Annotated in this window: 44 protein-coding genes and 1 pseudogene; 26 read left to right on the forward strand and 19 right to left on the reverse strand. The window is 66.4% G+C overall.

Features of this window, described 5'->3' with window-relative positions:
* Positions 1 to 46 precede the first annotated feature (46 nt).
* The gene (locus HV681_RS26615) at positions 47 to 2,206 is read right to left on the reverse strand and encodes a heavy metal translocating P-type ATPase (protein ID WP_175126136.1); all 2,160 of its coding nucleotides are present in this window, start codon (positions 2,204 to 2,206) and stop codon (positions 47 to 49) included.
* Between the two features lie 84 nt (positions 2,207 to 2,290).
* On the opposite strand from HV681_RS26615, the gene HV681_RS26620 reads away from it, so the two are divergent.
* From HV681_RS26620 to lpdA, 7 genes are all read left to right on the forward strand, one after another.
* Complete coding sequence (locus HV681_RS26620) at positions 2,291 to 2,560, forward strand: hypothetical protein (protein ID WP_175126098.1); 270 nt, start codon at positions 2,291 to 2,293, stop codon at positions 2,558 to 2,560.
* A 103-nt stretch (positions 2,561 to 2,663) separates the two neighbouring features.
* Positions 2,664 to 3,098, forward strand: a complete 435-nt coding sequence (cadR, locus tag HV681_RS26625) for a Cd(II)/Pb(II)-responsive transcriptional regulator (protein ID WP_175126100.1) — start codon at positions 2,664 to 2,666, stop codon at positions 3,096 to 3,098.
* A gap of 104 nt (positions 3,099 to 3,202) precedes the next feature.
* Positions 3,203 to 3,796, forward strand: coding sequence for a nitroreductase family protein (locus tag HV681_RS26630; RefSeq protein WP_175126101.1), 594 nt, complete (start codon positions 3,203 to 3,205; stop codon positions 3,794 to 3,796).
* A 199-nt stretch (positions 3,797 to 3,995) separates the two neighbouring features.
* Entirely contained in the window at positions 3,996 to 5,228 is a 1,233-nt protein-coding gene (locus HV681_RS26635; protein ID WP_175126102.1) for a 3-methyl-2-oxobutanoate dehydrogenase (2-methylpropanoyl-transferring) subunit alpha, read from the forward strand.
* A 2-nt stretch (positions 5,229 to 5,230) separates the two neighbouring features.
* The gene (locus tag HV681_RS26640; RefSeq protein ID WP_175126103.1) at positions 5,231 to 6,274 is read left to right on the forward strand and encodes an alpha-ketoacid dehydrogenase subunit beta; all 1,044 of its coding nucleotides are present in this window, start codon (positions 5,231 to 5,233) and stop codon (positions 6,272 to 6,274) included.
* A gap of 1 nt (position 6,275) precedes the next feature.
* On the forward strand, positions 6,276 to 7,712 hold the full coding sequence (locus tag HV681_RS26645) for a dihydrolipoamide acetyltransferase family protein (RefSeq protein WP_175126104.1): 1,437 nt from the start codon (positions 6,276 to 6,278) through the stop codon (positions 7,710 to 7,712).
* 2 nt (positions 7,713 to 7,714) lie between these two features.
* Complete coding sequence (gene lpdA, locus HV681_RS26650) at positions 7,715 to 9,118, forward strand: dihydrolipoyl dehydrogenase (protein ID WP_175126105.1); 1,404 nt, start codon at positions 7,715 to 7,717, stop codon at positions 9,116 to 9,118.
* A gap of 170 nt (positions 9,119 to 9,288) precedes the next feature.
* Here lpdA and HV681_RS26655 read toward each other — a convergent pair whose 3' ends face one another.
* A complete protein-coding gene (locus tag HV681_RS26655; protein ID WP_175126106.1) occupies positions 9,289 to 11,310 on the reverse strand; it encodes a PEP/pyruvate-binding domain-containing protein in 2,022 nt (673 codons plus the stop codon).
* 164 nt (positions 11,311 to 11,474) lie between these two features.
* Between HV681_RS26655 and HV681_RS26660 the strand changes: the two genes are divergently transcribed.
* The gene (locus HV681_RS26660; protein ID WP_175126107.1) at positions 11,475 to 11,894 is read left to right on the forward strand and encodes a type II toxin-antitoxin system HicB family antitoxin; all 420 of its coding nucleotides are present in this window, start codon (positions 11,475 to 11,477) and stop codon (positions 11,892 to 11,894) included.
* 71 nt (positions 11,895 to 11,965) lie between these two features.
* On the opposite strand, the gene HV681_RS26665 is transcribed toward HV681_RS26660, so the two are convergent.
* Positions 11,966 to 12,403, reverse strand: coding sequence for a GFA family protein (locus tag HV681_RS26665; protein ID WP_175126108.1), 438 nt, complete (start codon positions 12,401 to 12,403; stop codon positions 11,966 to 11,968).
* Positions 12,404 to 12,499: 96 nt separating this feature from the next.
* Between HV681_RS26665 and HV681_RS26670 the strand changes: the two genes are divergently transcribed.
* Positions 12,500 to 13,426: a LysR family transcriptional regulator gene (locus HV681_RS26670; RefSeq protein ID WP_175126109.1), complete on the forward strand. Its 927-nt coding sequence runs from the start codon at positions 12,500 to 12,502 to the stop codon at positions 13,424 to 13,426.
* 87 nt (positions 13,427 to 13,513) lie between these two features.
* Here the strand turns inward: HV681_RS26670 and argH are convergent, their stop codons facing one another.
* A complete protein-coding gene (gene argH / locus HV681_RS26675; RefSeq protein WP_175126110.1) occupies positions 13,514 to 14,935 on the reverse strand; it encodes an argininosuccinate lyase in 1,422 nt (473 codons plus the stop codon).
* Between the two features lie 136 nt (positions 14,936 to 15,071).
* Here argH and HV681_RS26680 point away from each other — a divergent pair, with 136 nt between their 5' ends.
* The 3 genes from HV681_RS26680 (at position 15,072) to HV681_RS26690 (ending at position 19,165) form a co-directional block, all read left to right on the forward strand.
* Positions 15,072 to 16,439 carry a mechanosensitive ion channel family protein gene (locus HV681_RS26680; RefSeq protein WP_175126111.1) on the forward strand — a complete coding sequence of 456 codons (1,368 nt, stop codon included), beginning with the start codon at positions 15,072 to 15,074 and terminating at the stop codon, positions 16,437 to 16,439.
* 124 nt (positions 16,440 to 16,563) lie between these two features.
* On the forward strand, positions 16,564 to 18,630 hold the full coding sequence (locus HV681_RS26685) for an NAD(+) synthase (protein WP_175126112.1): 2,067 nt from the start codon (positions 16,564 to 16,566) through the stop codon (positions 18,628 to 18,630).
* Between the two features lie 196 nt (positions 18,631 to 18,826).
* Entirely contained in the window at positions 18,827 to 19,165 is a 339-nt protein-coding gene (locus HV681_RS26690) for a P-II family nitrogen regulator (protein WP_006386376.1), read from the forward strand.
* Between the two features lie 132 nt (positions 19,166 to 19,297).
* Here the strand turns inward: HV681_RS26690 and gspF are convergent, their stop codons facing one another.
* A complete protein-coding gene (gene gspF / locus HV681_RS26695; protein WP_175126113.1) occupies positions 19,298 to 20,503 on the reverse strand; it encodes a type II secretion system inner membrane protein GspF in 1,206 nt (401 codons plus the stop codon).
* A 176-nt stretch (positions 20,504 to 20,679) separates the two neighbouring features.
* Between gspF and gspD the strand changes: the two genes are divergently transcribed.
* On the forward strand, positions 20,680 to 23,061 hold the full coding sequence (gene gspD / locus HV681_RS26700) for a type II secretion system secretin GspD (RefSeq protein ID WP_175126114.1): 2,382 nt from the start codon (positions 20,680 to 20,682) through the stop codon (positions 23,059 to 23,061).
* A complete protein-coding gene (gspE, locus tag HV681_RS26705) occupies positions 23,058 to 24,485 on the forward strand; it encodes a type II secretion system ATPase GspE (RefSeq protein ID WP_175126115.1) in 1,428 nt (475 codons plus the stop codon). The genes gspD and gspE overlap by 4 nt, the downstream gene beginning before the upstream one ends.
* A 401-nt stretch (positions 24,486 to 24,886) precedes the next feature.
* On the opposite strand, the gene HV681_RS26710 is transcribed toward gspE, so the two are convergent.
* Positions 24,887 to 26,329, reverse strand: coding sequence for a DUF1254 domain-containing protein (locus HV681_RS26710; protein ID WP_175126116.1), 1,443 nt, complete (start codon positions 26,327 to 26,329; stop codon positions 24,887 to 24,889).
* A 412-nt stretch (positions 26,330 to 26,741) separates the two neighbouring features.
* The gene (locus HV681_RS26715; RefSeq protein ID WP_062842107.1) at positions 26,742 to 26,951 is read right to left on the reverse strand and encodes a cold-shock protein; all 210 of its coding nucleotides are present in this window, start codon (positions 26,949 to 26,951) and stop codon (positions 26,742 to 26,744) included.
* A gap of 548 nt (positions 26,952 to 27,499) precedes the next feature.
* On the opposite strand from HV681_RS26715, the gene HV681_RS26720 reads away from it, so the two are divergent.
* Complete coding sequence (locus tag HV681_RS26720; protein WP_175126117.1) at positions 27,500 to 27,688, forward strand: hypothetical protein; 189 nt, start codon at positions 27,500 to 27,502, stop codon at positions 27,686 to 27,688.
* 922 nt (positions 27,689 to 28,610) lie between these two features.
* On the opposite strand, the gene gspN is transcribed toward HV681_RS26720, so the two are convergent.
* From gspN to HV681_RS26770, 10 genes and pseudogenes are all read right to left on the reverse strand, one after another.
* Positions 28,611 to 29,375 carry a type II secretion system protein N gene (gene gspN / locus HV681_RS26725; protein ID WP_175126118.1) on the reverse strand — a complete coding sequence of 255 codons (765 nt, stop codon included), beginning with the start codon at positions 29,373 to 29,375 and terminating at the stop codon, positions 28,611 to 28,613.
* A gap of 79 nt (positions 29,376 to 29,454) precedes the next feature.
* Entirely contained in the window at positions 29,455 to 30,039 is a 585-nt protein-coding gene (locus HV681_RS26730; protein ID WP_175126119.1) for a type II secretion system protein M, read from the reverse strand.
* On the reverse strand, positions 30,036 to 31,028 hold the full coding sequence (gene gspL / locus HV681_RS26735; protein WP_175126120.1) for a type II secretion system protein GspL: 993 nt from the start codon (positions 31,026 to 31,028) through the stop codon (positions 30,036 to 30,038). The genes HV681_RS26730 and gspL overlap by 4 nt, the downstream gene beginning before the upstream one ends.
* On the reverse strand, positions 31,025 to 31,951 hold the full coding sequence (gspK, locus tag HV681_RS26740) for a type II secretion system minor pseudopilin GspK (protein ID WP_175126138.1): 927 nt from the start codon (positions 31,949 to 31,951) through the stop codon (positions 31,025 to 31,027). Before gspK ends, gspL begins: the two co-directional genes overlap by 4 nt.
* Positions 31,924 to 32,193, reverse strand: coding sequence for a hypothetical protein (locus HV681_RS26745; protein ID WP_175126099.1), 270 nt, complete (start codon positions 32,191 to 32,193; stop codon positions 31,924 to 31,926). Before HV681_RS26745 ends, gspK begins: the two co-directional genes overlap by 28 nt.
* Before the next feature lie 30 nt (positions 32,194 to 32,223).
* Positions 32,224 to 32,829 (reverse strand): type II secretion system protein GspJ, encoded by a 606-nt coding sequence (locus HV681_RS26750; protein WP_175126121.1) that lies wholly within the window; start codon positions 32,827 to 32,829, stop codon positions 32,224 to 32,226.
* A gap of 2 nt (positions 32,830 to 32,831) precedes the next feature.
* Positions 32,832 to 33,200, reverse strand: a pseudogene (gene gspI, locus HV681_RS26755) (type II secretion system minor pseudopilin GspI); the annotation flags it as partial.
* A 265-nt stretch (positions 33,201 to 33,465) separates the two neighbouring features.
* Positions 33,466 to 33,954 carry a type II secretion system minor pseudopilin GspH gene (gene gspH, locus HV681_RS26760; RefSeq protein ID WP_175126122.1) on the reverse strand — a complete coding sequence of 163 codons (489 nt, stop codon included), beginning with the start codon at positions 33,952 to 33,954 and terminating at the stop codon, positions 33,466 to 33,468.
* Positions 33,926 to 34,354 carry a type II secretion system major pseudopilin GspG gene (gene gspG, locus HV681_RS26765; protein WP_175126123.1) on the reverse strand — a complete coding sequence of 143 codons (429 nt, stop codon included), beginning with the start codon at positions 34,352 to 34,354 and terminating at the stop codon, positions 33,926 to 33,928. Before gspG ends, gspH begins: the two co-directional genes overlap by 29 nt.
* 335 nt (positions 34,355 to 34,689) lie before the next feature.
* On the reverse strand, positions 34,690 to 35,133 hold the full coding sequence (locus tag HV681_RS26770; RefSeq protein WP_175126124.1) for a general secretion pathway protein GspC: 444 nt from the start codon (positions 35,131 to 35,133) through the stop codon (positions 34,690 to 34,692).
* A gap of 855 nt (positions 35,134 to 35,988) precedes the next feature.
* Here HV681_RS26770 and HV681_RS26775 point away from each other — a divergent pair.
* Genes HV681_RS26775 through HV681_RS26785 form a run of 3 tightly spaced genes read left to right on the forward strand, consistent with a single transcriptional unit; the run spans position 35,989 to position 40,397 of the window.
* Positions 35,989 to 37,974 carry an alkaline phosphatase family protein gene (locus HV681_RS26775; protein ID WP_175126125.1) on the forward strand — a complete coding sequence of 662 codons (1,986 nt, stop codon included), beginning with the start codon at positions 35,989 to 35,991 and terminating at the stop codon, positions 37,972 to 37,974.
* Between the two features lie 21 nt (positions 37,975 to 37,995).
* On the forward strand, positions 37,996 to 38,190 hold the full coding sequence (locus HV681_RS26780; RefSeq protein WP_175126126.1) for a hypothetical protein: 195 nt from the start codon (positions 37,996 to 37,998) through the stop codon (positions 38,188 to 38,190).
* A gap of 35 nt (positions 38,191 to 38,225) precedes the next feature.
* Positions 38,226 to 40,397, forward strand: a complete 2,172-nt coding sequence (locus HV681_RS26785; protein ID WP_175126127.1) for a phosphocholine-specific phospholipase C — start codon at positions 38,226 to 38,228, stop codon at positions 40,395 to 40,397.
* Positions 40,398 to 40,400: 3 nt separating this feature from the next.
* On the opposite strand, the gene HV681_RS26790 is transcribed toward HV681_RS26785, so the two are convergent.
* A complete protein-coding gene (locus HV681_RS26790; protein WP_175126128.1) occupies positions 40,401 to 41,303 on the reverse strand; it encodes a LysR substrate-binding domain-containing protein in 903 nt (300 codons plus the stop codon).
* A gap of 93 nt (positions 41,304 to 41,396) precedes the next feature.
* Between HV681_RS26790 and ggt the strand changes: the two genes are divergently transcribed.
* From ggt to HV681_RS26815, 5 genes are all read left to right on the forward strand, one after another.
* Positions 41,397 to 43,025, forward strand: a complete 1,629-nt coding sequence (gene ggt, locus HV681_RS26795) for a gamma-glutamyltransferase (RefSeq protein ID WP_175126129.1) — start codon at positions 41,397 to 41,399, stop codon at positions 43,023 to 43,025.
* Between the two features lie 47 nt (positions 43,026 to 43,072).
* Positions 43,073 to 44,584, forward strand: coding sequence for an ABC transporter substrate-binding protein (locus HV681_RS26800; RefSeq protein WP_175126130.1), 1,512 nt, complete (start codon positions 43,073 to 43,075; stop codon positions 44,582 to 44,584).
* A 129-nt stretch (positions 44,585 to 44,713) separates the two neighbouring features.
* Positions 44,714 to 45,658 carry an ABC transporter permease gene (locus tag HV681_RS26805; protein ID WP_056316436.1) on the forward strand — a complete coding sequence of 315 codons (945 nt, stop codon included), beginning with the start codon at positions 44,714 to 44,716 and terminating at the stop codon, positions 45,656 to 45,658.
* The gene (locus tag HV681_RS26810; protein ID WP_175126131.1) at positions 45,655 to 46,533 is read left to right on the forward strand and encodes an ABC transporter permease; all 879 of its coding nucleotides are present in this window, start codon (positions 45,655 to 45,657) and stop codon (positions 46,531 to 46,533) included. The genes HV681_RS26805 and HV681_RS26810 overlap by 4 nt, the downstream gene beginning before the upstream one ends.
* A gap of 14 nt (positions 46,534 to 46,547) precedes the next feature.
* Complete coding sequence (locus tag HV681_RS26815) at positions 46,548 to 48,416, forward strand: dipeptide ABC transporter ATP-binding protein (RefSeq protein WP_175126140.1); 1,869 nt, start codon at positions 46,548 to 46,550, stop codon at positions 48,414 to 48,416.
* A 544-nt stretch (positions 48,417 to 48,960) separates the two neighbouring features.
* On the opposite strand, the gene HV681_RS26820 is transcribed toward HV681_RS26815, so the two are convergent.
* Positions 48,961 to 49,614, reverse strand: a complete 654-nt coding sequence (locus HV681_RS26820) for a LysE family translocator (RefSeq protein ID WP_175126132.1) — start codon at positions 49,612 to 49,614, stop codon at positions 48,961 to 48,963.
* Positions 49,615 to 49,798: 184 nt separating this feature from the next.
* Between HV681_RS26820 and HV681_RS26825 the strand changes: the two genes are divergently transcribed.
* The 3 genes from HV681_RS26825 to HV681_RS26835 all read left to right on the forward strand — a co-directional run bounded on the left by HV681_RS26825 (position 49,799) and on the right by HV681_RS26835 (position 51,927).
* A complete protein-coding gene (locus tag HV681_RS26825) occupies positions 49,799 to 50,335 on the forward strand; it encodes a YaeQ family protein (protein WP_175126133.1) in 537 nt (178 codons plus the stop codon).
* Positions 50,336 to 50,524: 189 nt separating this feature from the next.
* Positions 50,525 to 51,118 carry a TetR/AcrR family transcriptional regulator gene (locus tag HV681_RS26830; RefSeq protein WP_175126134.1) on the forward strand — a complete coding sequence of 198 codons (594 nt, stop codon included), beginning with the start codon at positions 50,525 to 50,527 and terminating at the stop codon, positions 51,116 to 51,118.
* Between the two features lie 116 nt (positions 51,119 to 51,234).
* Positions 51,235 to 51,927, forward strand: coding sequence for an SDR family oxidoreductase (locus tag HV681_RS26835; RefSeq protein WP_175126135.1), 693 nt, complete (start codon positions 51,235 to 51,237; stop codon positions 51,925 to 51,927).
* Positions 51,928 to 52,111: the final 184 nt, after the last annotated feature.

A 52,111-nucleotide genomic window follows, 5' to 3' on the forward strand; every position in this document is an offset into this window, starting at 1 on the left:
CCGCAGCCAGCGCGTTGGCCGGCCTCGGCGCCGCCCGCCGTTCCGGTCAGCGGCTGGCCGGCGCGGCGCGCAGCAGCCGCAGGCCGTTGGCCACCACCAGCAGGCTCGCGCCCACGTCGGCAAACACCGCCATCCACAGCGTCGCGTGGCCCGTCACGGCCAGCGCCAGGAACACCACCTTGATGCCCAGCGCCAGCGCGATGTTCTGAACCAGCACGCGATGCGTGGCACGAGACAGGCGCAGGAAGGTGCCGATCTTGCGCAGGTCGTCGTCCATCAGCGCCACGTCGGCGGTCTCGATGGCCGTGCCGGTGCCGGCCGCGCCCATCGCAAAGCCGATGTCGGCGCGGGCCAGCGCGGGCGCGTCGTTGATCCCGTCGCCCACCATGCCGACCCGCACGTCCGGCGCAAGCTTGTCTTCAATGGCGGTCAACTTGTCCTCGGGCAGCTGGTCGCCACGCGCTTCGTCGATGCCGACCTGGCGCGCGATGGCCTGCGCAGTCGGCGTGTTGTCGCCGGTCAGCATCAGCGTACGCACGCCCAGCCCGTGCAGGTCCGCGATGGCCTGGGCGCTGGTGGGCTTGACCGTATCGGCCACGGCCGCCAGCGCCAGCACGCGGCTGCCGTCGGACAGCGCGATGACGCTCTTGCCCTGGCTTTCCAGTTCATCAAAGCGGGCATCGAGCGCATCGCCGGAAACGCCCAGCTCGCGCATCAGGCGGCGGTTGCCCAGGTGATATGTCTGGCCGTCGACCTGACCGCTGACGCCGCGGCCGGGCAGGGCGGTGAAGGCGTCGACCTCCAGCAGCGCGCTGCCGGCGTCGCGCGCAGCGTTGGCCACGGCCAGCGACACGGGGTGGTCGGACCGGGCAGCCAGACTGGCGGCGATCAGGGCGGCGGGGTGGCGATCCTGCGCCGGGGCGTCCCAGTCCTGCAGATCGGTCTGCACCGGCTTGCCGTGCGTCAGCGTGCCGGTCTTGTCCAGCGCCAGCCATTTCAGGTTGCGCCCTTCTTCAAGATAGACGCCGCCCTTGATGAGGATGCCGCGGCGCGAGGCGGCGGTCAGGCCACTGACGATGCTGACGGGTGTGGAAATCACCAGCGCGCATGGGCAGGCGATGATCAACAGCGCCAGCGCGCGGTAGATGGCGTCGAACCACGGCTGGCCCCACAGCAGCGGCGGCAGCACGGCCACGGCCGCCGCGACGGCCACGACGGCGGGCGTGTAGATGCGCGAAAACCGGTCGATGAAGCGCTGCGTGGGCGCGCGCGCGCCCTGCGCCTGTTCCACCGCGTGGATGATGCGCGCCAGCGTCGTGTTGCCGGCCGCGGCGGTCACGCGGTATTCAAAGGACCCGGAGGTATTGATGGTGGCCGCGAACACCGGATCGTCCTGGGCTTTTTCGACGGGCAGGCTTTCGCCCGTGATGGGCGACTGGTCCACGGCCGACGTGCCGTTCACGATGATGCCGTCCGCGGCGATGCGCTCGCCCGGCCGCACGCGCACGATGCCGCCCGGCTGCAGCGACGCGGCGGGCACTTCCGCCCAAGTGCCGTCCGGCTGGCGCAAGGTAGCGGTGTCGGGCGCCAGGTCCAGCAGGCCGCGCACGGCGTTGCGCGCGCGGTCCAGCGAGCGGGCTTCGATCAGTTCGGCCACGTTGAACAGGAACATCACCATGGCCGCTTCGGGCCATTGGCCGATCAGCACGGCGCCGGTGACGGCGATGCTCATCAGCGCGTTGATGTTCAGGTTGCCGTTGCGCACGGCAATCCAGCCCTTGCGATAGGTGCTGACCCCGCAGGCCAGGATGGCGGCCACGGCCAGTGCCGCGGTCAGCAGCAACGGGCCGCCGGCAAAATGCGAGAACTCGGACAGCGCCGCCAGCACGCCCGCGCCGCCGATCAGCCACCAGTTCACCGCCTTGGCGGCGGGGGCGGGCGCGGCCGCCGCGCCGTCGGCCAGGGGCTCGGGCGTCATGTCCAGCGATTTGATGGCTGCGATGATTCGGTCCAGCGCGCCGTCGGCGTGGACCACGGTCAGGATGCGCTGCATCAGGTTGAAGTCCAGCGCATGCACGCCGTCCACGCCGGCGAGCTTCTTGCGGATCAGCGTTTCCTCGGTGGGGCAATCCATCTGGCCGATGCGCAGGCGCGCCAGCAGCTGGCCGGGGCCGGCCGTGAGCGTCGCGGCGGCGGCCGGCTGCAGAACGGCGCCATGCGCGTGGCCGCAGCAGGAAGCGTCCTGGGCAGCCGGGGCCGGGGCAGCGGACGCGCAGCAGGTGTCGGCGCCATGTTCGCTGCCATGGCCGTGGCCGTGGCGGTGACGGTGATCGTGGCCGGTGTGGGCATCGTGCCCGTGGCTGTGGTCGTGGCCCGCGTGCGCATCATGCCCACGGCCGGGGGCCTCGCCCGCCGCCTTCGGATGTTCGTGGCCGCAGCAGGCGTCATCGCCTGGCGTCTCAACGCACGCGACGACGACCGGCGCAGGCGAGTGTCCGCCACCGCAGCAGGCGCCGCCGTGCTTGCCCGACTGATGTTTGTGTTCTTTGACCGGAGGTAAAGACATCCGCTTGACCCTTCAAATAAGCTGATGACGCAATTCCACACCTTGGAGTTACTATAGGGTCAACCCCTAATCATCGGATCGGATCCGGGAGGCAGTGATGCGTATCGGCGAATTGGCCACGGCGGCCGGCACCACGGTCGAAACCGTCAGGTATTACGAAAAAGAGGGGTTGCTGCCCGCCCCGGAGCGCGGGTTGAACAACTACCGCACCTATGGCCAGACGCATCTGGAGCGCCTGCGCCTCATCCGCAACTGCCGCGCGCTGGACATGACGCAGGACGAAATCCGCGCCATCCTGTCCGTGGCCGACAACCATCGCACCGGTTGCGGCCCCATCAACAAGCTGTTCGACGAGCACATCTCGCATGTGGACGAGCGCATCGCCGAACTGATGCAGCTGAAAGCCCAATTGAGCGACTTGCGCCAGCGCTGCGTGTCGGCGCGGCCCGACTCGGACGATTGCGGCATCCTGCACGGGTTGAGCGAAATGCAGGTCGAAGAGCGGCAGGAGCGGCACACCCACCTGGGCTGAGCGCACCGCCGGGATGTCCTTGTTGCAGTCCGGGGGATCAGCGACCGGTCAGACGTCATCGCGTACTATGAGAATCTGTTTCTTTCCCATTTGCGCATCGATCAATGACCGTAAACCAGACCGCCACGCCGCTCCACGCCCTGACCTCGCGCCGCTCCTTCAAGTTCCTGCGGGCGCCGGCGCCCAAACCCGACGAACTCGAACAGATCCTGCAGGCCGCCATGTCTGCGCCCGATCACGGCGCGCTGCGTCCGTGGCGCTATGTCGTGATCCAGGGCGAGGCCATCGGCAAGCTGGCGGACATGGCGCTTGACGCCGTCAAGCGCAGCGGCGACCCGCGCATGACGCCCGAAAAGGAAAAGTCGGTCCGCGAATGGATGGCCAGCGTGCCGCTGTTCATCGCCGTGGCCCAGAAGATTGCCCACGGCAACACCAAGATCCCTGAACAGGAACAGCTGCTGGCCGCCGGCTGCTCGGTGATGAACATCCTGAACGCCGTCCACATGCTGGGCTACGCCGCGTTCTGGAGCACCGGCCTGGGCACGTACGTTGAAGAAGTGCAGGACGCGCTGGGCCTGGACTCGCTGGATTACCGCTTCCTGGGCTTTCTGGCCGTCGGCACGCCCGCGTGCGCGGTGCCGCCCGCCAAGCGTCCGGACTACCGTGAATTCGTCACGGAATGGACCGGCGCCGCCTGAGGAAAACCCTCAGTCCAATGCGGCCCCAAAAGGCCGCGCGGCCCGCTCATCGGCCCTGTCCCCTGTGCTAATCTCGTCAACGGCTTTGCCCAAGTATCCCCGGGCGCAAGCCGTCGACGGCAGCGTCCGAGGTCACACGCCTCTGGCAACGCCTTGGTAGGAAGAAAACGCATGACACGATCAAGCGTGGAGACAATACATGAGCCAATATGGGCCGCTGAAGTTGCACGTCCCCGAGCCGACAGGGCGACCGGGTTGCAAGACAGACTTCTCCTATCTGCATCTTTCGCCGCCCGGCGAGGTGCCCAAACCCCCCATTGATGTTGCCGCGGTCGACACCGGTCCACTGGCCTACAGCCTGGTCCGCGTCATCGACGAGCACGGCCGCGCCGTCGGCCCGTGGGCGCCTGAGATCAGCCACGACCAGCTGCGCGCCGGCATGCGGGCGATGCTCAAGACGCGCATCTTCGACGGGCGCATGCTGACCGCGCAGCGCAAGAAGAAGATCTCGTTCTACATGCAGAGCCTGGGCGAAGAGGCCATCGGCACCGCCCACGCCATGGCGCTGGAAAAGGGGGATATGTGCTTTCCCACCTATCGCCAGCAAAGCATCCTGTTGTCGCGCGACGTGTCGCTGGTGACGATGATGTGCCAGCTCATGTCCAACGAGCGCGACCCGCTCAAGGGCCGCCAGCTTCCGGTCATGTATTCCGACCGCGAAAACGGCTTCTTCACGATTTCGGGCAACCTGGCCACGCAGTTCATCCAGGCGGTGGGCTGGGCCATGGCCTCGGCCATCAAGGGCGACACCCGCATTGCCTCGGCCTGGATCGGCGACGGCGCCACCGCCGAAGCCGACTTCCATACCGCGCTGACCTTCGCGCACGTCTACCGCGCGCCCGTCATCCTGAACGTGGTCAACAACCAGTGGGCCATCTCGACCTTCCAGGCGATCGCCGGCGGCGAGGGCGCGACCTTCGCGGGCCGCGGCGTGGGCTGCGGCATTGCGTCGCTGCGGGTGGACGGCAACGATTTCCTGGCGGTCTATTCCGCGTCGATCTGGGCTGCCGAACGTGCGCGCCGCAACCTGGGCCCGACGCTGATCGAGTGGGTCACGTACCGCGCCGGTCCGCACTCCACCTCCGACGATCCCACCAAGTACCGTCCCGGCGACGACTGGAGCCACTTCCCCCTGGGCGACCCGATCGAGCGCTTCAAGAAACACCTCATCCTGTTGGGCATCTGGTCCGACGCCGAGCACGACGCTGTCCGCGCCGAACTCGACGCCGAGATCCTGGCGGCCCAGAAGGAAGCGGAGAGCTACGGCACTTTGGTGGACGGCCACGTCCCCAGCGCCGCCAGCATTTTTGAAGACGTGTACAAGGACATGCCGGAGCATCTGCGCCGGCAGCGCCAGCAGCTCGGAGTCTGACCATGGCAATCGATAACAACGCTGGTCCGGCCTCGGCGCCGATGACCATGATCCAGGCTTTGCGCTCGGCCATGGATGTCATGCTCGAGCGCGACAACAACGTCGTCGTGTTCGGGCAGGACGTGGGCTACTTCGGCGGCGTGTTCCGCTGCACCGAAGGCCTGCAGGCCAAGTACGGCAGCTCGCGCGTGTTCGACACCCCCATCTCCGAAGGCGGCATCGTCGGCGTGGCGGTGGGCATGGGCGCGTACGGGCTGCGGCCCGTGTGCGAGATCCAGTTCGCCGACTACTTCTATCCGGCGTCGGATCAGATCGTGTCTGAAGCCGCGCGCCTGCGCTACCGCTCGGTGGGCGAGTTCATTGCGCCCATGACCATCCGCATGCCATGCGGCGGCGGCATCTATGGCGGGCAGACGCACAGCCAGAGCCCCGAGGCCATGTTCACGCAGGTCTGCGGGCTGCGCACGGTGATGCCGTCCAATCCGTACGACGCGAAAGGCCTCTTGATCGCCGCCATCGAGAACGACGATCCGGTGATCTTTCTGGAACCCAAGCGCCTCTACAACGGCCCGTTCGACGGTCACCATGACCGCCCGGTTACGCCGTGGACCGGCCGCCCGGGCAGCGTCGTGCCCACCGGCTACTACACCGTGCCGCTGGAATCGGCCGCCATCGTGCGTCCGGGTTCGGAACTGACGGTGCTGACCTACGGCACCACCGTGCACGTGTCGCTGACCGCGGCCGAAGAGACCGGCATCGACGCCGAAGTCATCGACCTGCGCAGCCTCTGGCCCCTGGATCTGGACGCCATCGTCAACTCCGTCAAGAAGACCGGGCGCTGCGTGGTCGTGCACGAAGCCACGCGCACCTGCGGCTTTGGCGCGGAACTGATTTCCCTGGTGCAGGAACACTGCTTCCATCATCTGGAGGCGCCCGTCGAGCGCGTGACCGGTTGGGACACTCCCTATCCGCACGCGCAGGAATGGGCGTACTTCCCCGGCCCGCGCCGGGTCGGCGAAGCGTTCAAACGCGCGATGGAGGCATGATATGGGGATTCATATCATCAAGATGCCCGACATCGGCGAAGGCATCGCAGAGGTCGAGCTGGTGGGCTGGCACGTCAAGGTGGGCGACACCGTCGCCGAGGACCAGCCGCTGGCGGACGTCATGACGGACAAGGCGACGGTCGAGATTCCGTCGCCGGTGGTCGGCAAGGTGATTTCGCTGGGCGGGGATGTCGGCCAGGTGATGGCCGTGGGCGGTGAATTGATCCGGCTGGAAGTCGAAGGCGAGGGGAATGTGAAGGCGGGTGCCGCGGCGGCGCCGGCGGCGAAGGCGGCTGTGCCTGCGGGTGAGGGGATTGCTGCGGACGGGGCGCAGCGGGCCGGTGGGCCGAGTCTGGTGGAAAGTGGTGCTGCGGCGTCTGGCGTAACGACGCCCGGCGTAGCGACGCCCGCAACTTCCACGCCGGCCAAGTCGTCGACCCCGTCATCGGCATCGGCATCGGCATCCGCGTCCGCATCCGCATCCGGCTCCACGTCGGCGTCGGCCAAATCGCCCGCCGCGCGCCAATCCGGCGGCGCGCCCGCGACCATCCGCCAGCCTGGCGAAAAGCCGCTGGCCTCGCCCGCCGTACGCAAGCGCGCGTGGGATCTGGGCGTCGAACTGCGCTACGTGCAAGGCAGCGGCCCGGCCGGCCGCATCCTGCATGAAGACCTGGACGCCTGGCTGCAAGGGCAGGGCTCGGCCAGCAACGCCCGCGCCGGCGCGGCCTACGCCGAACGCAACGACGAAGACGCCGTGCCCGTCATCGGGCTGCGCAGGAAGATCGCGCAGAAGATGGCCGAATCCAAGCGCCGCATCCCGCACTTCAGCTACGTCGAGGAAATCGACGTGACCGAGCTCGAAGACCTGCGCGTGCAGCTCAACGCCAAATGGGGCGAGCAGCGCGGCAAGCTGACGCTGCTGCCGCTTCTGGCTCGCGCAATGGTCGTGGCGCTGCGCGATTTTCCGCAGATCAACGCGCGCTATGACGACGGGGCCGGCGTCGTGACGCGCTACGGCGCGGTGCACATCGGCATCGCCACGCAAAGCGACGGCGGCCTGATGGTGCCGGTGATGCGTCATGCCGAGGCGCGCGATCTATGGTCCATGGCGGCCGAGATCACGCGGCTGGCGCAGGCGGTGCGCAGCGGCTCGGCCGGGCGCGACGAACTGTCCGGCTCGACCATCACCATCACCAGCCTCGGTCCCTTGGGCGGCATCGTCACCACGCCGGTGATCAACCACCCTGAAGTTGGCATCGTGGGCGTGAACCGCATCGTCGAACGCCCGGCCTTCCGCAACGGCGCCGTGGTGGCGCGCAAGCTGATGAACCTGTCGTCGTCCTTCGATCACCGCGTAGTGGACGGCATGGACGCGGCACGCTTCATACAGGCCGTGCGCGCGCTGCTGGAACAACCCGCGCTGCTTTTCGTGGAGTAAGCATGAGCCAGATCACAAAGACAACGACATTGCTGGTGATCGGCGGCGGTCCCGGCGGCTACGTGGCCGCCATCCGCGCCGGGCAACTGGGCGTGCCGACCATCCTGGTCGAGGGCGCGCAATTGGGCGGCACGTGCCTGAACATCGGCTGCATCCCGTCCAAGGCGCTTATCCACGCAGCCGAGGAATTCGACAAGGCGCGTCACTACGCCGGCGAATCGGCGCTGGGCATCGCGGTCGACGCGCCGCGTATCGACATCGCCAAGACCGTGGCCTGGAAAGACGGCATCGTCGGCAAGCTGACGGGCGGCGTCGGCGCGCTGCTCAAGAAGAACGGCGTGGAAGTCGTGCGCGGCTGGGCCACGCTGCTGGATGGCAAGACGGCCGAAGTCGAAACGCCTGATGCGGGCCGCTTCCGCATCCAGTGCGAACACCTGCTGCTGGCGGCGGGATCCGAACCCACGCCGCTGCCGTCCATGCCATTCGGCGGAATGGTGGTGTCATCCACCGAGGCCCTGTCGCCCACCAGCATCCCGAAGCAACTGGTCGTGGTGGGCGGGGGCTATATTGGGCTGGAACTCGGCACCGTGTACCGCAAGCTGGGCGCAGAAGTCGCCGTCGTCGAGGCGCAGGACCGCATCCTGCCGACCTACGACGCCGAACTCACCAAGCCCGTCGCGGCCGCGCTGGGCAAGATGGGCGTGGCGCTGCATCTGGGTCGCAAGGTGCTGGGACTGAACGGCAAGGGCGACGCGGTGCGCGTGCAGGACGCCAGCGGCGCCGAAACGCTGCTGCCCGCCGACCGCGTGCTGATCTCGGTGGGACGCCGCCCGCGCACGCAAGGCTGGGGACTGGAAAGCCTGCAGCTCGATCGCAAAGGCAACGCGTTGCGCATCGACGACCAGTGCCGCACGTCGATGCGAGATGTCTGGGCCATTGGCGACATCGCAGGCGAGCCCATGCTGGCGCACCGCGCGATGGCGCAGGGCGAGATGGTGGCCGAACTGGTGGCGGGCAAGCGCCGCCACTTCCAGCCGGCGTCCATTCCTGCCGTGTGCTTCACGGACCCCGAGGTCGTGGTCGCAGGCCTGTCGCCGCAGGAGGCTGAAAGCGCCGGGCTGGACTGCGTGACGGCGGCATTCCCCTTTGCCGCCAACGGCCGTGCCATGACGCTGGAATCCACCGACGGCTTCGTGCGCGTGGTGGCCCGGCGCGACAACCATCTGATCGTGGGGTGGCAGGCGGTGGGGCGCGCGGTGTCAGAGCTGTCGACGGCGTTCGGGCAGTCTTTGGAAATGGGCGCGACGCTGGAAGACGTGGCGGGCACCATTCACGCGCATCCCACGTTGGGCGAGGCGGTGCAGGAAGCCGCGCTCAAGGCGCTGGGGCACGCGTTGCATATCTGAAGGCGGGACCGGCGCGGATGCAATGTCCGCGCCGGGTCTCTGTTGCTTTGCCGGTTCTACCGCGCCGATGTGCTGTGCCCGATGCAACATGCGCGATCCGGCCGGCCTTTGGCGGCGCGGTTCATGCAGTCCGGGCTGGGCAAGCCGCCTACCGCCCCGCGCGATTGCTGTCAGCGGCTTCCGTCGATGTACGGCCGCGCCTGCAGGATCAGGATCTCGTCGCCTTGGACGGCCCATTCGATGTCCTGGTCCGCATTTCCCAGCCGCTTCTTCACCTGCCGTCCCACGGCGGCCAGGCGCGCGACCAGCGCGTCATTGAGCACCTGCCGGCCGCCCTCGATGGGCACTTCGCGCACGCCGCCGCCCGCGGCGGCCACGAGCTCCGTGTCCTCGGCCGACCGGCTCAACACCTGCACCGCCTTGGACCAGCTGGAATACATGACCTGCTCGGCCTGGCGCTTGCCTTCCACCACCTTGATGCCCAGCCCGCGCTTGGCCGACAGATACGTGACGTGTCGGCGCGAGGCATCGAAGGGATCGCGCGTGATCATGACGCCCGAACTGTCCGATGCCGCGGCCAGTTGCACCAGCACGGCCATGACCACCGCGTCCTGGTTGAAGCCCGCGGCGCGGCGCGCTTCGTAGGCCTCGAAGTTGTAGACCGACGCCCACACCGTCTGCACGGCCCGGGCCAGCGCGTCGGCCTGCGTGACGTTCGGCACGGTGGTGTACAGGCCCGCGCCGCTGAAGCCTGGCAGGTCTTCGGAATTGGACGAGCTGCGCACGAAGACGCCGCGGCCGCCCAGCTGTTTTTTCCAGCGGGCGAGCCAGTCGGCCGACAGGGCGTCGGGCGGTGCGTCGGCGATGTCCTGGCGCAGCTTGGCCAGTTCCGCGCGCCGCACATTGGCGTCGGACGCGAAGTCGGCCCGTTGTTCCAGCGCCGCCAAGCGGGCAGGCACGCCCAGCTTGTGCATGAACGCCGCGTACTGGGCAAACGGAATGCAAAAGCCGTCCGGTACGTTGGCCGCGGGCGGCAGCACGGACTTCAACGCGCCCAGGTTCGCCGCCTTGACACCGCAGTAGCGGCTGTCGCGCGTGGTCATGCCGGACAGCGGCTTGACGGCGCGCACAGACAGATCGGGTTTGGGCAGCGGCGTGGCGGCTTTTGCGGGTGTCGTTGCCGCTTGGTTGGCATTGACCGCAGGCTGTGCAATGCGTTGCACCCGATAGCCGTTGCTTTCGACAATCAGCTCGACCCACTGGCCGTCATGCTTGCGCAACGCCGCCACGGCGTCCCGCACATAGGCATTGGGAATGCGCCAGCCCTTGGCCAGCAGGTTCACGTGCGAGAGCAGGGTGGACGGGCGCTGTGTGAGCAGTCCGGCCACGGGCGTCAGCGCGACGGGCACCTCGTCCAGCACCACGATGTCGGTGGGCGACAGGTCAGGCGTCTCGTCCACGGATTTGACGATGCGCAGCCGGCCCTGCGCGCGCCCCGTATTCAGCGGCAGGAAGGTCTGCTCGCGCAGCAGCGCCTCTTGCGTGACAACATCCATCCCGGCGCGCTGCGCCGTCTGCTCCTGCAAGGTGGAATTGCTCTTGAAGCGCAGCGGCTCGTAGAACGTGGCCGCCAGTCGCTGGGCGGTCAGGGTCAGCAGTTCCGGCGTCAGCAGATCGCCTTCCCAGAATTCAAAGGTGTAGCCCGGCAGGCCGTTCTGCCAGCTCAGCGTGCCGAACAGCAGACGCCGGTTCGGATCCTTGTACTGCGCGATCAGCTTGGCCTTGTCGCCCGACAGCAGACGCCGCTCGCGCGCGAACGTCTCGTGCAGCCCATAGCGGGGCGTGTGCAGGTAATAGATGCGATCCGCGCGCTGGCGGTCGATGACGAACAGCACATGCGGAATCTCCAGCGGCGTGCCGGCGTTGTAGACCCGCGCCAGTTGATCGAATTCGCCCCGGGTCTGGATCTTCTCCAGAAACCGCGGGCCGCCCCATCGCGCGTCCTCCGCCTTGCGCGCCTCGACCTCGTCGGGGCGCAGGGGGCGGCCGTTTTCGTAGGGGGAGGGTTTGCGGGCGGTTTGGGCTTGGGCGGAACCGCTGGCGGCGGTCCCCAGCATGCACAGGACGGCCAAGACGATTCGGGATACGCGGGAAAGCGGGAAGTGCTTCGACGACGCACTCAGGGTGGGCATGGGACGTGGGCCGGCTACGGGAAGCCGCAATCATATCCAACGTTATTGGGGACGCGCCATCGGTGGGTTAAGCGACGGAAGCTCTCCCTCCGACGTGCGTTAGTCTGATTTCGCCTCGATCGGGAATGTGTGAGGGGGCAGAGCGCAATATGCTGGCGCCTGCCATGCTGACCTATCCCTACACGTTGACTCCCGATACGAACGGCACCTTTCTGGTGCTGTTTCCGGATTTTCCGGAAGCGACGAGCGTCGGCGAGGATGAGCAAGATGCGCAGGTGAACGCGCCGGAAGCGCTTGAGGCGGCATTGGAGATCTATTTCGATGAACGTCGCTTGATCCCGATGCCGTCGGAGAAAACGTCATCGCCGTATGCGGTCACCTTGCCGGCGGTCGTTACCAGCAAGGTGTTTCTGTCGAATGAAATGATTCGCCAAGGCGTGCGCAAAGCCGAGATGGCTCGCAGGCTTGGCGTTCATACGCCGCAAGTGGATCGATTGCTGAATCTGCGGCACGGGTCGCGGATCGAACAGGTGGAGGCGGCGCTTGGAAAACTCGGCCGCCGGCTGGAAGTTTCCATCGTGTAGGCGGGAGAACCGTTGCGCGGGCTAATCCGACGCCTCGACGTTTCGGCCAGCCGCGCATCACTGGCCCATCATCACCCTCCCATCACCACCCGCCCAAATTCCTCCGGCGAGGGGCTTTCGGGCCAGCTCGGCACGTCAGCGGGCAAGTTCAGCCAAGCGTGTTTACGCCGGGTCCAGATATGCGCGGCCGGCGTCAGCTCGGCTGCTTCATCCAGCGTGCCGGCGCGCAACACCCGCATCCCGGGCGCGGCCTCGGTCGTGTTGAAGATGCGCGTGTGGCAGCACGCGCACAGAAACTGGCAAGACCGCTTTCCCTCGTGTTCATGGCGGTATTCATCGAGCGCACCGGTTATGCTCATCGCCGTTTCCGGCAGCAGCAGGTGCAGCCCGAAGGCGCTGCCGCTCCAGCGTTGGCAGTTCTGGCAATGGCAGGCGTAGACCATCGGCTTGCCGGCCGGATCGATCGAGTAGCGGACGGCGCCGCAGCGGCATTGGCCGGTCAGGGTCATGAACGGGTTCCTTCAACTTCAATGGAGTGCGACAGGATGCCCGGGATGCCGGCCGCTGGGAACCGCCATAATGAACCATCCGTTAGCAGATTTTGTATGAGCATTGATTCTCTCGACTGGGAAAGCCAGCGCGTCTTTCTAGCCGTGCTGCGCACCGGCAGCCTGTCGGGCGCGGCCCGGATGCTGGGCATTGCGCAGGCCACCGCCCGCCGCCGCATCGAAAAGCTGGAAGGCAGTGTAGGCGTGAGCCTCTTTCTGCGGACCCCGGCCGGGCTGCAACCCACGGACGCCGCGCGCGAACTGGGCGAGCATGTCGAGGCCATGGACGCGGCGGCGCGAGCGTTCAGCCGGCGGGCCGGGGAGGGGGCGGATGCGGCCGAAGGCGTCGTGCGCATCACCAGCAGCGAGTTGCTGGGCGTGGAGGTGCTGCCGCCGATGCTGCTGAAAATCCGCCAGACGCTGCCGGCCGTGCGGCTGGAGCTGAGCGTGCAGGACCGGTTGGAGGCCTTGCCCCGGCAGGAAGCGGATATCGCGGTCCGGCTGCTGCGTCCCAGCGAAGCCAACGTGGTGGCGCGGCGCGCCGGCGCGCTGCGGGTCGGGCTGTTCGCCACGGCGGACTGCATCCAGGCGCATGGGCTCCCGCAAACCCGCGACGACTTGCGGCACATGCCGATGATCGGCCCCGACCGCCGCCTGGCCGACCGGCGCGTGCTGGCCGAGCAGGGCGTGATCGACGCCGACCAGCCGTTCGCCATTGCTTGCGACCACCACGTGGCGCAGTTTGCCGCTTTGAAGGCGGGCCTCGGCGTGGGCGTATGTCCGCGTCAGCTCGCGAAGCCGCTCGGACTGGTTCCGGTGCTGGCGCAGGAAATCGGTTTTGACGTCGATGTCTGGATTGCCATGCACGGCGATCTGCGGCGCGTGAAGCGGGTGGCGGGCGTTTTCGATGCGTTGGCCCGGGAACTGGACGGCTGGTTGGCGGAACAGAAACAACAAGGCCCCCGGGAAGGGGGCCTTGCATGACTGACCTTGACGCGGGCCGGGGATACCGGCTTCAACGACCGGTCTCAAGGACGGGCCTCACAGCCCGTCCGCAGCCCGCAGCGGCAATCAGCCTTCCGCCGTTTCCGCCAGAACGCGCTGGGCTTCTTCAGCCACGCGCTCGGGAGCGGTGCCGCCCACATGCTTGCGCGCGGCAACCGAACCTTCCAGCGTCAGCACCTGATGCACGTCTTCGGTGATGCTGGGGTGGTAGGCCGTGAGTTCGGCGGTGGACAGGTCGGCCAGATCGCAGCCGCGCTGTTCGCAATCCCGCACGGCGTGGGCCACGACCTCGTGGGCGTCGCGGAAGGGCACGCCGCGCTTGACCAGGTAGTCGGCCAGATCGGTGGCGGTGGCAAAGCCTTGCAGCGCAGCGGCGCGCATGTTGTCGGCCTTGACCTTGATGCCGCCAGCCATGTCCGCGAAGATCGTCAGCGTGTCGCGCAGCGTGTCGGCGGTGTCGAACAGGCCTTCCTTGTCTTCCTGGTTGTCCTTGTTGTAGGCCAGGGGCTGGCCCTTCATCAGGGTCAGCAGGGCGACCAGATTGCCGTTGACGCGGCCGGTCTTGCCACGGGCAAGTTCAGGCACGTCGGGGTTCTTTTTCTGCGGCATGATCGAGCTGCCGGTGCAGAAGCGGTCGGCCAGGTCGATGAAGCCCACGCGCGGGCTCATCCAGAGCACCAGCTCTTCGGACAGCCGCGAAACGTGCGTCATGATCAGCGCGCCGGCGGCGCAGAATTCGATGGCGAAGTCGCGGTCGGAGACGGCGTCCAGCGAATTGCGGCACACGCCTTCAAAGCCCAGGGTCTTGGCGACGCGTTCGCGGTCGATAGGGAACGACGTGCCGGCCAGGGCGGCGGCGCCCAGCGGCAGGCGGTTCACGCGGCGGCGGCAATCGGCCAGGCGCTCGGCGTCGCGGCCGAACATTTCGGCGTACGCCAGCAGGTGATGGCCGAAGGTGACGGGCTGGGCGACTTGCAGGTGCGTGAAGCCCGGCATGATGGTGCCGGCGTTTTCCAGCGCGACCGTGGCCAGCGCGTGGCGCAACTGGCGCAGCAGGACCTGCAGCGTGTCGATTTCGTCACGCAGCCACAGGCGGATGTCGGTGGCGACCTGGTCGTTGCGCGAACGGCCGGTGTGCAGGCGCTTGCCCGCGTCGCCCACCAGTTCCACCAGGCGCTTTTCGATGTTCAGGTGGACGTCTTCCAGGTCGAGCAGCCACTGGAACGAGCCGGCGTCGATTTCGGACAGGATCTGGGTCATGCCGCGCTGGATGTCGGCCAGATCCTGGGCGCCGATGATGCCCTGGGCGGCCAGCATGTCCGCATGCGCGAGCGAGCCCTGGATGTCGTGGCGCGCCAGGCGCTTGTCGAAATCCACGGACGCCGTGTAGCGTTTGACGAGTTCGGAAACCGGCTCGGAGAACCGGGCGGACCAGGCCTGCGCCTTGTTGGCGAACTGGTTTTGATCGGGGGAGGGAGTCTTTGCCATGATGGCCGGGATTATAGGGCCTCGCGCCGCGCCGGGTAATGCCGGGGCCGGTTATGCGGGGCCGGAACCCGCGATCGGGGCGAGTTGTCGGATAATCCCCGGTTAGTTTCAAGACCTGAAAAGCGAGTACGGATCCATGCCCCTGGAATGGGAAGAGCTAGTCACCCAACTTGATACCCACATGCCGCGGGAGATCTGGGCGCAGACGCTGATCGGGATCGGCGTGCTTATCCTGACCGCGTTGTTCGTGCAGTGGGTCGTCGCCCGCGTCGTCCTCTTGCTGGCACACCGGCTGCTGGTCGCCAGCGGCCGCGTCGACTGGGACAAGGCGCTGCAGCGCCGCCGGGCGTATCAGAACCTTTGGTACGCGGTGCCGTTTGCAGTGGTGTCCGTGGGCATCGACCTGGTGCCCCATGCCGAACGGGCGGTCAGCATCGTCGGCCGGCTGGCGCACGCGGGCGCCTGGATCTGCGTGTTCATTGCGTTTTCGGGCGTGCTGAGCGCCTGGCAGGACACCTATTCGGCCACGACCCGCGCGCAGACCCGCTCCATCAAGGGCTACATCCAGATCGGCAAGCTGATTCTTGCGGCGGTATGCACCGTTCTGGTGCTTTCCATTCTGATCGACCGGTCGCCGCTGTGGATGATTTCCGGCCTGGGCGCGCTGTCCGCGGTGCTGTTGTTGGTGTTCAAGGACACGCTGCTGTCGCTCGTGGCCAGCACGCAGCTCACCAGCAACGACATGCTGCGCATCGGCGACTGGATTGAGATGCCGCAATGCAACGCCGACGGCTTCGTCAAGGACATCGCGCTGCATACCGTCAAGGTGCAGAACTGGGACAACACCGTCACCACGGTGCCGACCTACAAGCTGTTCTCGGAAAGCTACCGCAACTACCGGCATATGTTCGAATCGGGCGGCCGGCGCATCAAGCGCACCATCCGAATCGACGCCGCCAGCGTGCGATTCCTGGCCGACGACGAGCCGCAGCGCCTGATGAAGTTCCGGCTGCTGCACGACTACCTGCAGACCAAGACCCAGGACATCGTCCAGGCCAACCAGACGCTGGGCGAACTGGCCAGCGTGCCCGCCAACCGGCGCCGGCTGACCAACATCGGCACGCTGCGCGCCTACGCGCTGGCTTACCTGAAGCAGAATCCCGAGATCCGCCAGGACATGGCGATGATGGTGCGCATGATGGAGCCCACGTCCGAGGGCATTCCGGTCGAGGTCTATTGCTTTACCGCCGTGACCGCCTGGGTCGAGTACGAACGCATCCAGGGCGACGTCTTCGACCATCTCCTGGCGATTCTGCCGGAGCTGGGCCTGCGCCTGTACCAGCAGCCGTCCGGGGCGGACATCGGCGCGATGGGCAGTTACCTGCGCGACAGCGCCATCCAGGCGGCGCTGTCCGCCGAGCGCGACCGGCAGGGGCCTGTCGTGGACGGCGACGCGGCCCTGCCGTTCGAGCGGGGGCTGACGGACGGCAATATGCCGCGTTAGGGACAAGGGCGCGGAGGCACGCCGCCGCCAGAGGGCCGTGAGATAATCCGGCGGTTGTTTCCAGGGCCTACGAACTCCCGGGCCCCAGGCAAAACCCCCAGCGAAACTCCAGGCGAAATCCCCGATGTCGAACCCGTTCTTCAACCTGTATTCCCACGGCTTCGCCCGGGTCGCGGTCGGCGTGCCCAAGTGCCGGGTCGCCGATCCCGCCTTCAACGCCGCGCAGACCATCGCGCTGGCGCAGCAGGCCGCCCAGGGCGGCGCGGTGCTGGCGGCGTTTCCCGAACTGGGCCTGTCGGCCTACACCTGCGACGACCTCTTTCACCAGAAGGCCCTGCTGGACGCCTGCGAAGCCGCGCTGGCGCAAGTGGTCGAGGCCACGGCCGATCTGGATATCGCCATCGTCGTCGGCGCGCCGTTGCGGGTCGCCCACCAGTTGTTCAACTGCGCCGTGGTGGCGGCCGGCGGACGCATCCTCGGGGTGGTGCCCAAGACCTATCTGCCTAATTACGGCGAGTTCTACGAAGCCCGCCAATTCAGCGCCGCCGATTGCGCCATCGACACGCAGATCGACCTGCTGGGCCAGACGGTCCCGTTTGGCGCCGAACTGCTGTTCCAGATGGAAAAGCTGCCGCTGTTCCAGTTCCACGTCGAAATCTGCGAAGACGTCTGGGTGCCGATTCCCCCGTCGTCGTTTGCCGCGCTGGCCGGCGCCACGGTGCTGGTCAACCTGTCGGCCTCCAACATCGTCGTCGGCAAGTCCGCATACCGCCACCAGTTGGTGTCGCAGCAGTCGGCGCGCTGCCTGTCGGCCTATATGTACACGTCGGCCGGGCGGGGCGAATCCTCGACGGATCTGGCGTGGGACGGCCAGGCGCTCATCTATGAAAACGGCGAGTTGCTGGCCGAATCCGAACGCTTCCTGAACCATTCCCATCTGCTGTTCTCGGACGTCGACCTGGAACGCCTGTCGCGCGAGCGCATGCGCCAGAGCACCTTCGGCCAGTCGGTGCGACGCCATCAGGACGAGGTGCGCAATTTCCGCCGCGTCGCGGTGCCGGTGAATCCGCCGCTGGAAGACACCGAACTGCCGCTCGAACGCCGCGTGGCGCGCTTCCCCTACGTGCCGGCCGACCCCCAGCGCCGCGACGCGCGCTGCCAGGAGGTCTACAACATCCAGGTGCAGGCGCTGGCGCAGCGGCTGTCCGCCAGTGGCATGAAGAAGGTGGTCATCGGCATTTCGGGCGGGCTGGATTCCACGCACGCGCTGCTGGTCTGCGCCAAGGCGATGGACGCGCTGGACCTGCCACGCTCAAACATCCTGGCCGTCACGATGCCGGGCTTTGCCACCAGCACCCGCACGCTGCAGCAGGCGCGCCGCCTGATGGCGGTGGTGGGCTGCACGGCGTCCGAAATCGATATCCGCCCCAGCTGCCTGCAGATGCTCAAAGACCTGGGCCATCCCTATGCGAACGGCGAGCCGGTCTACGACATCACATTCGAAAACGTCCAGGCGGGCGAGCGCACCAATCACCTGTTCCGCCTGGCCAACTTCAGCAACGCCATCGTCATCGGCACCGGTGACCTGAGCGAACTTGCACTGGGTTGGTGCACGTACGGCGTGGGCGATCACATGTCGCACTACAGCGTCAACGCCAGCGTGCCCAAGACGCTGATCACGCACCTGGTGCGCTGGGTGGCCGAATCCGGCCGCCTGGGCGACGACGGCGCGCAGGTGCTGCTGGACGTGCTGGGCACGGACGTCAGCCCCGAACTGGTGCCCGGCGGCGCGGACGACAAGCCCGAGCAAAAGAGCGAGGCGTCCATCGGCCCCTATGAATTGCAGGACTTCAACCTGTACTACACGCTGCGCTACGGCTTTGCGCCGACCAAGGTCGCGTTCCTGTCGTGGACGGCCTGGCGCGACCGCGAGGCCGGCGCCTGGCCCGAAGCCGGGCACGTCGCCCGCAACCAGTACGACCTGGCCGCCATCAAACGCAACCTGAAGATCTTCCTGGACAAATTCTTCCGGACCAGCCAGTTCAAGCGCACCTGCATCCCGAACGCGCCGAAGGTGGGTTCCGGCGGTTCGCTGTCGCCGCGCGGCGACTGGCGCGCGCCCAGTGACTCGGAATCGGTGGTCTGGATGCGCGAGGCCGACACCATTCCCGACGAGACGCCCAAGGGCTGACGGCGTTGCCGCGCACCAAGTTGGGGCGGCGGCACGCCAGGCGCGCTGCGGGGCAGGGCCAGCGCGCGTTTCCCCGGAGCCGCAGCCGCGCCTGCCCGGTGTTATTCTCTTAACCATTGCGCCCGGCGCCCGCCCGACAAGACGATCGGCAGCGCGGCAGGGCGACGCAACACATCAAAAACCCAGGACGACCAACGTGAAACAAGTCACCGCCATCATCAAACCCTTCAAGCTCGACGAAGTCCGCGAGGCGCTGGCGGAAGTCGGCGTCAGCGGGCTGACCGTCACCGAAGTCAAGGGTTTCGGCCGCCAGAAGGGCCACACCGAACTCTATCGCGGCGCCGAATACGTGGTCGACTTCCTGCCCAAGATCCGCGTTGAAGTCGTCCTTCCGGACGACCAGGTCGAAGCCGCCATCGAAGCCGTCGTCAAGGCCGCGCGCACCGGCAAGATCGGCGACGGCAAGATCTTCGTGACCCCGGTGGAGCAGGCCATCCGCATCCGCACCGGCGAGAGCGACGAAGAGGCGCTCTGATCCTCATCTTTCACGGGCCGCGCAATGATGCGGCCCGTATCGATTTGGGTCCTATCCAGCTGGGTCGTATCAATTGGGCCCGTATCCTTTTGACTTGTACCCCGGCCGCCCGCACTTCCGCGGCCCGCATCCCTACCTGATCAACTGGTTCATCTCCAGGATCGGCATCATCACCGCCAGCACGATCAGCAGGACGAATCCCCCCATCAGCAATATCAGCGCCGGCTCCAGCAGGGCCGTCATCGCCATCGCGCGCCGTTCCAGGTCGCGCGACAGGTTCTGCGCGCCCCGGTCCAACAGCTCGGGCAGGCGGCCGGTCTTTTCGCCGCTGGCGATCAGGTGCACCAGCAGCGAAGGAAAGACCTTCTGCGCGCCGAGCGATGACGACAGCGCCGCGCCTTCGCGCACCCGGGCGGCGGCTTCGTCCACCGCCAGGCGCAGCACATCGTTGCTGAGCGTGCGGCGCGCCGCCTCCAGCGCGGTCAGCAGGGCCACGCCGCTGCCCGACAGGATGGCAAGCGTGGACGCGAAGCGCGCGGCATTCACCCCCAGCACGAATCGACCGGCCAGCGGCAGTCGCAGCACGCGCGCATGCCAGGCCCGCCGCGCGGCCGGCGCGCGCAGCGTGTAGCGCCACAACGCGATGACCGCGACGATGGCGATGCCGGTCACCGCGCCCCATTCGCGCACGTAATCCGACAGGCCCAGCATCACGCGCGTCAGCAGCGGCAGTTCCTGCTTGGCCTGGCTGAAGGCCGACACCACCTGCGGCACCACATAGCCCAGCAGGAAGATGACGATGACCACCGACACGCTGGCCACCACCGCCGGGTAGATGAACGCCGTCATGACCTTGCTACGCAGGGTGTTGCGTTCCTCGATGTAGTCGGCCAGCTTTTCCATCACCTGCGCGAGATCGCCCGATTCTTCGCCCGCGCCGATCAGCGCGCGGTAGATCTCGGGAAAGTCGCGCGGCCGCGAGGCCAATGCGGCCGACAGGCGATGGCCGGCGCGCACGTCGTCGCGCACGCCACCCAGCGTGGCGGCGATGTGCTTTTTTTCGGCCTGTTCGAGCGTGGCGCTGAGCGCCGCGTCCAGCGGCAGCCGCGCGGCCAGCAGACTGGCGAGCTGTCGCGTCAGCCACGCAAGGTCGGCGTCCGACAGGCGAGTGCGCAGCGCCGCGCCCATGCCTTCGGCGCGCGCCGCCAGCGAGGTCGACAGGGGCAACAGGCCACGCCCGCGCAACTGGTTGCGGGCGCCGCGCTCGGAGTCGGCGTCGATCGTGCCGCGCACGATTTTGCCGAGCGCGTCGGTGGCTTCATAGCGAAAGGAAGGCATGACTGTAATAAAGCGGGAGCACCTGCCGAAATCGCCAAGAGCCCCGAATTTAAAGGGTTTCCAGCCCGTTACCTTGCCTTGGAAATATGACCGTAGTGTTGCAGTCACACCCCGTATACTCCGACGCGCTTTCACGTTTTCTCAAACGATTTCACGTCTCGGGCAACTATTTCGTCATGCGTCACATCGCGCAATTCAGCCTCGCTTTCCTGCTTGCCGCAAGCCAACTCGGACCCGCCGCCAGCACGGCTCATGCACAACAGGCGGACAACCGCGTCAGCCTGAACTTCGTCGACACGGACATCCCCGCAGTGTTGCGCGCGCTGTCCCTGTTCACGCAGCGCAACTTCCTGGTGGACCCTCGCGTCAAGGGCAAGCTCACGCTGGTTTCGGACCGGCCCGTGGATAGCGCGCAGGCGCTCTCCATGCTGACGGGCGCGCTGCGGTTGCAGGGCTTTGCCATCGTCGATGTCGATGGCGTGACGCGTGTGGTGCCGGAGGCCGACGCCAAGCTGCAAGGCAGCGCCGTCGTGGGTGGCCCGGGCGTGGGCGTTGCCCGGCCGGCGGGCGCCGCGACTGCTGCGGGCGGCAGGGCGCCCGTGCCCGTGTCAGCCTTTGCCAAAAGCGGTGGCAACAGCGGCGAAATGCTGACGCGCGTGTTTCCGCTGAAGTACGAGAACGCCGCGAACCTGGTGCCGGTGCTGCGCCCCATGGTGCCGCCCAACAACCCGATCAACGCGTACCCCGGCAACAACACGCTGGTCGTGACGGACTACGCCGACAACCTGGAACGCATCGCCGCCGTCATCGCGCGCATCGACGTGCCCAGTTCGATGGACACCGACGTCGTGCCGGTGCAGTCGGCCATCGCCACCGACATCGCCATCCTGGCTTCGCAGTTGCTGGACACGCAGAGCAGCGATCCGACGCAGCGCATTGCCATCGTGGCGGATCCGCGCAGCAACAGCGTGCTGGTGCGCTCGGGCAGCCCGGCCCGCACACGTCTTGCGCGCGAGCTGATCCAGAAGCTGGATGCGCAGCAGAACCGCGCGGGCAACCTGCACGTGGTCTACATGCGCAACGCGCAGGCCACGCGCATCGCCGAGGTGCTGGGCGGACTGCTGACGGGCCAGGCCAATTCCGCGCCCGGCGCGGCCCCCGGCGCCAGCAGCAGCACCGGCGGCACGCAAGGCGGCGCGCGCACGCAGAACACCGCCAGCAGCACGTCCAACCAGGCCGGGCTGGGCATGACCAGCCAGTCGGGCTCGTCGCGTGGCGGCCTGTCCGGCGAACAGGAGCGCATCGCGCGCGAAGACAACTCGTCGCAAGCCGTGTCGTATTCCGCGGGCGGCGCCACCATCCAGGCGGATCCCGCGACCAACTCGCTCATCATCTCCGCGCCCGAGCCGCTGTACCGCAGCCTGCGTGAAGTGATCGACCAGCTTGACCAGCGCCGCGCGCAGGTGTTGGTGGAAAGCCTGATCGTGGAAGTCAGCGAGGAAAAGGCCGCGGAATTCGGCATCCAGTGGATGACCGGCGCGGGCAACATCAACGGCAACGGCACGAGCTTCATCGGCGGCACGAACCTGGGCGGCAGCGGCATCACCGGCAACGGCCCGACGTCCATCGACGCGCTGGGCGGCGGTCTGAGCCTGGGCGTGGTGAAGGGGACTGTGGATGTGCTGGGCAACGAAGTCATCAACCTGGGCGTGCTGGCGCGCGCCATGCAGAACACCGGCGAAGCCAACATCCTGTCCACGCCCAACCTGCTGACGCTGGATAACCAGTCGGCCAGCATCCTGGTGGGCAAGACGGTGCCGTTCGTGACGGGGCAGTACGTGACCTCGGGGAGCAACGGCAGCTCGAACCCGTTCCAGACGATCGAACGCGAGGACGTGGGCCTCAAGCTCAACATCCGACCGCAGATCTCCGAAGGCGGCGCGGTCAAGCTCGACATCTACCAGGAAGTCAGCAGCATCGACGAAAGCCGCTCGACCCCCACGACCGGCATCGTCACCAACAAACGCGCCATCGACACCAGCGTGCTGATCGACGACGGCCAGATCATCGTGCTGGGCGGCCTGCTGGAAGACAACGTGACGCTGACGTCCAATAGCGTGCCGGGCCTGGGTTCGCTGCCCGTGATCGGTTCGCTGTTCCGCTACGACACGCGCAAGCGCACGAAGACCAACCTGATGGTGTTCCTGCGTCCCTACGTGGTGCGCGACGCCAACCGCAGCGCCAGCGTCACGATGGACCGCTACGACTACATGCGCCGCGCGCAGGGCGCCGTGCAGCCGCGCGATCATTGGGCGCTGCCGGACATGCAGGCGCCGATCCTGCCGCTGCCGGGTTCCGCGCCGTCGGTGTCGAACAACGCCTACGATCTTCGCCCTGAACAGCAGGCGCAAACGCTGCGCCGCCCGCCGCCCACCACGGTGGAGACCTTTGCGGTGCGCCAGTATCCCGGCACACCGCCCGCGCCCGCGCAGCAGCCCATCCGCGCGCCGCGGCCGGTCATGATGACGGTGGCGGTGGACCCCGAGAAGCTGCTATGAGCGCGCACCCCTTGCCCTACGCCTGGGCCCGCGCTCAGCGCGCGGTGCTCTCGCTGCGCGGTGGGCAGGCGCAACTGACGGTCAGTCCGCGCACGCCCGAGTGGGCCGTGCGCGAAATCCGGCGCTGCCACGGCGATATCGGCCTCACGCAGATCGACGACGAAGCGCTGGAAACGTTGCTGACCGCGGCCTACAGCCACTCGGAAGACGCGGCGTCGGTCATGGGCGTGGCGGAGAACGAGATCGACCTCGATCGCCTGATGCAGGACATGCCCGAAGTGGCAGACCTGCTCGAAGCGCAGGACGACGCGCCCGTGATCCGCATGATCAACGCGCTGTTCGCGCAGGCCGCGCGCGACGGCGCCAGCGACATCCACATCGAACCCTTCGAAACGCATTCGGTGGTGCGCTATCGCGTGGACGGCACGCTGCGCGACGTGGTGTCCCCGCGCAAGGCGCTGCACGCCGCGCTGATTTCGCGCATCAAGATCATGGCGCACCTGGACATCGCCGAAAAACGCCTGCCGCAGGACGGCCGAATAGCGCTGCGCGTGGGCGGCCGGCCGATCGACGTGCGCGTGTCCACGCTGCCGACCGGCCATGGCGAACGCGCCGTGCTGCGTCTGCTGGACAAGGAAGCGGGACGCCTGCAACTGGAAAAGCTGGGCATGAGCCCCGGTGTGCTGTCACAGCTGGACCGCCTGATCCGCCAGCCGCACGGCATCGTGCTGGTGACCGGCCCGACCGGCAGCGGCAAGACCACCACGCTGTACGCGGCGCTGAGCCGCCTGGACGCTTCCACCAGCAACATCCTGACGGTGGAAGACCCCATCGAATACGACCTGGCCGGCATCAGCCAGACGCAGGTCAACGCCAAGATCGACATGAGCTTCGCGCTGGCCCTGCGCGCCATCCTGCGCCAGGACCCGGACGTCATCATGATCGGCGAAATCCGCGACCTGGAAACCGCGCAGATCGCGGTGCAGGCGTCGCTGACGGGCCACCTGGTGCTCGCCACGTTGCACACCAACGACTCCGTCTCGGCGGTTACCCGCCTGACGGACATGGGGGTCGAGCCTTTCCTGCTGGCGTCGTCGTTGCTGGGCGTGCTGGCGCAACGCCTGGTGCGCAAGCTATGCCCCGCGTGCAAGGCGCCGTCGATGCTGGACGGTGTGCAGGTGTTCCACCCCGTCGGCTGCGAGGCCTGCAACCATACCGGCTACAGCGGCCGTTCGGGCATCCACGAGCTGTTCACGGTGGACGACGAGGCCCGCCGTTTGATTCACGAAGGCCGCGACGAACGCGAACTGCGCCGCGCCGCGGCCGCGTCGGGGATGCGCAGCATGCGCGAGGACGGACAGCGGTGGGTGGATGCGGGGCAGACGTCGCCGGAGGAGATTTTGCGGGTGACGCGGGACGCGTAACGCTGGCAGTTGCTTGGCGTCGGACACCTCACTTCGTTCCACAAACTCTGCCCGGTGTCTGACACCTTCTCGTGACACCGTCTCCTGCCCGTCGCCGCCCTTGATGTCGAAGTTCATCCAACTTGAAATTTGGTTCACCGCAGTTGGCCTGTAACCGGGCGGAATGTCGGTGGAGCGGCCGACAGCTTGCGACCCCACAAGAGACATCCGCAACGCGTGTTGCGTTCTTCGAAGCTGCCGAAAGCTAGTTCGCGACCGACCGCTGAGAGCCGTGACGGGCTATTGATTGGGAAAGCTGACTCGACGTGTCCAGCTGTCATGCGATCTGTGAGAGACACCGGGCCGCGTTGGGAGATTCCGGCTGAGCCGCGGCGCCGTCGAGGCACTTTCTTCTCCAGAACCTATACGACACGTTCCACCCCTGGCGGCTGCCACGTCCCTTCCCCGGCTGGCAGGACCGAGGGTGGTGTGATCTTCGGCCAATACAGCCGCATTACCAGGTAGACCGGCCCATCGGGAGCGGGGAGCCAGTTGGCTTGCCTGTCGCCGCCCGGCGTCCTGTGCTGGATGTAGAGTGTCAATGACCCGTCCGCGTTAACCTTCATCGCAGGCAGCATGGGCGAATTGATTAGGTAGCGGTCGATCGGGTTCCTGACCAGTAGCTGCGACTTGCCGTCGTACATAGTCAGCGACCAGAACGAATTGACCGGCGGTAACGCGCCGGCCGGAAACGTGAGGGTGTAATTGTGCTTGCTGCAGTCCAGCGTCTGACCATTTGCGTCTACGCGGGTGAACGGGTAAGTCGCCTCGTCCGGGTCATTTCCATAGATGCCTGCCTGAGCGGCGACGGCGCGCTTGAGCCAGTCGCCATTGTAGTGTTCGCTGTTACCCGGCAGTCCGCTTAGCCGCCAGCCATTGATCGCCTTTCCGGTGCTGGCGACGGCTTCGTCCACTTTGCGCTGGCCTTCTTTCATGCCAAGGCCGATCTCCAGTTTTTGGTCCAGCGGCAAATCTCTGAAGTTGAAAGTCTTGCCTGCCCCCACGCCGATGCGCGCGAGTTCCGCGCGGACTGCTAGCTCGTTGGCTTGTGGAGGCGCGAACTGCAGCGCAAAGTCCAGAAACTCGAAGAAGTTGGTCTTCGCCAACTCTTTGTTGATCATGGGAAAGCTGATGGCTGTTGCGGCCGGTGGCGACGCCTGATTCAGGTACGCCGAGAGCATTCGCACCTGGTAACCAGCCTGGACCGCCTTCACGCTGTCGAGATCGTCTGGACCAAAAAGTTGGGTGCGGTAGCCGGCGAGCGAAAACTGTGTGCTGGACCGAAACACCCGCTTGATGCCCGCCGGGACGGCACCTTTCCATTCGGGTCCGACCACCATGTAGTCGCCAGCCTCGTTTCCGGTGGTGCGAGTGCCGATGTAGCCGTAATTGTAGGTGTTGCCGTCGCAGAGCATGACCGAGTAATAGCGCTTCGGGTCGATCGCCGGCACTGAAAGCACTACCGGCTCTGCCCGCAAGTCCATCCACACGAAGGAATACGGCGTGTCGCTATTGGGCGTGACAATCGCCGTGTCTTTGTAGGTGAATACGTTGGGTTCGTTCTTGATGTGGTTGAAAGGCGCCTTGAATTGCCCCGAGCCGCGATCCACCGCGTACTCATGCATGACGGCGTAGTTCATCACGATAGGCAGGCCGTAAATGAACCCAGCCTCCGCGATGTCCTTCGCCCCGAAGAACCCAGGGCGATCCGCGCTTGCCTGTGCCCGTACCCGGCCCGGACCAAGCGTCGTGCCAGTGAGCGCTACAAGTGCACTGGAGCCTAGAAACTCTCGTCTTGTGGTCATTGAGCGCCTCACCTGTCAGAGCGAGCTTTCCGACGCCCGCACGAAAAGTACTGGTCATGGAAACGACACTTTATCGAAATCGCCAACAAGACGATATAAGTAGAAAACACCCGGTAAATCGTTCCGGATAAGGTGTCTGATTTCGGCACGGGAGGTATGGCGAAGCGCGGCCAGTTGCACGTAATGCAACGTCCTCAGGAAGGTCCAGGAGTCGCCGTCTGGAGAAGTTTTTATGGCTAGCAATGAGACATAACACAGCAGGGTGTCGCCATAGGCATCGACTGTTTAATCTGGACAGTTCAGGTAGCTATGCTGTCGTCCAAAGCCAAAGGGCCGAATCCCCTGTTTCAAAGGATTCGGCCCCACTTGCTAGGTGCCAGACGGCTTGCCTTCAGACAAGCCAGCCAGTTTCTTAAATCGGTTTGATCATTGTCGCCTGAGGACCTTTTTGCCCTTGGCCGGCGACGAACGTCACGCGCTGGTTCTCTTCGAGAGATTTGTGCCCGCTACCCTGAATCTCAGAGTAGTGCGCGAAGAGGTCCTTACCGCCGAGCTCCGGCATGATAAAGCCGAAGCCCTTGTCGTTGTTGAACCACTTCACAATACCAGTTTCAATCTTCAATGTATGTCCTAGATTTTCCAGGGAAAAGTATCCCTGCACCCACTATGGGTGATTGGCGGTCACAAAGATATGAGCGTTTCACAATGACACACAAATTGGATCGCCCCACCGGTTAGGTTGAGCCGTCCCCACCGACCTGATTTTCAAGCCAACTACCGCGCAATTCCGCGCAGATTCCGATGACTTCCTCTGAAATCCTTCCCCCGGGGCCTCGATGCGTGCGCGGCGCCACTTCAGCCAATCGGGATCCAGCGAGATCGCGACCTCGGACCTCGGAGCGGAATCTCATAGCGTTGATGACAGGCTCGCGAAGCCCGCGCACCTTAGCACTCTACTCGAGTGCGTTTTCGCATGCGCGCGCTCAAAGAAAGAGTGAAGCTCGCGATTCACGGGGGATTGGTTTGTTTCAATTCAGGCTTAGGTTATCAGGGGTGGCGAGCGTACTCTGAAGGGGTGGCGTCGGCCACAACAACCTGTGGCACATGCCCAGGATTGAATCGCTATGAATACTGCCGGGCTTCGTCTGCCGCAGACACCATGGAACCTAAATGCCCTTCCCCTTTATCAATCAGCTCGTCACAAGTCTGCATCAGATAGCCGAGAAACATCTTTCACCGAAGGGCGCCGCACTTCCGGCGCTACAGTCAAACTACAACGCTCAATCCGTCGTGCCCAAGGCAGCAACCCCCCTGATTGATGACCCTTGGACGCCGGACAACTATCACTACGCCGGTTAAGTGCGTACCTTGAAGTGTACCCAGTGCAGTCGGCTCTGGACGTCTTCGCTTGTGCGTCGGGCATGCGCCGGGGATCGTCCACGTCAGCACAACGGGCGGAGAGGCTCTTACCGCACGAGGTGAGCACTACCCCTCAGATAGAGGCCGCGTCATGACACTAGACCATACCAAACGCGCCACTGAGATAGTAGCGGTGGACGCCAACGGGATTACGTACATCATCCAACGTCGCTACAGGGCTGCTCCAAACCACGACGGGGCCTGGGCTAATTACTACTGTTGCTTGCGCGACGGCGAGCCCGTCACATGGCTCGGTGATAACAATTACCGGTTGCCGGACGGGACAGCACTCCTCGCGATTGAATGCCGACTGCCGGACCTCGAACCATTAAATTGAAGGCACTTGGTTTGAAGTGCAGCCTAGGCTCGCGAGCCGGCGGCTTGCTGGACATTCAGCGGTGGTGGTACGAATCCGTGCTTTCGACGGCCAGGAGCACAGGCATGGAAAATCCCGCAGACGGCAAAGTATGCCGAGTCATTCGCACGGACGTCGGTAGACTTACCGGCGCAGCATGCGCGGTGATTGTGCGTGTCGAACACCTCCCGCCAAGCGATGTATCGCTAAGTGAACGGACAGACCTTAGGAACTCGGTATGTAAAGCGGTGCGATCAAGGACCGCTCCTGGCCAGTCGTGGTCGTTGGTCGCCCAGGTCTGGCTCACCGCCGTTTTAGGGTGCGCGAGGGGGCTGGGATTGGAGAGCATCGTGATGTGATGGACTCGATCCGCTACCCAGTTCAATGAACTTTCTGGGGAAGAATGCCAAGTTCAACGAACCATTGCAGACAGAGCAAATGAACCACACTTCATTAAGTCGTTGACATCCATGGCGTCGAGCTTCCGCCTCAAATGAACTTCGACATTTAACGCGCCGATTTCCCCACGCTGAACGTCACCGTGTCGCCCGAGCGGCGGCCCAGTGTCGACATCAGGCCGTCCAGCGCGGCGCGGTCGGCTTCGCTGGCTGAACGAGCGAAGGTGACCTCGCCCTGAAAGTTCAAGCCGCGGGGGCCGGTGCCGCCCTGGCCCTTCACGTCGAGCAGGCCGCTTTCCGTGCTCAGGACCAGCGTCGCGCCGCTCTTTCCGCCTTGCGCGCGCAACAAGTAGGTGCCCACCGGCGTGATGGGCGAGAGCGCAGTCGCCGCGTTGCGCCAGCGCAGGTCGACGGCCGGGCCGGGGGGGAGCGGGGCGCCCAGGCGCAGGGGCTGCCAACTTATCTCCAGCATGCCTTGCGGCGACAACGTATTCCAAGGCGCACCGAGCGCGGGCAGGACCGTCGCGGGCACGCGCAGGGAGGACGCAGGCAGCGCCAGGCCGTTCCAACCGGGGCGCGCGCGCAGGGTGCCTTGCAGCCAGGGATGCGAGATGTCGAGCGCCAACGTGTCCCAGCGCCATTGCCATTGCACCGGTTGCGGCAGCACGCGGCGCGCGCCTTGGGCGCCCAGTGCGACCCAGGCGCTGCCGTGCCACAGCGTGCCGCTGGCGTCGGCCAGCGTGACCGGCGCGTCGGCGGGCAAGAGCGTCAACACCCAGCGCGCGGGCAGCACAGTGGCGCCCGCGGCGGCGGCGCATAGGACGCCGGCGATCCACAGTCCTGCGACGCGGCGCGAGGGAAGCTTCACAGGCATGAGTAGCTCCCGATTGCCGCGCACACCGTGCCAACCACCCGCGGGCCTGCCGCGCGGTCCAAGAGAATCTTCACGACCATCACCGGCTCCCCGCCGCCTGCGGCGGCAGCAGCACGATCTTGCCGTTGACCAGGCCCGGCAGCGGACGTCCATTGGCGTTCGCGGCGCGTGACAGGTCCACCTTGGAGATGGCCAGCCCCCAATCGCGTCCCGCACCGTCCAGCCAGCGCATCAGCGCCGACGACGGCGCCTGGTCCAGCGACAGTTCCACGCCACCGCCTTCCGCATCCGCCAGCTTCCATTGCCCCGCGGGCAGGCCGGCGCGTTCCAGGCTGCCGGCCGGTTCCGTCGTGCTGGGCATCCCACCCGTGGGCGCGGCGCTGCGCTGGCGCAGGGCGGCGGCTTGCGCTGTCAGGTCGGCCACGGTGGCGGCCTGGGCGCGTAGTCCCGGCAGCTCCGTCTGCAGCTTACGTACCGTGTTCAGGGCGGGTTCGATCAGGGTGACGAAGCCGATCGCCGCGCCAAGCAGCAAGGCGGCTCCGGTGACCAGACGCCGCTCGCGCGGGGCCAGCGCCTGATAGCGCTGGCGGGCGCGCGCGAGCGCCGGGTCCACGGGTTTGCGCGCGGCCTGCCACGCGGTTTGAAGTCGGTAAAGCGGTTTCATGGTTGGCTGCGCACGATGCGCCAGGTGTTGTCGGTGTCGCCGCGTTCCAGCTTCAGCCCCAAAGCGGCGGCCTGCTGAATCAGTGCGGGGGTTTCGGCGACGCGTTGCGCCTGCGGACCGGCGTCCGCCAGCTGCAACGTCAGCGCCTGATCGGCGTAGGTCAGGTGCGCAACCTTGTCGGCCGCAAAGGGCAGGGCCTGCGCGGCGGCGCGCGCCAGCGGCAGGAAGTCGCCGGCGCTGGCGGCGCCGCGGTTGGCCTGCAACGCGTCGAGCCCTTGCTGCGCCTGACGCGCCGGGTCCAGCACGACAGGCACGTTGGGAAAGGCCGCCAGCACCTGATCGTGCATGCCGCGCTGCAACGCGTCGGCCTCGCCGCGCAATTGCGCCGCGTAGATATTCAGTCCCGCAATCCACACCACTGCGGCCAGCGCGCCCCAGCGCCACACCGGCTGCCAGCGCGACACGCTGACCGGGGCAAGCTGCGGCATCGCCAGCGACCATGCGGGCGAGGGCGCGTGCCAGCGCGGATCCGCGGGATCGCGCAACGGCGCATCCGTGGCCGGCGCCAGCGCCTGCGGCGCGATCAGCGCGCGCACGCGCAGCCCTTGCTGGCTGAGCAGGCTCCACGCGCGCCGAACCGGCTCGCGTGGAGACCACGCCAGCGGCACGGAGCCGTCCGTGGCACGCGAGCCGTACCCGATCGCCAGACTATCCAGATCGCTCAGCACCAGCGGTTCCAGCGCACCGCGCACGGCCGCGCCAAAATGCGCGCGCGCTACCGCAGGGATTTGCACCGTCGCGGCGATGACGTCGGCAGGATGCAGCACGGCTTCGCACATGGCCTGTGGCCAGGCGTTCCCGAGCGCGCGAAGCGCCAGCTCGCCTTGCCGCACGCAGCGGCCGCGCCGGTCGAACCACGCGTAGGGCAGCGGCGAATCGGCGCCAAATTCCTCCAGCGCGGGCAGGGCGATTCGCAGGGTGTTCTTCAAGGTGTTTCTCTCGTCCAGATGGTTTCGGGCGCGGCCGGCGGGGCGCTGCGCATCAGCGCCTGCATGGAGACGCGCGCCCGTTCGTAGACCACGGTGCCGCTGGCCAGGAACCAGCCGCTGTTGGTGGAGACCGACGGGGCGGGCGTCTTCACGCCCGTGCCCGCCAGCCGATTGGCAAAATCGCCCGTGTTGTTGAACCAGTCGCCGCGATCGCGCTCGCCCGCCATCGCGCGCGCCTGCGCCAGCGACAGCCCCGGCACCAGCGCCGCGATAACCTCGGCGGGCGCGGTGTTGACGTTGACCGTGGTGGCCGAAGGCAGCAGCGTCATCGTGCGCCGCAGCGCATTGCGCATCGGCGGCTCCAACCCCAGCAGGGCGGCCACTTCGTCGACCCCGCGCGGCAGCGGCGCGCGCGCCTGCGGGCCGGGCCGCGCTGCGGTGTTCGGGGCGGTGTCTGGGGTGGCGTTAGGGCCGGTGTTCGAGGCATTCGCCGCCAGCGCGGGCGGCTGCGCCGACGCGACGATGTCGACGATCCGCGCGGCCAGCGTATCGGGCAGTTCCAGCGTGCCCAGCAGACGCCGCAGGATTTCTTCCTGCTCCGGTTGCGGCACGCCGTTGCGCGCCAGGTTGTAGAGGTTGTACTTACCCTGTTCGTCCTGCACACCGCCCGAAAACACCGCCACGCGATCGTCGCCCGGACGTTCGATGCGGGTGTCCAGCACCGGCGTGGCCCAGATCTGGTCGCCGCGTGTGGTGGGCTCGCGCCGGCCGTGGTCGCGTACCACTAGGCGCGCCCAGTCGATCCCGCCCGCCAGCATCGCGCGCGCCTGCACGCGAGCCAGTTCATTCTCCACGCGGCGAGTGCTGGCAGTCTGCCGCTGAAACAGACTGGTCGTCAGCGCAGCCACGATTGCGACGACGATGAGCGCGCTGACGACCGCCGCGCCGCGTTGGGGGAGCGCAGTGGGGGTGTAGCGCGCGGCGGCTGGGTCTTGTGCGTTGCGTGCGCCAAATGCAGCAGAGGCAGCAGATGTACCAGATGCGGCAGATGCAGCAGATGCCGCGGATGCAGCAGATGTAGCGGATGCAGCAGATGCAGCAGATGCGCCAGATGCGCCAATTGCGCCAATTGCGCCAATTGCGCCCCTTGCGCCTCGCGCGCCACCCCTGCCAGTTCCGTGAACGACCACCCGGCTCATGGCAGCTCCAGGACGCGCGTATAGCGCCGCAGGTCGCCCGGCACCCCGCGTTCGAACGCGATCTCCAGACCGCTAGGCGCGGCGGCAAACGAGGCGTTGGCGTCCGCCCAGCCCACGCCCGGCACCCAAGCGCGCAGCGCGAGCGACCGCACGCCCGGCAGCAACAGCACGCCGTCATTCGCCGCAGGCAACGGGCTGCGCTGCGCGGACGGTCCGCCCACCCGCCACAAACCGTCGCGGCGCACCTGCCATTGAATACGCTGCCACAACCCGTTGCCATCCGGATCGGGACGCAAAATCTCCAGTGTCTGCCCGCCCGCCGCGCGCGGCAGCAGCCGCAGGCCCGTCGTGAACGCCACCGCGTCCAGTCCCGGCGAATCAAAGGCGGGCCCGGTGTACGACAACTCGACGTCCCGCGCCATCTGCCCCAACGTGCGCACGATGGCCTCCGTATCCTCGGCCTGCGCGGCAATCAGATCGCGCGCACCCGACACGCTGGCTAGTCCGCGCCAGGCCATCAGACTGACCAGCGCCATCAGCGCCAGGGCGACCAGCACCTCGATCAGCGTGAAGCCGGCCTGCGATTGCGGAGAACGGCGCATCGTCATCTCAGGCTGGACAGCAGTCCGTCGAGCTGCAGCAGGATCGCGCCTTCGCGCGAGGACGCGGCGTCGTGGACCTTCACGGCCACCTGCCGGAAGCTGCGGTTCATGGAATTGGTGAACACCAGTTCGCATTGCAACGCCAGCCCGCCCTGCGGACACGGCACCATCTGCGTGCCGGCGCGCGGCAAGGCCTGCTCCAGTCGCAATTGCGTCAGCGCATTCTGCGCGGCTAGCAGCGCCAGCGTCTTGTCCTGCAAAGCACGATTGTTTGCCGCCATCACGCCGGTAGCGCGCAGCGCCGCGCCCATCGCCACGGCGATGATCGCCAGCGCGACCAGCACTTCGATCAGCGTGAAACCGCGCTCGCGGTTGCACGGACGGGGAAACGCGGCGCCCGCCGCGCTCGGGTGAGCCTGGCCGCTGGCGCCTGGGGCAGAGTCCCCGGCGTTGCCGTGGCGGGCGTCACCGGTGGCGGCATTGCTGGCTTTGTCGACGGCGTCATCGACGGCTTCATCGACGGCTTCAACGACCGCTTCATCGACGGCTTCATCGACAGGCACACCAAAAGTTTCATCGACAGCATCATCAACAGCTTCATTGACGACTTCATCCGCGGCCACCTCGGAAGCCATCTCAGCGAATCTCATAGCGCCCCGCAGCGTCGCGTTGCAGCGTCACGTGCGCATCCGCCGCGCTCAGCGTCAGCGTCATCGGCGCGGCAACCCATTCGGTATTGAAGATCAGCGGGCGGTCCGGATCCAACCGCCATTGCACCGGCGCGGCCGACCACGACTGCGGCCGCAGCACCTCATCGCTTTCCAATCGGTCGACAGGCACGGGAATATCGTCCTGCGCCGTGGGGCCCGCCGAACGGCCCGCGCGCTCGAACGACCAGCCCTGGCCGTTCGCCAGCCAGCGTATGTTGCGTCCATCGCTGCGCGCTTCGCTCTGCGCCACCGTAAATGCATCGGCCAGACGCTCGGCATCAGCCCGCAAGCGGTTGTCGCCCCGGCCGACAGACAGGCTCACCATGCTCGCGGCAATGGCCACGATCACCAGCACCACCAAAACTTCGACCAGCGTGAAACCGCGCTCAGAGGTCCCAGGAACCGATGTCGGCATCGCCGCTTTCTCCGCCGGGCTTGTTGTCGGCGCCAAACGAGAAGACGTCGACGTCGCCTTTGACGCCGGGGCTCAGGTATTGATAGGGGTGGCCCCACGGATCGTTGGGCAGCTTGTCCAGATAACCGCGCCAGTTGGCCACGCCATCAGGCTTTTGCGCCAGCGCCCGCAGGCCCTGCGCAGTGGTGGGATAGCGGCCATTGTCCAGGCGATACAGCTTCAACGCCTGCATGATGCCGCCGATGTCCTGACGGGCAGCGGCCTGGCGCGCCTGGTCGGGGCGATCGAGCACACGCGGCACCACCAGCGCGGCCAGAATCCCCATGATCACAATCACCACCATGATCTCGATGAGGGTGAAGCCCTGCTGGCGGGCAAGCCCGCGCGGTAACTGACGCACTTTGCAACTCCGGTCTATCTGTTGAAGCCCGGGATTGTGGACATGAAATATGACAGTAATGCGCACGCCGGGAGATCGCCCCGTTCGTCCTTGCGCGGCTTTGTCACTAGCTGCTGAATTACTAGATGCTGATTCACGTGCTGCTGAGTCCTGAGCTGCTGAGTCACAAGGTGCTAAGTCACAAGGTGCTAAGTCGCAAGCCGAACATTCACGAGCTGCTAGTTCACGAGATGCAGGTTCAAGAACCGCCGATTTCATAGATCGTTCGTCAGGACGCGCAGCGTTGCCAGCCTGCCGCCTGTCATTGGCTCATGCGTCGCGGACCCGTCCCACGCCTACTTCTCCCGCGTGATCCCGCCCGGCGCATCCTGGGCCGCCGGCGTCGCCAGACGGCTTGCGCGGCCCGACTGTTCAACCGTCACGGCATCCGCCGCAATGTCGCGCAGCACGATGCCCGGCGCCACTTCCGCGCCGGCCCGCCACGCCAGCGGCGGTCCGCCGTCCACGCTCAACACCGCCGCGCCGTCAGGGCCGGCCGCGATCACGCCCCGCACGGTAATCTGCGTACGCATAGCCTCATCCTTGCCGAACCACAACGCCACCGGCGTGTTGTCGGCCGCGCGCGGTGCAGCGGCGGAGACGGCCGGGGGCAGGGGGCCGGGCTGCGGCGCAAGCAGGATCGACGCCCACACCCCAAGCCCCGCGGCAAAGGCCAGCACGGCGAGGACGCGCAGCGCGGCTGGCGCGGAGGGCAGGGGCAGGCGCAAGGACAAAGGCATGGCATTCAGGCAAGGGCAACAAGACGCGGCCGACTATAGCGGCGTTTCATGACAGCAATGCAATAGCAGCAACCAGACGGTAGCAATACGACGGTGTCAAACACCCAGGGGAGAGCTTCGTCGGTATGCCGCGATGTCTCAGCGCGTCAGCGGGTGTCAGACACCGAGAGAGGTCGGGCACCAAGACGTTGCCGGACCCGCGAAGATGGAGCCACACGCGAAGCGTCATCGCCACGACGCAAGACACCGTGTAAGTCCGCGAAGGCCGCCCGCGCGGCCGAACGTGGACGGGCCCCGCAAGCCGCTTCTAACCCGGGCACATCTCCAACAGAACGCCAAGCACGCTGACCGTCCCGCCGCCCGGCAAGCTTCAATTGCTCGAGTCCGGTGCGGTGGCGGCCCGGGGTGCGCGGGGCGTCGATAAGCCCGAGGGAATCGGAAGGCAGGCGCCGAAGGCGACAACGACGATGACGACGGGGCAGTCCGGAGCGAAGGCTCCGGACCGCAATCGTGGCCCCGCGCGCCCCGGGCCGCCACCGTGCCGGACGCCTCAAGAACTCAACGCCCAGGCCCCACCGACCCAGACGCCTCACCGGCGTCAGACGCCCAGCATCACCGCGCCACCGGCCGCCAAAAATCCCCCCCTCCCTTGCCCAACAAGCAACCGACCCATCCAAAAAGCCCCCCAGCATTGCCCCATACGCAAAAGAATCCTGATTCAGCAATCAACGTTTCTCTCCTTTGCTTCACGGGTCTTTCACGTTCGATCGCCACCATGTCGCCCAGCGTAAGACCCCCTTCATGAAAAAGAGAAGAGAAGCAATGCAGACATTGAATTGGAGAAGATGGTGCGCCATGTTGCTGGCGACCAGCGCGTTGGCCGGCTGTGGCGGCGGCGATGATGATGACGACGAGGCCCCAGTGGAACCTCCGACCCAGCCCCCCGTGACAACGCCCGGCGAGGCGCGCGTCGACAAAGTGCTGTTCGTCGGCGTTGACGGCCTCACTTACGACGCGCTTCGTCGCGGCGCAGCCGACAACACGCTTCCCAACCTGAGCCAACTGACCGTCACCCGCGCCTGGACCGGCGGCGTCACCGGCACCGTGACCCAACAGCCCACGCTCACCGCACCCGGCTGGGCCACCTTGCTCACCGGGCAATGGGCCGACGTCCACGGCGTGCGCTCCAACGCGCAAGGCCAGGGCATGAAAGCCCCCAGCCTCTTCCAACGCATCAAGACCGCGCAGCCAGAAGCGCGCACCGCCGGCGCCTTCAACTCGCCGCTGCTGGCCGGCCTCTTAAGCACCGACCGCGACGCCGGCTACGTCCAGACGCTGACCGACTGCGCCGGCCAAGACGACTGCGTCGCCTCCCAGGCCCGCGACCGCATCGCCGAAGGCTACGACGTCGTCGTCGCCCAATTCGCCGCGCCCGAACGCGCCGCCGCCGAAAACGGCTTCGGCACCACCTACGAAGCCGTCATCCGCCAGACCGACGCCGCCCTGGGTGTCCTGACCAAGCAACTGGCCGACCGCCGCGCCGCCCATCCCAACGAAAACTGGCTCATGGTCGTCGCGTCCAGCCACGGCCTCGACAAGACCGGCGGCAGCGACGGCCTGCCGTTCTCCTCCAACAAAACCATCCTCCTAGCCGCCAATCAACCGGCCCTGCTCGGCGGCAGCGCCGATGACGCTTCGTTTGACGGCGTCTGGGACACCAATTGGTACGCGCTGCCCAGCGCCGCCGACGTCGCGCCCACCGTCCTCTCGCACCTGGCCGCATTACCCCAAGCGGACGCCTACGACATGGCCGGCACCGCGCTCTCCGAACCGCTTGCGCTGCGCCGCGTCGCCACCCGCATCGCCATGGACAACAAGAGCGTCACCGTCAGTTGGGTGCGCGTCGGCGAACCCGCCGGCGACATCGTCGTCAGCCGCGACGGCAAAGAAGTCGCGCGCCTGCCCGGCACCGCCACCGAATACGTCGACACCGGCTTCACCTTCGACACCGAAGGCCTGCACGAGCTGGCATACAGCGTCTCCGCCGGCCGCGCTGTCAGCGCCGCGCGCGCCTCGGTCGTCTACGCCAAACCGGTCCCACTGCTCGCCTCGCTGCGCACTGGCCTGACCATGTTCTTCCCCTTCGAAGGCGACGTGACCGACAAGGCCGCGGGCGGCGGCGCAATCACCCCGTTCGACGGTGCGCAGGCCCCGGCCTACGCCGACCCCGGCGTGTACGGCAAAAGCTTCCGGAACGAACGCGGCACGGCGGCCCTGGGCGCCTTCAAGCTCGACTACCCCGCAGGCCTCATGGACAGCGTCCAGGCCTTCACCATCGGCTTCTGGTATCAGTCCGACGGCACCGCCAACGACCGATCCATCGTAGGCAACAAAGACTACAACTCCGGCGGTAACCCCGGCATCACCATCGCCCAGTGGGCCGGCCCCGAGCTGCGCTTCAACGTCGCCGGCGGCGGCAAACGCGCCGACATCAACGGCGTCAAGTTCACGGCCAACAAGCCCGTCTACATCGCCATGACCATCGACAAGACGGCCCGCACGATGACCGCCTATCGCTACGACAGCGAACTGGGTTTCGTGCGCAACGTCACGTCCACCGCCAACCCGGGTGTCGACCTGACCCAGATCGCCGGCATCTTCGGGCCGCATATCGGCCTGAACGAAGACGGCAAGGGCACCTACGGCATCTGCTGCGCCGGCACCAAGGGCCCGTACACCATGATTTTTGACGACCTCGCCTTCTGGTCGCGCGCGTTGACCGAGGAAGAAGTGAAATCCCTCGCCCTGTCCGGCAAGTCCGTCTCCGAACTGTTTCCCTGATGTCCCAAGGATAGATACCCCATGAGCAAGTCCATGATTTTGCGCGGTTTCCTGCGCGCCGGCGCGGTGCTGATGCTGACCGCCACCCTGGCCGCCTGCGGCGGCGGCGACGACGATGACGACGCCGGCACCCCCACCGACCCGGGCACTCCCACCCAGCCCGAGACGCCCGCGCCGCCGCCGCCCGCCAAGCCCGAACTGCGTTGCGCGCCCTGAGCCGCGCTTCTTGTAGACCCATAGGAAAAGCATCCGTGAAGTCCGATAAAGACACGATCCACGCCGGCAAGCGCCGGTTCCTGCGCAACGCCGCCGCCTCCACTGCCGGGCTGACCGCGCTGTCGATGTTCCCGCCCGCCATCCGCCGCGCGCTGGCCATCCCCGCCAACAACCGCACCGGCACCATCAACGACGTCGAGCACGTGGTCATCCTCATGCAGGAAAACCGCTCGTTCGACATGTACTTCGGCACGTTCAAGGGCGTGCGCGGCTTTGGTGACCGCATCACCATTCCGCTGCCGCAGAACCGCTCCGTCTGGGAACAGACCAACGGCACGCGCGTCGTCATGCCGTATCACCTGGACAGCACCCAGGGCAACGCCCAGCGCGTGGCCGGCACGCCCCACGACTATGTCGACGCCCAGATGGCCTGGGACGGCGGCCGCATGGACCAATGGCCGCGCTACAAGCAGAACCAGTCCATGGGCTACTACCGCGAAAAGGAAGTGGAGTTCCAGTTCGCGCTGGCCGACGCCTTCACCCTGTGTGATGCCTACCACTGTTCGACGCACGGCGGCACCAACACCAACCGCCTGTTCCACTGGACCGGCACCAACGACCCGCTGGCGCAGGGCAATGGCCCGTCCACCCGCAACCAGTGGGACAGCCTGGGCGCCTCGAACATCGGCTGGACCTGGAAGACGTATCCCGAACGCCTGCAGGAAAACGGCGTCACCTGGAAGGTCTACCAAAACCTTCCCGAAAACTTCGGCGACAACCCCCTGGCCGGTTTTCAGCAGTACCGCCGCGCCAACGAACTGGCCGGCAACGGCAGCAACGGTGCGCCGTACCCGGCCTGGACGCCCAGCATGGACGCGGCCAACCCGCTCTACAAGGGCACGGCCAACACCATGCCCGACGGCGGCTTCCTGCAGGCCCTGCGCGATGACGCCCTGAACGGCACGCTGCCGCAGGTCTCCTGGATCGTCGCGCCCGCCAATTATTCAGAACACCCCGGCCCGTCCAGCCCCGTGCAGGGCGCCTGGTACATCCAGGAAACGCTGGACGCGCTGACCGCCAATCCGGATGTCTGGAGCAAGACCGTCCTGCTCATCAACTTTGACGAGAACGACGGCTACTTCGACCACGTGCCGCCGCCCGCTGCGCCGTCGCTGAACGCCGACGGCTCGATGGCCGGCGCTTCCACCGTCAACACCGACCTGGAACGCCACACGCACGCGTCCGGCCAGGACGCCGCCGACAATCGCGTCTACGGCCCCGGCCCGCGCGTGCCGATGTACGTCGTGTCGCCGTGGAGCCGTGGCGGCTGGGTCAATTCCCAGGCATTCGACCACACGTCCGTGCTGCGCTTCCTGGAAGCCCGCTTCGGCGTCAAGGAAGAGAACATCAGCCCGTGGCGCCGCGCCGTGCTGGGCGACCTGACCTCGGCTTTCAACTTCGCGACGCCGAACGAAGAGAAGCCGTCGGGCCTCGACATCCTGACCCGCTCGGAGGCAGACCAGGAGCGCGCCGCCCAGCAGGCGTTGACGGCTGTGCCGCTGCCGGATCCGTCCACGCAGGCCAAGGGCATCCAGGAAAAGGGCGTGCGCAACTCCCGCGCCTTGCCGTACGAACTGCACACCAGCGGCCGCAGCCAGCCGGGCACCGGCAACATGTGGCTGGTTTTCTCGAACACGGGAAAGCAGGCCGCGGTGTTCCACGTCTACGACCGCCTGCATCTGGATCGCCTGCCGCGCCGCTACACGGTGGAGCCTGACAAGCAGTTGGAAGGCAGCTGGGACACGGCCGCCGATGGCGGCAAGTACGACCTGTGGGTGCTGGGCCCCAACGGCTGGCACCGCCATTTCGCGGGCGACCTGGCGCATGACCGCACGGCGCAGCAGGATGCCGAGATCCGCGTCTGCTACGACATCGCCAACGGCGACGTCTACGTCAGTTTCATCAACGCCGGCAAGACGACGTGCACGTTCGAGGTGACGCCCAACGCCTATTACGCCAACCACGAACGCTGGACGTTCACGGTCCCGGCGGGCGGGCAGGTCGAGCAGCACTGGGCGCTGGCCGGCAGCCATGCCTGGTACGACTTTACGGTGCGATTGGCCGAGGACCCGTCGTGGCTGCGCCGCTTTGCCGGCCGCATCGAGACGGGCAAGGCGTCCGTGACCGACCCGGCCATGGCCGAGTAAGCCTCACGCGGCGGTTTGCGGTTCGCGTGCGCGGAAAGCCTGCGCGCACGCCTCGCAGATCGCCGCCGTGATGCCCTGGCGGGCATGCTCGCGGCGTTCCAGCATCCCGATGGAGCGCGACAGGGGCCCCAGGTCCTCAGGCAGGTAGAAAATCCGCAGTTCCGGGCTGTGCTGCCAGTTCGCGCCGTTGATCAGCGGCAGCAGCGTCACGCCGACCTCCTGGCGCACCAGTTCCACCAGCGTCTCGATGGCGTTCAGTTCCAGGAAGTCGTTGACCGGCACCGCCATGCGCCGCAGCAGGCGGTCGATCTGCAGCCCGGTGCGCTGGGTCCGGTCAAAGCGCAGGAAGGGATTGCCCGCCAACACCTCGCGTGCGTCCTGGCCGGCTGCAGAACGCGGCGCGATCACCACCATCTGCTCTTCATATAGCGGCGTCCAGCGCGTGCTGGCCATCTTGCGGCCGGCTTCCACCAGGAACGCGGCGTCCAGCTCACCGTCCTCCACCTTGCCCGCCAGTTCGCTGGCCTTGCCCGACAGGATGCGCACGTCCAGCTTGGGATGGGCCTTCTTCAGCCCCGAGATGACCTTGGACAGCGTGCCCATGCAGGACACGATGCTGCCCACCGACACCGATCCGGCCAATTCGCCGGGCGCGGTGCTCGGGCGCCTGAGTCTGTCGTATAAATCCAGCAAGTGCTTGATTTCGGGCAGCAATTCGCGCCCGGCCGCGTTCAGGATGGCCAGGCGCCCGCTGCGGTCGAAAAGTTCTCGTCCCAGCTCGGCTTCAAGCGACCGCATCTGAAAGCTCACGGCCGCCTGCGTCAGGGCGACCTGCTCGGCGGCCTCGGAGAAGGAACCGTGGTGCGCGACCGCCAGGAACGTGCGCAGAAATCGGATCGTACTCATAAAAAATTCTTTTATGACGGAACAAAAAATCAAATTGATTTAATTAAAGCACGAGAGTAACTTCGCCCGCTTAACCGTTAAGAGACCCGCCACATGAAAACCTTCGACTGGGCCAACCCGTATCCTTCCGTTCGCATCCCGCTGTTCGCCCGCAACGTGGTCTCCACGTCGCACCCGCTGGCGGCCCAGGCGGGGCTGCGCATGCTGCTCAAGGGCGGCAACGCCGTGGACGCCGCCATCGCGGCCGCAGCCACGATCGTCCTGGTCGAACCGGTCTCCTGCGGCCTGGGCGGCGACTGCTTTGCCATCGTGTGGGACGGCAAGGAGCTGCACGGCCTGAACTCGTCGGGCGTCGCGCCCGCCGCCTGGAACACCGAATACTTCAAGCGCAAGTACGGCACCGGCGACAACGGCCTGGCCATCCAGCCCAAGCGCGGCTGGGACTCGGTCACGGTCCCCGGCGTGGTGGCCGGCTGGGCCGCGCTGCATGAAAAGCTGGGCAAGCTGCCGTTCGAACAGCTGTTTGAACCCGCCATCGAGATCGCCGAGCGCGGCTACGCCGTGCCGCCCGTGGTGGCGCACAAGTGGGCCGCCGCCGCCGAAGAACTGAAGTCGCAGCCCGGCTACGCCCAGGCCTTCCTGCCCGAAGGCCGCGCGCCCAAGGTCGGCGAGCACTTCCGTTTCCCCGACGCCGCCAACACGCTGCGCCGCATCGCCGAATCCAAGGGCCGCGACTTCTACGAAGGCGAGCTGGCCGAGCGCATCGCCGCCTTCAGCAAGGAATGCGGCGGCGCGATGACGCTGGAAGACCTGCGCGGCTACCGTCCGGAATGGGTCAAGCCCATTTCCAAGTCGTACCGCGGCTACGAGCTGCATGAAATCCCGCCGAACGGGCAGGGCATCGCCGCGCTGATCGCGCTGGGCATCGTCGAACGCTTCGATATGGCCGACATTCCCGTGGATTCGGTGCAATCGCAGCACATCCAGATCGAAGCCATGAAGCTGGCCTTCGCCGATCTGTACAAGTACGTGGCCGACCCGCGCGCCATGCAGGTCACGCCCGAACAGATGCTGTCGGACGCCTACCTGGACAGCCGTGCCAAGCTGATCCGTCTGGACCAGGCCACCCATTTCGAAGCCGGCCGTCCGCACGCGGGCGGCACCATCTACCTGACCGCCGCCGACGAAAACGGCATGATGATCTCGTTCATCCAGTCCAACTACATGGGCTTCGGATCGGGCGTGGTCGTGCCGGGCACCGGCATCAGCATGCAGAACCGCGGCGTGGGTTTCTCGATGGATCCCAAGTCGGCCAACGTGGTCGAAGGCGGCAAGCGCCCGTTCCACACCATCATCCCGGGCTTCCTGACGCGCGGCGGCAAGCCGGTCATGAGCTTTGGCGTCATGGGCGGCGACATGCAGCCCCAGGGCCACATGCAGACCGTGGTTCGCATGATCGACTACCACCAGAACCCGCAAGCCGCGTGCTGCGCCCCGCGCTGGAAGGTCAACCGCGACTTCACGCTGGATATCGAGACCAATATGAAGGCCTCGACGATTGCAGGTCTGAAGGATCTGGGCCATGCTCTGAAATCCGTTGACGATCCCTACATGGACTTCGGCGCTGGCCAGTTCATCTGGCGCATGGCCGAAAGCGACAACGAACTGGGCTACGTCGCCGCCAGCGACAGCCGTCGCGACGGCCAGGCGGTGGGTTTCTAAAGCGGTTCCTGATACCGGCAAATGCAGCAACAAGGGGAATAAACACAATGAAACGCTTGACCATGACCTTCGGCGCCAGCCTGCTGGCGCTGGCCGCCGGCGCCGCCAGCGCCCAGAACATCCGGATCGGCCTGCAGGAAGATCCCGATGTCCTGGACCCGCACCGCGCCCGCACCTACGTGGGCCGCATCGTGTTCACGTCGCTGTGCGACAAGCTGGTGGACATCGATCCCAAACTGCACTTCGTGCCGCAACTGGCCACCTCGTGGTCGTTCAGCGACGACAACAAGGTGCTGACCTTCAAGCTGCGCGACGACGCGCTGTTCCACGACGGCACCAAGTTCGACGCGGCCGCGGCCAAGGCCAACCTGGACCGCGCCATGAGCCTGCCGGACAGCCTGCGCAAGGGCGAGCTGCGCTCGGTGGCCAAAGTAGACGCGCCCGACGCCACCACGCTGGTGCTGACCCTGAAAGAACCGGACGCCACGCTGCTCGCGCAACTGTCCGACCGCGCCGGCATGATGCTGTCGCCCAAGACCTTCTCGGACGACGTCGCCGCCGTGGGCCGCAAGCCCATCTGCTCGGGCCCGTATAAATTCGTCGAACGCATCCAGAACGACCGCATCGTCCTGGAAAAATTCGACCAGTACTACGGCGCCAAGGACTACGCGTTCAAGCGCGTGACCTTCCTGCCCATCCCGGACACCACCGTGCGCCTGTCCAACCTGCGCGCCGGCGACCTGGACATGCTCGAACGCCTGAATCCGTCCGACGCGCCGCAGGTCAAGAACGACGCCAGCCTGACGTTCGCGCCGGTTGCGGGCCTGGGCTTCCAGCAGTTCATGTTCAACGTGGGCAACGGCAAGCGCGCCGAAGACAACCCGTTCAAGAACAAGCTGGTGCGCCAGGCGTTCCAGTACGCCATCGACCGCAACGCCATCAACGAAGTGGCCGGCGGCGGCATCTTCGAACCCGCGCAGCAGCCGTTCCCACCCGCCAGCCCCTATCACAGCGACAAATTCCCGGTCACCCAGCGCGACGTGGCCAAGGCCAAGAGCCTGCTCAAGCAGGCGGGCGTTGACCGCGTGAAGGCCGAGCTGGTGTTTGGCAACAACACCACCACCTCGTCCATCGCCGAAATCGTCCAGGCCATGGCTGCCGAGGCGGGCTTTGACCTGTCGCTGCGCCCGACCGAATACGCGGCGCTCCAGAAGGAAGCCTCGGGCGGCAACTTCCAGATCGTGATGCTGGGGTGGTCCGGCCGGGTCGATCCCGACGGCAACATCCACGCGTTCGTCACCTGCAAGGGCGCACTGAACGACGGTCACTACTGCAATCCGGAAGTCGACAAGCTGCTGAACCAGGCTCGCACAGTCCCGGACGAAGCCAAGCGCAAGGCCATTTACGACCAGGCGCAGGCCATCATCCAGGACGAACTGCCCGGCGTGTACAACTACTACCAGCCGTGGCCCTTCGTGATGGGCAAGAAGGTCCAGGGCTTCACGCCCTATCCGGACGGTATGATCCGGCTCAAGGGCGTGACGTTCGCGCAGAAGTAATGTTGGGGCGGCGAATGCCCGCCGCGCCCGCCGGACGCGCCTTGCGCGTCCGGTTGTCGTTTGCGGCGGACGCGCATCGGGCCCTGTCCGGCCGGCGCCGTCCGTCGTTCCTGTCTTACGGTTTCCCACATGCTTAAACTCATCTTGCGCCGCGTGATCGTCGCGATCCCGACACTGATACTGGTGTCGATGATCGTGTTCATGCTGCAGAAAATCCTGCCCGGCGATCCGGTGCTGACCCTGGCCGGCGAAGAGCGCGACCCGGCCGTCCTGGACTACCTGCGCGACAAATACCGCCTGAACGACCCGTTGCCGATGCAGTACGCGGCCTGGGCCGGGCAGGTCCTGCAAGGCGATCTGGGCAAGTCCCTGCGCACCGACGTGCCCGTCACGACGCTGATCGCGCAAAAGCTGCCCGTCACCCTGCAACTGGCGGCCATGGCGATGTTCTTCGCGCTGCTGGTGGGCATCCCCATGGGCATCATCGCCGCGGTGCGTAAAGGCAAGCCCGTCGAAATGGGCGCCAACATCGCGGCGCTATCCGGCATGTCCATTCCCAACTTCTGGCTGGGCATCATCCTCATCATGGTGGTGTCGGTGCAGTGGAAGCTGCTGCCGGCCTCGGGCTACGTGTCGCCGTCTGAAGACTTCTGGCTGTCGATAAAGACGATGCTGATGCCGTCGCTGGTGCTGTCCACGGCGATCGCGGCGTATCTGATGCGGCATACGCGGTCTTCCATGCTGGAAGCGCTGTCGGCGGATTACGTGCGCACCGCCCGCGCCAAGGGCGTGTCACCGCGCAGCGTGGTGCTGCGCCATGCGCTGCGCAATGCGCTGATGCCGATCGTCACGCTGGTGACGCTGCTGTTCGGCGAACTGCTGGCGGGCGCCGTGCTGACTGAGCAGGTCTTCACGATTCCGGGCTTTGGCAAGCTGGTGGTCGACGCGGTGTTCACTCGCGACTACGCGGTGGTGCAGGGCGTGGTGCTCTGCGTGGCGGTGGGCTTCATCCTGATGAACCTGCTGGCCGACATCCTGTACATCCTGGTCAATCCCCGCCTGAGGCACTCATGAGCGCAATTCCTGCAACGGCCGCAGCCGTCACGCCGCCCCGCAGCCGCAATCGCGCGTGGGCCAAGTTCAAACGCAACCGCATCGCGATGCTCGGCCTGGGCATCGTGCTGTTCTTCGTAGTGGTGGCCGTCCTGGCCCCGTTCATCGTCAGTCAGGATCCCCTGCAGACCAGCTTCACCACCATCCGCAAGGCGCCGTCCGCGGCGCATTGGCTGGGTACGGACGAGCTGGGCCGCGACATCTACAGCCGCATGGTGTACGGCGCACGCGCCTCGCTGATGGCGGGCCTGGTGTCGGTGCTGATCGCGCTGATCGTGGGCGTGCCGTTCGGCCTGGCCGCGGGCTACTTCGGCGGCTGGACGGACAGCTTCATCTCGCGCGCCACCGAGGCGCTCCTGGCCATTCCCTTCCTGATCCTGGCGATTGCGCTGGCCGCCTTTTTGGGACCCAGCCTGACCAACGCGATGATCGCCATCGGGGTGTCCGCCGCGCCCAAGTTCATCCGGCTGACACGGGGGCAGGTGCTGGCGGTCAAGAACGAGGATTACGTGCAGAGCGCCCGCGCGCTGGGCGCGTCCGACCTGCGCATCATCGGCCGGCACGTGTTCCCCAACGTGATGCCGCCGCTGATCGTGCAGGCCACCATCACGATCGCCACGGCCATCATCGCCGAGGCCAGCCTGTCCTTCCTGGGTCTGGGCCTGCAGCCGCCGACGCCGTCGTGGGGCTCGATGCTGAACACGGCCAAGAACTTCATGACCCAGGCGCCCTGGATGTCGATCTTCCCCGGATCGGCCATTTTCCTGGTGGTGCTGGGCTTCAATCTGCTGGGTGATGGGCTGCGTGATGCGCTCGATCCGCGTCAGGAAAAGTAATCGATATGGCAACCATGGATTCCAACCGTGTCGTACAGGTCAATGACCTGACGGTGCGGTTCAAAACGCCCGAACGCACCGTGGAAGCGGTGCGCAATGTTTCCTTTCACGTGAACCGCGGCGAGACGCTGGCCATCGTGGGCGAGTCGGGCTCCGGCAAGTCGGTGACGTCGCTGGCGCTGATGCGGCTGGTCGAGTATGGCGGCGGGCACATCGCCAATGGCGGAATGCTGCTGCGCCGGCGTAGCGGCGAGGTGCTGGATCTGGTCAGCGCGCCCGATTCGACGCTGCAGCGCGTGCGCGGCGCGGACGTGGCGATGATCTTCCAGGAGCCGATGACGTCGCTGAACCCCAGCTTTACGGCGGGCAATCAGATCGCCGAGGCCCTGCAGCTGCACCAGGGGCTGGACGCGGCGGCGGCGCGGGCGGAAACGCTGCGCATGCTGGAACGGGTGCGCATCCCTGAGGCGCGCGCCATTCTGGATCGCTATCCGCACCAGTTGTCGGGCGGGATGCGCCAGCGCGTGATGATCGCGATGGCGCTGTCGTGCAAGCCGCAATTGCTGATTGCCGATGAACCGACGACCGCGCTGGACGTCACCATCCAGGCGCAGATCCTGCAACTGATCCGCCAGCTCCAGGAAGAAATGGACATGGGCGTGATCTTCATCACGCACGACATGGGCGTGGTGGCGGAAGTGGCGGACCGGGTGCTGGTGATGTACCGGGGCGACAAGGTGGAAGAGGGCGGTTCGGACGAGATCTTTGCGCGTCCGCAGCATGCCTACACGCGGGCGCTGCTGTCGGCGGTGCCGCGGCTGGGGGCGATGCAGGGCACGGACGAGCCGGCGCCGTTTCCGCTGTTGAAGGTGGACGAGGCGGTGCGGGTGCCGGATCCGGCCAGGCTGGTGGACACGCCGGTGGCGGCGCCGTCTACGGTGCGGCGCGAGAATGGTCCTGTGCTGAAGGTTCGGGATCTGACGACCAGCTTCGACATTACCGGCGGCATTCTGGGCCGGGTGCAGAAGCGGGTGCATGCGGTCGAGAAGGTCAGCTTCGACCTGTATCCGGGCGAGACGCTGTCGCTGGTGGGCGAGTCTGGGTGCGGGAAGACGACGACTGGCCGTTCGTTGCTGCAGCTGGTCAAGAGCAAGAGCGGGTCCATTGAATTCGACGGCAAGAATATCGGGGCGTTGCGGGGCAGTGCGATGCAGACGCTGCGCCAGCATATCCAGTTCATCTTCCAGGATCCGTTTGCGTCGCTGGATCCGCGGATGACGGTGGGCTATTCGATCATGGAGCCGTTGCTGATCCACAAGGTGGCGCGCGGTAAAGAGGCGCAGGACCGGGTGCGCTGGCTGATGGATAAATGCGGGCTGCTGCCTGAGATGATCGATCGCTATCCGCATGAGTTCTCGGGCGGGCAGCGTCAGCGGATCTGCATCGCGCGGGCGTTGGCGTTGAATCCGAAGGTGGTGATTGCGGATGAGTCGGTGTCGGCGCTGGATGTGTCGATTCAGGCGCAGATCGTGAATCTGCTGCTGGATTTGCAGCGTGAGTTGGGTGTTTCGTTTTTGTTTATCTCGCATGACATGGCGGTGGTGGAGCGGGTCAGCCATCGGGTCGCGGTGATGTATCTGGGGCAGATCGTTGAGATCGGGCCTCGGCGGGCTATCTTTGAGAATCCGCAGCATCCTTATACGAAGAAGCTGATGGCGGCGGTGCCGATCGCGGATCCGCAGCGGCGGCATCGGGAGCGGTCGCTGCTGGTGGATGAGATTCCCAGTCCGATGCGCAAGATTGGGGATGAGCCGTTGGTGGAGCCGTTGGTTGCCGTGGGGGATGGGCATTTTGTGGCTCGGCATGCGATTGGGGTTTATTGAGGCGGCGGTTTTTGTTGCTGCTGCTGTTATTGCTGTTGCTGCTTGCGGCGGTCGGGGTTCTTGAGACGCGGCCGGCGCCGGGCCGGGTGCGAGCGAGGGGCCACGATTGCGGTCCGGAGCCTTCGCTCCGGACGGCCCCTGCGTCATCCTCGTTGGCGCCCTCCGGCGCCTGCCTTCGGATTCCCTTGGGCGCATCGACGCCCCTCGCTCGCACCCGTCCCGTCACCAGCCGCTCCGTGAGTTGCTGGCGTTGGGTGGCGGGGCGGGTGGAGTTCTTGCGTTTTTGCCTCGGGCGGGGTGGGGCGAAGGTCTTGCGGGGTCGCCAAAATCGGCCGCGCGGGCGGCCTTCTTTGGCGTTTGGGTGTCTTGCGTCGTGGTGATGACGCTGCGCGCTGGTGGGGGGGGGGTTTGTCGTTAGACGCCTGTGCGCGCCCGCGCCGCTCTCAGGTGTCTGACACCCCTACGAGATGGGCGTGGTATTGCAGCCGGCCTGCCTGGGTGTCTGACACCCGTCGAAGCGCCAGCGTTGCTTCGAGCCTTTGAATCAGCGTTTCTCCAGCGCCAACCTCAACCCAAACGCAATGAACACCGCCCCGGTCACACGGTCCAGGCCGCGGGTGACTGCGGGGCGGGAAAGCCAGCGCGCCAGAGGCCGGGTGGCGGCTACCAGAAGGACGAACCACAGCATGCCGACGATCGCGTGGACCGTGGCGAGCAGCAGGCTGAAGCGCAGCACGTCGGCGCCAGCGGGGATGAATTGCGGCAGGAACGTGATGTAGAACACACCGACCTTGGGGTTCAGGGCGTTGGTAAGGCAGCCGCGCACGAACCAGCCGGTGGCGGATGTGCTGGGGCGGGCGGGGGTGGCCAGAATGCCGGAGGGCGACGCCGTCGCGGCTTTGCGGCGGGAACGCGTGCTCCACAGCAGCTTGACGCCCAGATAGAACAGGTAGATCGCGGCGCAGATGCGCAGGGTGTCGTAAGCCAACGTGGACACGGCCAGCAGCGAGCCGAGTCCGAATGCCGCGATGGCGCCCCATAGCAGGCAGCCGGCGCTGATGCCCAATCCGGCCATGAGGGCGCGGCGGCTGCCTTCGACGGCGGCGGTGCGCAGCACCAGGGCGTTGTCCAGGCCGGGGGTGATGGTCAGGATGGCGGCGGCCAGGGTGAAGGCGAGGAGGGCGGCGGTGGCGGTCATGGCGGGCGGGTCTTGAGGGCGTTGCCGGCTGGGGTTGCGGGCGCCCGGCAAGTGTAACGCCGGTCGCGGCGCCTGACTGCCATGAGGTCGGGGGCATGCCGACTCGGCACAGCCGCCTTGACGCCCGCACCGCCCGGTTATCATGGCGGCCTTCCTGCAATTCGCTTTTGAACGGACTTACGCCATGGCCCTGCGCGCCACCATCTACAAGGCCGACCTGAACGTCGCCGATACCGATCGCCACTATTACGGCAGCCACGGGCTTACCGTGGCGCGTCATCCGTCCGAGACGGACGAGCGCATGATGGTGCGGCTCTTGGCGTTTGCGATGCACGCGCAGGAGGAACTGGCGTTCACGAAGGGGTTGAGCGAGACGGATGAGCCGGATCTTTGGGTGAAGGATCTGACTGGGGAGATCAAGCTGTGGATCGAAGTGGGCCAGCCTGAAGAGCGCCGGATTCTGCGTGCCTGTGGCCGCGCCGATGAGGTGATCGTGTATTGCTATGGCGGGTCGGCCAGCAAGATCTGGTGGGACGGGGTGCGCAATAAGCTGGAGCGCACGCGCAATCTGAAGGTGGTGAATCTGCCTTCGGAACAGTCGAAGGCGTTGGGCAAGCTGGCCGAGCGCACGATGCAGCTGAACGCCAATATCTCGGACGGCGTGGTGTATTTCTCGGCGGAAAAGGGCGAAGTAACCATCGAGCCGGAAGCTTGGCGCTGAAAACGCAAAGTGACTGTCGAGCGTAGATCGGCCGCTGAAACCGCGAAGTGACCATTGGCCCGTAGACAGGGCGCTAAAACGCGACGTGACCATTTCGCCGCAGGGCTGGCGCTAAAAACGGGGTCGGGGCTTGCAAGCTGGAATATTGCGAGCGTAATATGACGATCATCATATTTCGGTGTTGCGATCATGTCCGCCTCCCGCAAGGAACAATCCCACGAACGCATTGTTGATGCAGCCGCCCGCGCGATCCGGCGCGCGGGGTATTCGGGGGTGGGCGTCGCGGACGTCATGAAAGAAGCCGGGCTGACGCACGGCGGCTTCTATGCGCATTTCCCGTCGCGGGATGCGCTGCTGGCGGCGGCGATGGAGCGTGCGGGGCAGGATGGCGCGGCGCGGTTGTCTCAGAGCATGGCGCGGCGCCGCGCCGAGGGCGCCAGTCCGTTGCGCGCCTGGGTGGAAGCCTATCTCAGCGATGCGCATCTGACCGGCTGCGAACGGGGGTGCCCGGTGGCGGCGTTGGCGTCAGAGATTCCCCGCCAGTCGGATGATGTGCGCGAGGCGGCCGCCGGCCGGGTGCAGCGGTTGCTGGAAGCGGTGCAACAGGTGCTGCCGGCTCAGCTGGATGAACACGCGGCGGCGGCGGTGCTCAGCACGTTGGTGGGCGCATTGCAGCTGGCCCGGGCGTTGGGCAATAACCCGAGCGGACGCGCAGTCCTGGCGTCTGCCCGCCACGCCGTTCTGGCGCAGTACGACCACGAGGGCGCCGCAGTCTCCCACTGAATGATTTTTCTGGCCGCGTTGCGCGGCCATTTTGCTGTCCTTAAATATGATGATCATCATATTTAGTCGTGCCGAAGCTGACTCATACCCACACATCACTTTTAGGAATACCGATCATGGAACTCAAGAACGCCGTTGTTTTCATCACCGGGGCCAATCGCGGCCTGGGTCTGACTTTTGCCCGCGAGGCGCTGGCCCGCGGGGCCCGCAAGGTGTACGCCGCCGCGCGTGATCCGTCTTCGATCACGCTGGAAGGCGTGGTGCCGGTCAAGCTGGACGTGACGCGCGCGCAAGACGTGGCGGCTGCGGCGGAGTTGGCGAAGGACGTGACGCTGGTGATCAACAACGCGGGTATCGCGGACTTCGGCGGATTTCTGACGCCGGGCAGCGTGGAGTCGGCACGCCGGCATCTGGACGTGAATCTGTTTGGGCCGCTGCTGGTGTCGCAGGCGTTTGCACCGGCGCTGGCCGCGAATGGCGGCGGGGCGATCCTGAATGTCCTGTCGATCGCGAGCTGGGTGAACAACCCGGTGCTGGGGGTGTACGGGATGAGCAAGTCCGCGGCCTGGGCGCTGACGAACGGGCTGCGCCAGGAGCTGCGGGGCCAGAACACGCAGGTGCTCGGACTGCACATGGGGTTCGTGGACACGGACCTGACCAAGGGCATCGATGCCCCCAAGTCCACGCCGCAGGCCATCGTGAGCCAGGCGTTTGATGCGCTGGAAGCCGGCGAGCAGGAAGTGCTGGCCGACGAGCGGACCCGCCAGGTCAAGCAGGGGCTGACCGCCACCCCGGCGGTCTATCTGTAAGCGCGAGGGCCAGGCCGACATGCGTAACCACTCCACATCAGCCGGCGCTTCCGAAGCAGGCTCGGGCGCCGCATTGGGCGGTGCAGCCTTGCGAGCTGACGCCGTTAACGCCGGCGCGGCTGCCGCAACCGGCCCCGTCCCGGCGAGCGCGCCCGGGCACGCCGCAACCGGCCCCGCCCCGGCG

This window comes from Achromobacter animicus (assembly GCF_902859585.1).
GTDB classification, from domain to species: Bacteria; Pseudomonadota; Gammaproteobacteria; order Burkholderiales; family Burkholderiaceae_B; genus Achromobacter; species Achromobacter animicus.

What these genes read in the sequence shown, in the direction of transcription:
- HV681_RS26750 (WP_175126121.1), bottom strand. Translation starts at nt 32,829, where the DNA reads ATGCGCCGTTCTCCGCAATCGCAGGCCGGCTTCACGCTGATCGAGGTG.
- HV681_RS26830 (WP_175126134.1), top strand. Translation starts at nt 50,525, where the DNA reads ATGTCCGCCTCCCGCAAGGAACAATCCCACGAACGCATTGTTGATGCA.
- HV681_RS26645 (WP_175126104.1), top strand. Translation starts at nt 6,276, where the DNA reads ATGGGGATTCATATCATCAAGATGCCCGACATCGGCGAAGGCATCGCA.
- HV681_RS26635 (WP_175126102.1), top strand. Translation starts at nt 3,996, where the DNA reads ATGAGCCAATATGGGCCGCTGAAGTTGCACGTCCCCGAGCCGACAGGG.
- gspE (WP_175126115.1), top strand. Translation starts at nt 23,058, where the DNA reads ATGAGCGCGCACCCCTTGCCCTACGCCTGGGCCCGCGCTCAGCGCGCG.
- HV681_RS26640 (WP_175126103.1), top strand. Translation starts at nt 5,231, where the DNA reads ATGGCAATCGATAACAACGCTGGTCCGGCCTCGGCGCCGATGACCATG.
- HV681_RS26775 (WP_175126125.1), top strand. Translation starts at nt 35,989, where the DNA reads ATGTTGCTGGCGACCAGCGCGTTGGCCGGCTGTGGCGGCGGCGATGAT.
- HV681_RS26770 (WP_175126124.1), bottom strand. Translation starts at nt 35,133, where the DNA reads ATGCCTTTGTCCTTGCGCCTGCCCCTGCCCTCCGCGCCAGCCGCGCTG.
- HV681_RS26710 (WP_175126116.1), bottom strand. Translation starts at nt 26,329, where the DNA reads ATGACCACAAGACGAGAGTTTCTAGGCTCCAGTGCACTTGTAGCGCTC.
- HV681_RS26800 (WP_175126130.1), top strand. Translation starts at nt 43,073, where the DNA reads ATGAAACGCTTGACCATGACCTTCGGCGCCAGCCTGCTGGCGCTGGCC.
- argH (WP_175126110.1), bottom strand. Translation starts at nt 14,935, where the DNA reads ATGGCAAAGACTCCCTCCCCCGATCAAAACCAGTTCGCCAACAAGGCG.
- HV681_RS26630 (WP_175126101.1), top strand. Translation starts at nt 3,203, where the DNA reads ATGACCGTAAACCAGACCGCCACGCCGCTCCACGCCCTGACCTCGCGC.
- HV681_RS26665 (WP_175126108.1), bottom strand. Translation starts at nt 12,403, where the DNA reads ATGACCCTGACCGGCCAATGCCGCTGCGGCGCCGTCCGCTACTCGATC.
- HV681_RS26825 (WP_175126133.1), top strand. Translation starts at nt 49,799, where the DNA reads ATGGCCCTGCGCGCCACCATCTACAAGGCCGACCTGAACGTCGCCGAT.
- HV681_RS26805 (WP_056316436.1), top strand. Translation starts at nt 44,714, where the DNA reads ATGCTTAAACTCATCTTGCGCCGCGTGATCGTCGCGATCCCGACACTG.
- gspH (WP_175126122.1), bottom strand. Translation starts at nt 33,954, where the DNA reads ATGCCGACATCGGTTCCTGGGACCTCTGAGCGCGGTTTCACGCTGGTC.
- HV681_RS26720 (WP_175126117.1), top strand. Translation starts at nt 27,500, where the DNA reads ATGCCCTTCCCCTTTATCAATCAGCTCGTCACAAGTCTGCATCAGATA.
- cadR (WP_175126100.1), top strand. Translation starts at nt 2,664, where the DNA reads ATGCGTATCGGCGAATTGGCCACGGCGGCCGGCACCACGGTCGAAACC.
- HV681_RS26680 (WP_175126111.1), top strand. Translation starts at nt 15,072, where the DNA reads ATGCCCCTGGAATGGGAAGAGCTAGTCACCCAACTTGATACCCACATG.
- gspD (WP_175126114.1), top strand. Translation starts at nt 20,680, where the DNA reads ATGCGTCACATCGCGCAATTCAGCCTCGCTTTCCTGCTTGCCGCAAGC.
- HV681_RS26820 (WP_175126132.1), bottom strand. Translation starts at nt 49,614, where the DNA reads ATGACCGCCACCGCCGCCCTCCTCGCCTTCACCCTGGCCGCCGCCATC.
- HV681_RS26660 (WP_175126107.1), top strand. Translation starts at nt 11,475, where the DNA reads ATGCTGACCTATCCCTACACGTTGACTCCCGATACGAACGGCACCTTT.
- HV681_RS26835 (WP_175126135.1), top strand. Translation starts at nt 51,235, where the DNA reads ATGGAACTCAAGAACGCCGTTGTTTTCATCACCGGGGCCAATCGCGGC.
- HV681_RS26790 (WP_175126128.1), bottom strand. Translation starts at nt 41,303, where the DNA reads ATGAGTACGATCCGATTTCTGCGCACGTTCCTGGCGGTCGCGCACCAC.
- HV681_RS26685 (WP_175126112.1), top strand. Translation starts at nt 16,564, where the DNA reads ATGTCGAACCCGTTCTTCAACCTGTATTCCCACGGCTTCGCCCGGGTC.
- HV681_RS26810 (WP_175126131.1), top strand. Translation starts at nt 45,655, where the DNA reads ATGAGCGCAATTCCTGCAACGGCCGCAGCCGTCACGCCGCCCCGCAGC.
- HV681_RS26730 (WP_175126119.1), bottom strand. Translation starts at nt 30,039, where the DNA reads ATGAAACCGCTTTACCGACTTCAAACCGCGTGGCAGGCCGCGCGCAAA.
- HV681_RS26655 (WP_175126106.1), bottom strand. Translation starts at nt 11,310, where the DNA reads ATGCCCACCCTGAGTGCGTCGTCGAAGCACTTCCCGCTTTCCCGCGTA.
- HV681_RS26780 (WP_175126126.1), top strand. Translation starts at nt 37,996, where the DNA reads ATGAGCAAGTCCATGATTTTGCGCGGTTTCCTGCGCGCCGGCGCGGTG.
- gspF (WP_175126113.1), bottom strand. Translation starts at nt 20,503, where the DNA reads ATGCCTTCCTTTCGCTATGAAGCCACCGACGCGCTCGGCAAAATCGTG.
- gspN (WP_175126118.1), bottom strand. Translation starts at nt 29,375, where the DNA reads ATGCCTGTGAAGCTTCCCTCGCGCCGCGTCGCAGGACTGTGGATCGCC.
- HV681_RS26670 (WP_175126109.1), top strand. Translation starts at nt 12,500, where the DNA reads ATGAGCATTGATTCTCTCGACTGGGAAAGCCAGCGCGTCTTTCTAGCC.
- HV681_RS26620 (WP_175126098.1), top strand. Translation starts at nt 2,291, where the DNA reads ATGTTCGCTGCCATGGCCGTGGCCGTGGCGGTGACGGTGATCGTGGCC.
- ggt (WP_175126129.1), top strand. Translation starts at nt 41,397, where the DNA reads ATGAAAACCTTCGACTGGGCCAACCCGTATCCTTCCGTTCGCATCCCG.
- lpdA (WP_175126105.1), top strand. Translation starts at nt 7,715, where the DNA reads ATGAGCCAGATCACAAAGACAACGACATTGCTGGTGATCGGCGGCGGT.
- HV681_RS26815 (WP_175126140.1), top strand. Translation starts at nt 46,548, where the DNA reads ATGGATTCCAACCGTGTCGTACAGGTCAATGACCTGACGGTGCGGTTC.